Consider the following 57,671-nt stretch of genomic DNA (forward strand, 5'->3'; position numbering starts at 1 on the left):
TCCCTTTAGTATCATTTGTTGTTGTCGCTAAATAATAAAATGTTTTTTGCTCTAACCTAGACATAACTTCTGTTAAATACTTTGGCATATCAGGGGCTAACTCCGGGCTTAAAACAATATAAGATTGAAATAGAGGAATCCCTTTTAATAAATAATAATTTATAAAGTTTGCTGACATACCATGTCCAACTGCCACCTTAAAATTTTCTGTACGAAAGGTTTTGTTTATAAACGGAACCAACTCCATACTTATAAATTCAAAAAACTCGGCACCCGTCTCTACTGGCAAAGAGTTTTGCTCACTATAATAGCAGTCGTTTTCTCGCAATCCATATTGATTAATTCCTATTACAATCGCCTCTGGGATATCTTCCCAATAGGCATAATAATCGACGTTACCCGCTACTGGCTCGAACAAATAATCTGCATCAAAAACATAAATAACAGGATATTTTTTATCTGAAGTGTCGTAATTTCTAGGTAACTGAATTTTTATCTGCCTAGTTTCTCCTAGTTTTTCAGAATTAAGCTCTTTGTATATTGTTTGAGCAACTAAGTTTGACGTTATAAATAAGCCAACAAAAAGAAAAAGAATACGTTTCATAAAAGGTAATAATTAAATTCGGGTGTAAGTTACAAATTATTTGTCTCGGTTGAAAAATGGAAGATATAATAACGAAATTCCTCCACAAATAAATATCAACAGTGTACTAGAGCTCCACATAATCCATCCGAAGGCTCGACTAGAATCTTCTGGCAAACTAAACAGTGAAAAAGCTATAACAATAGCCTCTGGATAGGAACCAATACCTCCATTGGTTGCAGCAACACTAAATGTCGCTAAAATAAAACCAATCAAAATAGCTCCAAACGGAATTGTGCGTAAATCAGAAAAAGCCAGTGTTGTAACATAAAACATTAACATATACATGGTCCAAATAAACAGGGTATGAAATATAAATGCCCACTTTTTCTTCATTTTAAAGATACTTAATGCCCCTTCAACCAATCCATTTACAAAATTTTTAATCTTTATTGCAATCTTAGAAGTGCTTCTTTTTATTATCAAAATAAAAAGCAACCCTACCAACAACATCACAACAGCTCCTATTATAATTTTAACAAAATCAAATTTATTAACTAAAAAATTATATATAAAATCAAACTGCATAAACAAAGTTACCGCTATAATACCTAACATTACAATCATGTCAGCAATCCGCTCTGCGACTATGGTACCAAATCCTTTTTCGAATGGTACATCTTCATAATTTGCTAAAATAGATGCTCTTGCCACTTCTCCCGCTCTTGGAATAGTATAATTTATTAAATAGGTTGCAAAAACAGCCATGATACTATTACCTAGTTTAATTTTGTAGCCTAAAGGCTCAAGCATAAAAACCCAGCGATAAGCTCTTGATAAATGACTTAACAAACCACAAAAAACACCTAACAAAATAAAACCGTAATCAGCATTTTTAGCATAATTAACAATCTCTCCAAAAGACAGTTTTGAGAGAGAATACCAAATCAAAAAAACTCCCAATAAAATTGGGAGCATGATTTTTAAAAATTTAGTTACTGGCCTTTTGGACATTTACTTCAATAAGTTATTAGCCTCATTAGGAAATACCAATGATGGCTTAAAAACTTTGGCTTCCTCAATACCCATGAAAGCATACGTAATTAAAATCAATATATCATCTTTAGCTACTAATCTTGACGCCGCACCATTTAAGGTGATTTCTCCACTGTTTCTAGGCCCAGGTATTGCATAGGTTTCTAATCGCGCACCATTGTTATTATTTACAATTTGCACTTTTTCGCCTTGAATAATATTTGCCGCATCCATTAAATCTTCATCAATAGTTATACTACCAATATAATTTAGGTCAGCACCTGTTACTTTTACTCTGTGTATTTTAGATTTTACTACTTGTATTTGCATAGTTACAAAGGTAATTAATTTAGAGCGATATTATCTATTAATCTTATGTCGCCTGCATAAACTGCAATAAACGCTCTATAGGTTTTATTTTTGTTTTTTCGTTTAACTGTTTTTAATGTGTCCACATCTGCTATTATAAAATATTCCAATTCCAACAAATCATGTTTCGCAAATTGTTTCTGAACCCATTCCGTTATTATATTAGCACTTTTTGTGCCAAACTTTTCTTGAGCAGACTTTAACGTTTTATATATAAAAGGCGCTGACAAACTATACTCTGGTTTTAAGCGTACATTTCTAGAACTCATAGCTAAACCGTTAGCTTCTCTATGGATTTCACAACCAACAACAATTACGGGCAATTGGTGTTTCTCAACCAACTTCCTAATAATTGCTAATTGTTGAAAATCTTTCTCACCAAAATAAGCATTATCCGGTTTTACTATTTCAAATAATCGTTTGACAATAGTCCCAACGCCATCAAAATGGCCTTTTCTAAAACGACCTTCCATCTCAAACTCTAAACCATCAAAATTAAACGATTGAGCTCTAGTATCACCTTCATAAATATCATCTACACTAGGGGCATAAACTACTATATTTTCAGACACCGTTTCTAAAAGTTTAATATCAGCTTCCAAAGTTCTTGGGTACTTATCCAAATCTGTTACGTTATCAAACTGTGTAGGATTAACAAAAATGCTAACTACCATGACACTATTATTTAACAACCCTTCCTTGATTAAAGACAGGTGACCCTGATGTAAAGCACCCATTGTCGGCACAAAACCAATTTTATTTCCCTCTTTTTTTAAAGAAGAAATGTGGGCACCAATTTTGTTTTTATTAGTAAATACAAGCATTTTTAATATTTAATTAACGAATGCAAACTTAATATATTAGTAGCAATCTGCATAAATTTTCGTACTTTTGCGTGTTTTTATTGATAATTCTGAAAAGCTAAACAATATTATGAAAGATAAGAGGATATTATATGTGTCATCTGAAGTGGTGCCTTATTTACCAGAAACAGAGATTTCTTCAATGTCATTTGAAACCCCTAGAATGGTAAACCAACAGGGCGGACAAATAAGAATTTTCATGCCTAAATATGGTAATATCAATGAAAGAAGACATCAATTACATGAAGTTATCCGATTATCAGGGATTAATTTAATTGTAAATGATTTAGATATGCCTTTAATTATAAAGGTAGCCTCTATACCAAAAGAACGCATCCAAGTTTATTTTATTGATAATGACGAATACTTTAAAAGAAAAGCGACATTAACTGACGAAGATGGGAATCTTTTTGAAGACAATGACGAGCGTGCCATTTTCTTTGCTAAAGGTGTTATTGAAACTGTAAAAAAATTAAATTGGTCTCCAGATATAATACATGTACATGGTTGGTTAGCTTCTTTACTACCTCTATATCTAAAACAATTTTACAAAGACGAGCCATTATTCAGCGAAAGCAAAATAGTAACATCTATTTATAAAAGCGGCTTTGAAAAAACTCTTAATCCAGATTTAATCAAAAAAATTCAATTTGATAAAATCGAACAAGATAAAATTAAAACGCTTGCAGATCCAACATATAACAACTTAATGAAGGTTGCTATAGATAGTTCTGACGCGTTAATAGTTGGATCCGAAGACTTGCCTGAAGAGCTAACAAAATATCTTAAAAACTCTAAAAAACCTGTTTTAGAGTATCATGCAAAAGACGAATTTAGCGAAGCATATACTAATTTTTACACAACTAGCGTTCTAGATTAACGCAACACTACCATATTTAAGATATATCTATGAAAACATACTTATTAAAAGTCATCAAACCTTTGGTTTTATTGGTGATTCTAATTTTTACAGCAATTTCTTGTGAAAAGGACTTTGTAAATGTAGAGAGTGATATTAGAGGTGCTCAAAATTTTACTACAAATAGTAAATTATTCCCTCTTGTATCTTATAACAAGAAACTTGACCCTGTTCAAACTAACGCTTTCACAAGTAACGTTCTTGGCTTGTATAACGACCCAAATTACGGATTAACATCAGCTAACTTAGTATCACAAATAGCACCCAATGATTTAGATCCTGATTTTGGAGAAAACCTTAGCGTTATATCAGTAAAATTATATATACCATATTATTCCACAGCCGAAGATACAGACGATGATGGTAACACAACCTACTCTTTAGATTCCTTATATGGAAGTAGTGCTAGTGGCTACAAGTTATCCATATATAGAAACAACTATTATTTACGTAATTTAGATCCAGAGTCCGATTTTAGCGAATCTCAAGCTTATTATTCCAATGCTTATTCTAGTTTAAACCTAAACACTTTCCAAGGAGAACTTTTATACGAAAGTAATACTGGAACAGGTTTCACACCTAGCTCACAATACATAGCAATCGAAGAGGTTCCCATAGGCGAATCAAGCGAAGAAGAACTTGAAGACAATCGTGCTCCTGGACTTTATTTAGACCTAGCGGCCACAACTGAATTTGGATTAGATGCTTGGAAAAACCTACTAGTCCAACCTGATGGCTCCGTAAACCCTAACTTAACTAATACGGCAGATTTCAAAAATGCTTTTAGAGGCTTAATTTTTAAGGCAGAACAATTATCTGGCAATGACGGTAATATGATCTACCTAAACCTAGGTACAACAGCAACAATTGATGTCCGATACGAAACTGATGTAGAAGACACTACCACAGGAGAAAGAGAAAGAGACACTTATTCCTTTAATTTTAACAGTATCAAGTTTAATACTTTCGAAAAAATAACATCACCAATCACCTTAACCGACGGTAATACAGATAATGGCGATGATCAACTTTTCATATCTGGTTTTCAAGGTTCAATGGCTGTAATTGATCTATTCAAGGGAGACATAGTAGATGAAAACAATATTACACAGGATGCCTTGGAATACTTTAAAGATCGTCAAAACAAATGGCTAATAAACGAAGCTGCCTTAAACTTTTATGTAGATTTACCTACAGGTCAAGGAGGTGTCACAGAACCTGATAGAATCATATTATATGATTTAAAAAACAAAACCCCATTACTGGATTATTATTTTGACGCAACAGCTAACACTACGGACCCACTTAATTCTAGACTAATTTATTCTCCTAAATTAGAAAGAGATAGCGATGGCAATGGAGTCAAATATAAAATTAGACTTACAGAACACCTTAATAGTATATTGTTAAGAGATTCTTCAAATGTACAACTAGGCCTTTATGTATCCACTAATGTAAATTACTTGGGTAATTCTAAAATACTAGATGCGATAGATGATGACTCTGTTAGTTTTGTACCAAAAAGTTCTGTAATAGCCCCAGAAGGGACAATTTTACATGGAAGTACACCTAATGTACCCGAAAACGTAAGAGCTACTTTCGAAGTTTTTTACACAGAACCAGAAAATTAAAAAGAATATGTGCGGAATTGTTGGATATATAGGAAAAAGAGAAGCCTATTCAATTGTAATGGAAGGCTTACAACGTCTAGAATACAGAGGATATGATAGTGCTGGTATAGCATTATATGATGGCTCTGATATAAAACTTTGCAAAACGAAAGGAAAAGTTGCCGATCTAGAAAAACGAGTTAAAAAAGAAATAACTACTAATGGTAATGTAGGTATAGGACATACGAGATGGGCAACACACGGTGTACCAAATGATGTAAATTCTCACCCTCATTACTCAAACTCTGGTGATTTAGTAATAATACACAATGGTATTATAGAAAATTATGCCTCTATAAAAACAGAGCTTATAAAAAGAGGTTACACTTTTAAATCGGATACAGATACAGAAGTATTAGTAAACCTTATAGAAGAAGTAAAGAAAAAGCAAAATGTCAAACTCGGAAAAGCAGTTCAATTAGCTTTAAACGAAGTAGTTGGAGCTTACGCGATAGCCGTATTTGATAAAAACAAACCAAATGAAATTGTCGTTGCTAAGTTAGGAAGTCCGCTAGCAATAGGAATTGGTGAAGATGAGTTTTTTATTGCAAGTGACGCCTCCCCTTTTATAGAATATACAAAAAATGCCATCTATCTTGAAGATGAAGAAATGGCTATTATCCGAAGAGATAAAAAAATAAAGATTAGAAAAATAAAAGATGATTCCGAAGTAGCTCCTGCAATGCAAGAACTTAAGTTCAACCTTGAACAGATAGAAAAAGGAGGCTATGAGCATTTCATGCTAAAAGAAATTCATGAACAACCTAATGCAATAAGGGATACCTACAGAGGACGTCTACTTGCTAAAGAAGGTATCATTAGAATGGCTGGAATAGACGACAATATTGAAAAGTTTCTAAATGCAAATCGTATTATCATTGTAGCTTGCGGTACTTCTTGGCATGCTGGATTAGTAGCTGAATACATATTTGAAGACCTTGCTAGAATTCCCGTAGAAGTAGAGTACGCCTCAGAGTTTAGATATCGTAATCCTGTAATTACAGAAAAAGATGTGGTTATTGCTATATCTCAATCCGGTGAAACTGCAGATACCCTTGCTGCTATAAAATTAGCAAAATCAAAAGGTGCTTTTGTCTTTGGTGTCTGTAATGTCGTAGGATCAACAATAGCTAGAGAAACTAATGCTGGAGCATACACACATGCAGGTCCAGAAATTGGAGTTGCCTCTACTAAAGCATTTACAACTCAGATTACTGTTTTGACTCTAATAGCTTTAAAATTAGCAAAAGCAAATGGTAGCATGTCAAATTCTGTTTTTCACAGTCACTTACAAGAATTAGAATTAATTCCAGATAAAGTAAAAGAAGCCTTAAAAGCAGACGAGCATATTAAAAAGGTAGCAAAAATCTATAAAGATGCTAAAAATTGCTTGTATTTAGGAAGAGGATACAATTTTCCAGTTGCTCTAGAAGGCGCTCTAAAACTAAAAGAAATATCATATATCCATGCTGAAGGTTATCCTGCTGCCGAAATGAAACATGGGCCTATCGCTTTAATTGATGAACAAATGCCCGTTTTTGTTATAGCAACAAAAAAAGGCCATTATGAAAAAGTAGTTAGTAATATTCAAGAAATTAAATCGCGATCTGGTAAAATAATAGGTATTGTCACTCAAGGAGATGTCGATGTTAAAAAAGTTGCAGACCATGTTATTGAAGTACCAGAAACAATTGAGTCTTTAACCCCTTTATTAACGACTATCCCGCTTCAATTATTATCTTATCATATTGCTGTAATGCTTGACAAAAATGTTGATCAACCAAGAAATTTAGCAAAATCGGTAACGGTGGAGTAGTCACGAACGGGGGTGAGTTGATTTGACTTTTTACGACCTCGTTTTACAGGCATAATAGATATTTGGGTTCCGTTTTCGGAACCCTTTTTATTTTGAAGTATAACAGGTGTCGTTTATTTTCTTCTTCACACTTCACTATTATCGAGTCTATAATAGCCTCAAGAAATTCTTTTTTCATCTCATCCAAGATATCAGATATTTGTTTAAAGTTAAAATTATCTTGCTCATATAACTTATTAATGATATCAAATAGTTCTTCTGATATGGACATAAAATGACACCCATAGGTTAGATGACTCTAAATTTACAGACATGCAAAGTGAATAGCTAGTTTTAATAAGAGATGAGCGGGTTCCCACTGGAGAACATTTAGGCACGGTAAAGTAGTTAAAAGCCTTTTTACCCTAGACGCTTCACAACCTATAATTATTCATAAAAACTATCAATTTTTTAAGAATAATTAGCTTTGAAGCGTCTTTTTTTTGGAAATACTTATTATGCACGCATAATTTTTTATCTCTTTTTATTAAAATTTAGTTAAAAAACGTATATTGTCCTTCTAAATTAACTAAATCTAAAAAATGAGAACAATCCTTTCAATTGTATTGTTGTTTTTTTGTGGACTATCTTTTTCACAAACAACAATAACAGGAACAGTGGTAGACGACATAAGTCAACAACCTATTCCAAGCGCTAATGTTGTAATAGCTGGCACATCTACAGGAACTGCTACAGATTTTGATGGTGCTTTTACTTTAACAACGGATAAAACCCCACCATTTACGGTACAAGTTAGTAGTGTTGGCTTTTCTAGTAAAGATGTAGAAATAACCTCCAAAAACCAAAAAATAACTGTGATCCTTAATGAAGGAACGTCTTTAGACGAAGTTGTTATTTCGGCCTCTAGAACACCAGAACGTATCTTTGAATCCCCTGTAACCGTTGAACGTTTTGGACTTAAAGAAATCAAAAACACTGCTTCTGCCGATTTTTACGATGGATTAGAAAACTTAAAAGGAGTCGATGTTAATACAAATAGTTTAACTTTTAAATCGGTAAACACAAGAGGTTTTGCTTCATTTGCTAATACTCGTTTTATGCAGCTAGTTGATGGTATGGATAACTCAACACCAGCTTTAAACTTCCCTATTGGAAACTTAGTAGGTATGACAGAAACGGATGTTTTAAGTGTAGAATTACTTCCAGGAGCATCCTCTGCTCTTTATGGTGCAAATGCATTTAATGGTATTTTATTTATGAGAAGTAAAAACCCATTTGATCATGAAGGTGTAAGTGTCGCTCTAAAAAGAGGAATTACCTCTCAAGAAGCTGCCGGAGATAACCCATATACAGATTTAAGTCTTAGAATGGCACATAAATTCAGTGATAAATTTGCTGCTAAAATCAATTTTGGATATTTACAAGGTACGGATTGGCAAGCTACCAGTGAAGTTGATAAAATTGATCCAACTAGAACAAGATCAAACACAAACTACGATGGTATAAATATCTACGGAGACGAGGTTTCTACTAACATTAGAGCTGCTTCTGGCTTAGGAATAATACCGGATGTTGTTGTTAGTAGAACTGGATATAACGAACGTGATTTAACAAACTACAATGCAGAAAGCATTAAAGCTGACTGGGGTTTATATTTCCGTCCAATTGAAGGTAATAGTTTAGAATTATCTTATGTTGGTAAAGTAGGAACAGGTACGACAATCTACCAAGGGACTAATAGATATAACATTGATGGTTTTTTTCAGCAACAACATAAATTCGAAATTAAAAATGATAATTTCTTTGCACGAGTTTATGAAGTCTCTGATAAAGCTGGAGATTCATATGACATGGTGTTTTCCGGAATTAACATTAATAGATCTTGGAAAAGTGATGAAGATTGGTTTGGTGACTATATTGCTACTTACGCAGGTATAGAACTATCAGGAAACCCTTCTGGATTAACAGATCAACAAAAACATGACACTGCACGAGCACAAGCGGATACAGGTCGTTACTTACCTGGTACTACAGAATTTGATTCTGCTTTCAACAGAATAATAAAAGATCCTAACTTAGCTACGGGATCACAATTCCGAGATGCTTCAAAATACTTACATAGTGACGCTAACTATAATCTAAGTCATTTAATTGATTTTGCGGACATCCAAGTTGGAGGGTCTTACAGAAAATACAAATTAAATTCTGGAGGAAGTATTTATACTGATAGCAATGGACCAATTGAATATTCAGAATTTGGTGTATACTCTCAAATTCAAAAAGATATAGCTATTAATGATGAGATGGAATTAAAATTAACGGCATCTGGTCGATATGACAAATCAGAATTATTTGATGGCTTTGTTTCTCCAAGATTATCTGCAGCCCTAACTTTAAACAGAAACCACAATGTTAGAGCATCTGTTCAAACAGGTTTTAGAAATCCAACGACTCAAGATTTATTTATTGGATTAGACACAGGTAGAGCAATATTAGTTGGTTCTGCCCCTGACAATTTAGATAGATATTCAGGAGATTATGATATTAGCTTGGCAGGACAAACAACATATGGTCAACCAGCAACTGTTACTCAAACCGCAACTGCCGCTTATAATAACTCTTACTCTGCAGGCTCTGTAACTGATTTTGCAGCTTCTGGTAACCCAACGCTTTTAACAGTAGCTAATCCAGAAATTATAAAACCAGAACAAGTAACTTCAATTGAAGTTGGTTATAGAGGTAAATACGAAAGTATAATTGTTGACTTAAGTGCTTACTATAATAAATACGAAGACTTTATCTCTTCAGAGGTAGTAATAGCACCATTATATGGTACAGTTGGTGATGGCGGATTATCTGTTGCAGCTTTAGCAAACGGAGATTTCCAAGCTTATAGTGCTTATACAAATTCTGATATCGATGTAAACTCTTACGGTGCTTCTATTGGTTTATCAACCAAAGTACTTGGTGGTTTCGATTTAGGTGGAAGTTATACTTTTACAAAACAAGATTTTGACAGAGCAGCTAATCCTGACTTCATGACTAGTTTTAACACGCCTGAGCATAAATTTAAAGCCTCTTTTGGTCACACAGAAGTATTTGAAAACTTCGGTTTTAATGTAGCCTATAGATTTAGTGATGACTATTTTTGGGAAGCTACATTTGGTAGTGGTATAATACCAGAGTTTCATGTAGTAGATGCACAAATCAATTACAAGGTACCTAGTTTAAAATCGGTAATAAAAGTAGGAGCTACTAACCTTACGGGGAAAGAGTACTTCTCTGCATTTGGAACTGGATTTATAGGGTCTATGTACTACGCATCATTAACAATTAATAACTAATAATAATGAAGACATTAAAAAACATAAAATATATAGGACTTATTGCTATAGCAATTGGTTTTACAGCTTGTAGTGATGAATCTGATTTTGAGGAGTTTTTAGACCAACCACCAATGGATGCTGTCATATTGCCAACACTAACTGCTGGTTCTGCCGATTTCTCTAACTTCGTTTCTTTAGGAGCATCATTTACAGCTGGTTATACTGACGGCGCTTTATTTAAAGCAGCTCAAGAAAATTCTTTTCCAAACACGTTAGCTAAGCAATTTGCAAATATTGGAGGCGGGCCCTTTTCACAACCCGAAATGAATGATAACACAGGAGGAATGATTATCCCAATTCCTGGGGCTGACGACTTACCTTATCGTTTAGTATTCAATGGCTCCGGTCCTGAAAGACTAGATTCTTTTTTAACAAATTCAGGAGAACAAGTTCCATCCGTAACAACTATAGCTGGTGTAAACTTAGCAAGTTCATTTAATAATGTTGGGGTTCCGGGCGCAAAAAGCTTTCATATGACGGCTGCAGGATACGGATCATTAAATCCTTATTTTGGTCGTTTTCAAAGCTCTGCTGGTGCTACCATGCTAGGGGATGCAATATCGCAAAATCCTACTTTCTTTATTCTAAGTGAAGTTGGAGGAAATGATGTCTTAAGCTACGCAACTTCTGGAGGAACAGGAGTTGACCAAACTGGTAATTTAGACCCTACAACTTATGGAGGCAATGATATAACAGACCCTAACGTTTTTGCACAAGTTTTTAATGGCCTAGTTAGTGCATTAACTAGTAACGGGGCAGAAGGTGTAGTAACCAATTTACCTTACATTACAGATTTACCACACTTCACAACTGTACCTCATAACCCATTAGATCCTACAAATCCAGATTTTGGACCTCAAATACCACTATTAAACTCAATTTTCGGAGCATTAAATCCAATATTTAACGCGGTGGATCCTACTAGAGCAATTGTTTTCTCTGAAACAGCAGCAAGTGCAGTTGTTATTAAAGATGAAACTTTAGCCGATATTTCAACCATAATTAGTGCACAGCTAAATGCTAGTCCAACATTCCCTGCTTTTATAGCCCAATTTGGTTTACCCGCTACAGCTGCACCATTAGTAGCAAACCTTCTAGGTAACACTTATGGACAAACTAGACAAGCAACTTCCACAGATTTACTAGTATTATCAAGTTCCTCCATAATAGGAAAAGTTAATGAATCAAATACAGCGGTATTAATGGGACAAGGTTTACCACAAGCATTAGCTGGTCAGTTTTCTGTAGAAGGTGTTACTTTACCTCTTGAAGACAAATGGGTATTATTACCTACGGAGCAAGTAGAAATCAAAACAGCAACCGACGCTTACAATACTACAATAGAAACTGTTGCCGCAACAAGCGGTTTAGCATTAGTTGATTTAAATGCAATTTTAAGTCAGGCTTCAACTAGCGGGGTTATGTTTGACAACTATAACCTAACGACAAACCTAGTAACTGGTGGCTTAGTTAGTTTAGATGGTATACATCTTACAGCTAGAGGTTATGGATTAATGGCTAACAAATTTCTGGAGGCAATAGATGCTACTTATGGCTCCAACTTTATAGCTTCAGGAAATGTAGCTATCGCTGAAGACTTTGGTGTAACGTATTCGTCATCACTAGATTAAAAAATATATAGCGTAAATCAAAAACACCTGCTTTTAAAGATTAAAAGTAGGTGTTTTTTCATATATAAAAAAGAACAAACCCCTTTCTTATTAAATTAAAACCCCTATCTTTGCACGCGAAAACAGAAGGTGTTTTCTTTCAATTAAATACCATAATATTAAACAGATAAGTAATGTCAAAAGTTACAGGTAAAGTTGCTCAAATAGTAGGTCCAGTTATCGATGTCGAATTCGCTGCCGGTTCTGAACTACCAAAAATTTACGATTCATTAGAAATTAATAAGGCTGATGGTTCAAAATTAGTATTAGAAGTACAGTCTCACATTGGTGAAGACACAGTACGTACAATTGCTATGGACTCTTCAGATGGTTTAAGTAGAGGTACAGAAGTTGTTTCAACTGGTGCTCCAATACAAATGCCGATTGGTGGAGATATCTACGGACGTTTATTTAATGTAATTGGAGATGCTATTGATGGTTTAGGTGATTTACCTAAAGCTGGAGATGCAGGTTTACCAATACACAGATCAGCTCCAAAATTTGAAGATTTATCAACGTCTACTGAAGTATTATTTACTGGTATTAAAGTTATTGACTTAATTGAGCCTTACGCAAAAGGAGGTAAAATTGGATTATTTGGTGGTGCAGGAGTAGGAAAAACAGTATTAATTCAAGAGTTAATTAATAACATTGCAAAAGGACACGGTGGATTATCTGTCTTTGCAGGAGTTGGAGAAAGAACACGTGAAGGAAACGATTTACTTCGTGAGATGTTAGAGTCAGGAATTATCAAGTATGGTGATGACTTTATGCATTCTATGGAAGAAGGAGGATGGGACCTACAAAAAGTAGACAAAAACATAATGAAAGATTCAAAAGCAACTTTCGTTTTTGGACAAATGAATGAGCCACCTGGAGCTCGTGCTCGTGTGGCACTTTCAGGATTAACTATAGCAGAATACTTCCGTGACGGCGCAGGAGAAGGACAAGGAAAAGATGTACTTTTCTTCGTTGATAACATCTTCCGTTTTACACAAGCTGGTTCTGAGGTATCTGCACTATTAGGTCGTATGCCTTCTGCAGTAGGTTACCAACCAACATTGGCAACAGAAATGGGTGCAATGCAAGAGCGTATTACATCAACTAAAAGAGGTTCTATTACATCTGTACAAGCAGTATATGTACCTGCAGATGATTTAACGGATCCTGCACCAGCAACAACGTTTGCGCATTTAGATGCAACAACAGTATTATCACGTAAAATTGCTGAGCTTGGTATTTATCCAGCGGTAGACCCTTTAGATTCTACGTCTAGAATTTTAACAGCTGATATTTTAGGTGATGAGCATTATAACTGTGCACAACGTGTAAAAGAATTATTACAACGTTATAAAGAATTACAAGATATTATTGCCATATTAGGTATGGAAGAATTATCTGAAGAAGATAAAATGGCTGTAGGTAGAGCAAGACGTGTACAACGTTTCTTATCTCAACCGTTCCACGTAGCAGAGCAGTTTACTGGTCTTAAAGGTGTTTTAGTAGACATTAAGGAAACAATCAAAGGATTTAACATGATTATGGATGGTGGTTTAGATCATTTACCAGAAGCTGCCTTTAACCTTAAAGGATCTATTGAAGAAGCTATCGAAGCTGGAGAGAAAATGTTAGCTGAAGCTTAATCTAAAAACTTAGAATTATGTATTTAGAAATAGTATCACCCGAAGCAACATTATTTAGTGGAGAAGTAATTAGCGTTATTGTTCCAGGAATTGATGGCAACTTTGAAATGTTAAATAATCACGCACCTATAGTCTCTCTTTTAAAAGAAGGAACTGTAAGAATAAGTGGTAATATAGTATTAGAAAAAGAGGTTGAAAATCATTTTACAAAAGGTGACAAAAACACCACTTTACTAAATATCAATTCTGGTACGTTAGAAATGAATGGAAACAAAGTAATTATATTAGCTGACTAATATTTTTTATTTATTAAAAAAAAAGGCACAAAACTTAAGTTTTGTGCCTTTTTTTTTTAAATTTAATTAAATAATATAAATTATGAGAAAAATAATCCTGTTTTTTGTTGTGATTACATGCTGCAATGCAACTGCTAGCGCGCAAACTGATCTTTTTGCACATGTAGAATCTTCTAATAGCAAGTTAAATAGATTATTAATATCTCCAATATATGATGGGGGTAACCCCTTAACCCTTGAAGACATAGAAGGCTCGCCATACTTGACACCTGCATTCGAAGTCGGATCAGTTAATATGATAAAACAAAAAGTTCTAATTAGATATAACAGTTTTAATGACTTATTTGAGATAAAACAAAATACGGATAATGTTTTAAATCTCAATAAATCCAACACAAACTATATTATTACCATAAATAATTACTCCTTTAAATCGTTCCTATACCCTCAGAAAAACTCTGATCAATACTCATATTTCGCTTTACTAACAACACTAGATAGTACCAAAGTTGGATTGTTAAAAACAATGCGAAAAAATCTAAATAAAGTACAAGAAGCTAGCAGTTCATATGTTAAAGCCAAACGAGCTAACTTTAGTCCAATAACTATTGATAAATATTACATACTAACTACTAAGCAGGATATAATAGAATTTAAGCCTAAATCAAGATCCTTATATAGTCTATTCCCCGAATTAAAAACGGAAATAAAATCCTATATAAAAACTAATGACATCGATTTGAAGAAAGAGGAAGATCTTATTAAAACTATTGCACATATAAACTCCCTAAATTAATTACACTTTTTTAATCACGTTGGTTACTATACCCCAAATCAGAAAATTGTTATCTTCTGTTATTCTTATAATTGGGTAATTAGGGTTTTCTGGTTGTAACCATACCTCATCTTGCGATACACGTAAGCGTTTTACAGTAAACTCTCCATCCAAAAAACACACTGCAATTTTATTATTTGTAGGCTCTAAACTTCTATCAATAACCAATAAATCGTTATCGTCTAAACCCGCCCCAATCATAGACTGCCCACTAACTTTAGCATAAAACGTAGTGTCCTTGTTTTTAACTAACGTTTCGTCTAGCGATAGACGTTGTCCTTTAAAATCTTCTGCTGGTGATGGAAATCCTGCAGAAATTCCTGTATCAAAATAATGTCCAGCGACATTATCAACAGCCTGAGGCGTAAAAAGCGTTAAGCCTTCTGATTTAAGTGTTATCATAGTTTTATTACATTAGATAGTTATGATGCGTTAAGGATTGAACGGTTTGTTTGAGCTCCTCGCAGAGAGCGAGTAGTGAAAGCCTGACCCTTGTGGTAACGCCCACCAAAATATCTTACAAACATAAAAACCTCCTCCACTCCAAAACTTAATACGCCATCCTATTACTTTTCTAAAGATAGACATTACCTAATTACAACGCAATATACTTCAAAAAAAAACATACATTAATTGTAACAAAACCGTAATTACAACTACAAATAAGTAGTGTACAAAAATCGTTTAGTTTAAATATTGCTTAAGACATTCAAACACACTATATTTCATCTTTAAAACAACGCATTATGATAGACTGGTTTTACGGCTTAGAATGGTTTCCAAAATTGTATTGGAGTATCGCATTACTAGCTTCATTTATATTTATTATAACTATTGGTTTATCCCTTGCAGGAGGTGATACTGACGAATTTGGTGACGTAGATGCGGACATTGAAGGAGACACAGGTATTGGATTTCAATTTATAACCTTAAAAAATCTAGTTGGCTTTTTTACTATTTTCGGATGGTCCGGAATTGCCTGTATTGATGCTGATTTTTCTTATAGCTTAACCGTCGTTATATCTATAATTTGTGGTTTAGCTATGATGGGTATTATGGCTGGTATGTTTTATTCGATGAGAAAGTTAAGCGATAGCGGAACGTTAGACTATAAAAATGCCACTAACCAAATTGGTGAAGTCTACTTAACTGTTGGTGCCAGCAGATCGTCAATAGGAAAAGCACATGTCAGAATTCAGGGCGCATTGCGCGAACTAGAAGCACTGACTGATAATCCAACAGATTTAAAAACGGGCACTGTCATCAAAGTAAAATCCGTAACGTCTAACGGCATATTAATTATCGAAAAACTTAACAACTAAATACAAATATGAACTTACAAATCAACCCAGAGTCCTTAAATTTAGGATTTCCAGTAGCTATTATTGCGGCTGTACTATTTATTTTCTTATTCTTAATTGTCCTTGTTAGGCGCTACAAACGCTGTCCTTCTGACCGTATACTAGTCGTTTATGGTAAAGTTGGTGGTGGACAATCTGCTAAATGTATTCATGGTGGTGCTGCTTTTATTTTACCGGTAATACAAGATTATCAATTTTTAGATTTAACACCAATATCTATTGAGGTAAATCTAGTTAACGCCTTATCAAAACAAAACATTCGTGTTAACGTACCGTCTCGTTTTACTATTGGAGTGTCTACAGAGCCAGGTATTATGCAAAATGCTGCCGAGCGTCTGTTAGGTTTAGGTCAAAGTGAAATACAAGAATTAGCACAAGAAATTATCTTTGGTCAATTACGTTTAGTAGTAGCGTCGATGGATATTGAAGAAATTAACAGTGATAGAGATAAGTTTTTAACTAATATCTCTCAAAGTGTTGAATCAGAATTAAAGAAAGTTGGTCTTAAACTAATTAACGTAAACATAACAGATATTGTTGACGAGTCTGGTTATATCGAAGCTTTAGGTAAAGAAGCTGCAGCGCATGCTATTAACGCCGCTCGTAAATCTGTTGCAGAGAAAACTAGAGATGGATCTATTGGTGAAGCTAACGCTGTCCAAGATGAACGTACACAAGTTGCTGCTGCAAATGCACAAGCAGTAGAAGGAGAAAATACGGCTAAAATTGCAGTGGCCAATTCAGATTCTTTACGTCGTCAACGTGAAGCGGAAGCTGGACGTGTTGCTGTTGCTTCAGAAAAAGTACAAACTGCAAAAGCATTAGAAGAGTCTTATGCTGCAGAGCAAATAGCAGAATCTGCAAGAGCAGAACGTGAGCGTTCTTCTCAAATGGCCGATGTTATTGTACCAGCAGAAATTGACAAGCGTAAAGTCGAAATTGATGCAGAAGCACGTGCCGAAAACATTAGAAGAATTGCTAAAGGGGAAGCTGATGCCATCTTATTTAAAGCACAAGCCGAAGCACAAGGTCAGTTTGAAATTTTAACCAAGCAAGCAGCTGGTATGGAACAAATTGTTAAAGCAGCAGGAAACAACTCTAAGGATGCGGTATTATTGTTAATTGCCGATAAACTTCCTGAATTAGTTAAAACGCAAGCGGAAGCTATTAAAAATATTAAAATAGATAAGGTAACGGTATGGGAGAATGGCGGAAGTGGTGATGACGGTAAGTCATCTACTGCTAACTTCTTATCAGGAATGTATAAATCAGTACCACCTTTACAAGATATGTTTAATATGGCTGGTATGGATTTACCTGAATATTTAAAAGGTAAAGACAAAACACCTATTGAAGATGCTAAAATAGATGATAGTAAAACTGAATAACCTTACTACTAAATCATAAATAAAAAACCTCACAGATTTTAAAATCTGTGAGGTTTTTTTAATCCTCCGTGTATTCTAAAATATCTGCTGGCTGACAGTCTAATGCTATACAGATGGCTTCTAAAGTAGAAAACCGCACAGCTTTAGCTTTTCCTGATTTAAGGATAGATAAATTAGCGGTTCTCTTTGGTTTTATTTCAGGCACACTTCCCTTCTACACTAAAGATAAATACAGATGTGCAAATTGTAACACTGAATTTGATGTAAAATAAAAAACATTGATTTGAAAAAGAACACTTTACTAATTTCAGAAAACAATAGACCTTTTTGGCAATTACCACTTGCTGCTTTATTATTTACAATAGCGGTTTACATAATTGGAAAAGATTTGTACCTCTTTAATTGGAGTAATAACTATTTTAGATACCTGTCTGAGGAGATAAAATCAGTCGTATTAATTGTTCTTGTTGCGACCGGTTTATGCTCAAACAAAAAAAATTATATCGACATTGAAAAATCAAGATTTAAAAAAACGCTAGAAGTAGGACCATTAAAACTTGGAAAATGGAAAAGTATTAAAAACTATACCTATGTTTCAATTTTTTACAAACCTTTAACTGATGGAAGTTATACTTTTGTGGTAAACTTATGGTACGATAAAAACAAACATTTTGAATTATACTCAAAAGACTCCTTTTCAGAAGCAGTCCAAATAGGATATAACCTTTCCGAACAATTAAATATAGAATTACTTGACGCCACTATACCAAACGACTTTAAATGGATAGACAAAAAAACTCATAAAAATCAAACAACATAAACTAAAGCATACTTTTAACATCCTCAAAAGAAGTCTTTAAAATTTTAATTACATTATCAATTTCATCTTCATTTAAATGCCCAAAACCTAATCGTATTGCACAAATGTCTTTATTTTGATAGAGTACTGTTTTAGGTAAAAACAAGTCATGTCCTTTTGCTTTTTCTGCTAACTTAATAAGCGATACGGGTATTTTAAAACACAACCAAACTGCTAAACCCCCTACTGGCACTTGCCAAGTAGCATCATCTTTAAAATGAATAGTTAAACGCGCGCATAAATAATCACGTCTTTGTTTATAAATCGTTATATTTTTTTTGATTAAACGATGTATTTCGCCTTCAGAAATAAGCTCTGTAAGTATTTGTTTCTGAATTAAATCCCCTTGTTTATCTAAAATTTGCAAATAGTTTTTAGCTTCATTAATAATATTCTGAGGTGCAACGACAAATCCAATCTGAAAACTAGGAAAAAAAGACTGCCCCAAACGACCTAAATAAATAACAATTCCTTCTCCATCAGAGCTGGCCATAGGTAACATAGCAGAACCCTCAAACTGGAAGTCATAATCAAAATCGTCTTCTATTATAGCAAATTGATATACTTTCGCCAATTGCAACAATTTCAAACGTCTTTCAGGAGTAAGTGTTACGGCAGTTGGGTATTGTCTATGTGCACAAACATACACGCAACGAATACTATGTTTTGTAAAATTCTTTTCAATAAAATCAACGTCAATCCCATGGTCATCAACAGGAATAGTAATTATATTGGCACCCGCTTGTTGGAAAATCATATTAGATTTATAATGACTTAAATTCCCTACAAGCACCACATCTTTGTTTTTAATTAAAAGCTGTGACACAATATACAAACTCATCTCTGTACTGCGAGTACTGATAATATTATTTGGCTTTATATGAAATCCTCGCGTTGCATTTAAGTAATTACACAACTGACGACTAAACGTTGTATAAGATTGTTCTTGGGTTTGATTCCATTTTGAAATTAGGGAACCACGTTTCATTGATGCACTGTACCATTTTGAAAATTGGTGTGTTGGATGCAATCTTAAATCCGGTTGTCCATCGTTAATAACATACTTACTTACAGAATACTCTTCCGTAGATGCTAAATTAAAAGAAGATTGAAATGGGAAACCTGCTGTCTCAGGATATGCCTTTAATTTATCTAAACCCTGAACGACACCTTTTATAGCTGCTGTTTTCTTTTCAGGCATTAACACGAAAGTTCCTTTATTAGCAATGATATCAACCCATCCTTGAGATGCTAGCTCATCATAAACAGCAACCGCAGTATTCCTATTTATTTGAAATAATGTACTAAATTTTCGGGTTCCTGGCAAAGCACTTCCTTCCGCCAAATAACCACGTTGAATGGCATTAATAATCTGTTGTGAGATCTGAATATAAATTGACGTGGTAGTCGATTTCTCAAAACTAATTAAAGATTCTAATATGTCATAAACCGGACTATGCATTGTTTTAAAACTGGACTACTTTAGTGATCCGGAAAGTTACGAATTTTGCACCGCAAAAAATGCGTATAACTATTATTATGAAATTTACTTACTTATTTACTTTACTCTCTATAACTATACAAGCACAAGACTTAGAACAAGAACAAAAGTTAGACTCTGTAATTATAACATCCTCTAGAATTGAATTACCATTTAAAGAAAACTCTAGAACAATTACTGTTATTTCGTCTTCAGACATAAAAAATAGCGCAGCAACTAACGTCGCTGATGTATTACAACAAGTTGCAGGTGTTGATATTAGACGTCGTGGAACAGCAGGGAGTCAAGCTGATTTATATATAAGAGGTGGTGGTTTTGACCAAACGTTATTATTAATTGATGGAATTAAAATGGACGATGCGCAAACGGGTCACCACACCATGAACGCCGCTTTACCTCTTGAGGTAATTGAGCGTATAGAGGTTATAAAAGGCCCAGCTGCAAGGGTGTTTGGTCAAAATGCATTTACTGGAGCTATCAATATTGTAACAAAAAACAGTTTAAAAAATACGGTCTCTGTAAAATTAGAAGCAGGTTCATTTGGTCAATTTAATGCAGGCGTTACCGTTGGTTCAAATTTAGAAAACTCGTCACATATTGTACATATAGACAAAATGACTTCAGAAGGATACATATACAATACAGACTATGATAATAGTAACTACTTTGTAAAAAGTGTTTTTAACAAAAAGAACAAAGCTATAGAAATGATTTCAACATTTCAAGAGCGTAAATTTGGTGCAAATGGGTTTTATGCTCGTGCCAGTGCTGTGGATCAATATGAAGAAACACAAAATAGCTTGATAGGGTTTTCGACTAAATTTAATACCGAAAATTTAACCATTAAACCGCGTTTATATTGGAAACGTAATCAAGACGAATATGTTTATCTAAGAGAAAACCCTACAGTATACAGAAACTTACATATTACTAATAAAATTGGAGCAGAAGCTAATGCATCTTACAACTCTGAATTGGGTACCACTGGTTTTGGTGTGGACTTATCTAAAATTTATATTAGTAGTAATAACTTAGGTAACAGACAACGTTTTATGTCTACCTTATTTTTAGAGCACCAATTTAAATTGTTTGACAACACTGTTGATGTTACTCCTGGTATTGCTGTAACCTATTTTTCAGACTTTAAATTTTATGCCTATCCAGGTTTAGACGTTGGAGTCAAAATAAATGACAACTTAAAAGCTTATGGTAATATTGGTTACACCTACCGCATACCGACATATACAGATTTATATTATTCTGATTCATTTACCTCTGGAAACGAAAACTTAAAACCAGAAGAAGCATTTGCACAAGAAATTGGGTTAAAATACAACTCAGCAAAACTTGCTATTTCCGCAGCAGTATTTAACCGTAATTCTAAAGATTTAATAGACTTTATAAGACCTAACAATATTACAGAAGTATTTACAGCTACTAATATTACAGAGGTAATAACAAAAGGATTTGAAATAGACGTAAAATACAATTTCAATATTAACGACTTCAAACAAACCTTTGCTGTTGCTTATAATTTTTTAGAAGACGATATCTTAGACCAAAACAAAGATTTATCTAAATACTCTTTAAACACATTAAAGCATCATTTTACATCACGTTTAAGCACAAAACTATTTAAAGACATAAGTCAAAACATTGTTTATAAACACGCTGAGCGTACAACGGGGGACAGCTATAATGTTTGGGATGCTTCCATTGATGTTACTGTTAAACAATTTACATTGACAGCCACTGCTAATAATATTTTTGATGCCGAATATATAGAAACAGGCTATGTACCAATGCCTCCTAGTAATATTCTATTTGGACTGCGATATAACTTTAACTAAATAGTATACAAACAATAACACTACTTTTAGTAACGTTTTATTAACTTTGAGCTATAAATTTTTAAAATTGAGCTTAAACCTTAAAGACATACCAAGAGTTAAAACGATAACTAAACAGGATTTTATTAAACATTATTTTAAGCCTCAAAAACCTGTAGTTATAGAAGAGTTTATTACAGATTGGCCTGCCTATACTAAGTGGAATTTAGAATACATAAAGACGGTTGCTGGAGATAAAATAGTCCCTTTGTATGATGACAGACCCGTTGATCATAAAGATGGATTTAATGAGCCCCACGCTAAAATGAAAATGAGTGACTATGTAGATTTACTAAAACGTGAGCCTACAAAATTTAGAATATTTCTTTGGAATATTTTAAAAGAAGTTCCTCAACTTCAAAAGGATTTTACCTTTCCGGATTTTGGCTTACGATTAATGAAAGGGTTACCTATGTTATTTTTTGGTGGTCAGGATAGTTATACTTTCATGCATTACGATATAGATTTAGCCAATATATTTCACTTCCATTTTGAAGGTGAAAAGCAAATTATATTATTTGACCAAAATCAAAACGAACATTTATATAAAGTCCCTCATGCATTAATAGCAAGAGAAGACATCGATTTTTCAAACCCTGATTTTACTAAGTGGCCAGCGTTAAAAAATGCCAAAGGTTGGCAATGTCATTTAAGTCATGGCGAAGTATTATATATGCCAGAAGGCTATTGGCATTACATGAAATATATCACTCCTGGCTTCTCTATGAGCCTAAGGGCCATAGCAAGACAACCAAAAAATTTAGCAAAAGCCGTATACAATGTCTTTATAATGCGTAATTTTGACAACTTAATGCGTCGGATTAAAGGGCAAAGATGGATTGATTGGAAAAATCAAAAAGCCATTACCGACACAAACAATAAATTAAAAGATAATTGAATACAATGAAAAAAGGACTACTATTAATGGCATTATTACTAACAGTAAGTTTAGTAAGTGCACAAGCTTTTGAAGGAAAAGGAGATCAAAAACTTCAAATCGGAGCAAATCTTCAAAACAACGCAAGTGGTATTGCATTGACTTATGATTATGGTATCGGTGAAAATATATCTATTGGTGTTGTTACCGGTTATGCTTTAAATCTAAGCAATGGATTATCTGCTAATTTTGAAGACCGTATTGAATTAGAAGGACGTTTTAATGCTAATTTAGGTAGTGTTTTAGATATCAGCGATAATTTTGATGTATATCCTGGTATTAGCTTAAGCTTAAAAAACTTTGGTGGTCACTTAGGGATGCGTTACTTTTTCTCTAGTGGTTTCGGAGTATTTTCTGAATTCGGTACTACTTTAGCAAAATATAACTCTGACGCGTTAACTGCTGCTGAAAAGATAAATAATCAATTCACTGTAAATATTGGAGCCGTATTTAACTTATAGTCTTTATTTTCAAGTCAATAAAAAAAACCTTTCATTTAGTAATGAAAGGTTTTTTTTATGTCTTATTTGATCAATTCGCTTGCTTTCTCATACACCAAATGACTTTCCCATCCCCTATATAGTAAATAGTCAATTAACTTTTTTCTTTTTTTATACTTATCACTTTCCTTTAAAGAATTCACCTTTTTTTCGGCTAAATCATTAAACACTTCTATATATTCCGCTTCATCTATTTCCGTAAGTGCTTGATTTACATTAAATTTAGCAATATCCTTTCGCTTTAATTCTAAAGTGATTCGGTATTTGCCCCATTTTTTTATTCTGAACTTACCTCTAGCATAAGCTCTGGCAAAACGTTCTTCATTAAGAAAGTTATGCTCCAAAAGATGAACCACAATAATATCTGCAGCCTCAGGTATCATATTCATGTCTCTTAGTTTCTGCTTTACTTCTTTATGACAACGTTCTTGATAAGCGCAATAGTGTTCCAACTTTTTAGTTGCTTCTTCTACTGTGTAAGACTCTTGACTTTTAAACATAAGTCAAAAATAAGCTATTAATCATTTAAAAAAACCACTATTTATGAAACAAATACCTATGCTATTTGCCCTACTACTCTTTAGTTCTATTACGTATGCTCAAACCGTTATTTATAACGAAAGTTTTATAAACGATAGTAACAAAGGGGCTATTTATAATACCACCACTGGAGCTACTGATATTAATATGTCCAGTGTAAATTGGTCTATTGACGTTTCTGGGACTAATTTTGATAGTAATGAAGATAAATTTAGTGTTGAAAGTGGTTCCACATATCTAGAAGCAAGAGACACAAATGGACCAGCAATCTGGTATTCTCCAATTATAAATATTACAAATTTTAATGATGTTACTTTTCAATTGGAAGCAGTTGATAATAGACCAACATTTGACGATTTAGAGCCTAATGACACATTTACTACTGAATATAGTATTGATGGAGACCCATGGACAATAGCAGGTAATAACGGTGCGCTAAACGATGACATTGATACAATTACATCGGTATCACACAATCTCTTTTTAGCAGGAAGTACTATACAGCTAAAAGTGACGATGGATAATAATGGTAATGATGAACGCTATAGATTAGATAATATATTAATTAGCGGTGTAGCTCCCACAACTCCCACAGTAACTATTAATCCAAACACCAATTTAATATCGGGATTAAGCTGTGTAGAAGGTAATGTCGATTTATTACCAGAAACATTTACTGTGCAAGGTTCCTCAATTGCAAATGACATTGTTATTACTACTTCTGGAAGTTTTGAAATAGCATTAAACCAAAATGGACCGTATTATAATGCTATAACTCTATCTCCAATTTTAAACACAGTAGAATTAACCACAATATATGCGAAACTGACCTATGGGTTAGCGGTCAATACGTATAATGAAAATATCCATATAACTTGTGACTCCATCGCTTTAGACGTTAATGCTCAAGGCGAAATAATGCCTTACACACAACCTTTTGATTGTAGCGCATTACTTATTTCAGAATATCACGAAGCTGCAACCAGCACACCAAACGAAAAATATATAGAACTCTATAATCCAACAAACGCTCCAATACCCCTTAAGAATTACCAATTAGCACGATTTGCCAACGGAAGGGTAAATTATAAACCACAAATCAGGACGTTGCCCGAAGACGATATCATAGCGCCCCATTCCACTTATATTATAGCCCTAAATAATTCTGAATTATGTTTAAACGGAATAGCTAATTACTGTACTAGCTCTATTGTTTTAGAGTCTGATGGTAATGATATTACCGCTCTACAAAACGCTGACGGTATCAACTTAGATATTATAGGCGTACTGAATGTCAATAATAATTTTGTACAGAATACTAATCTTGTTAGAAATAGTAGTGTGCAAGCGCCTACAGCAAGCTACATTGATTCTGATTGGACTAGTAACATATCAAACAATCTTACTTTTTTAGGTTATCATATAAATGTTTGCGCTTGTTCTGAATCAACTGTAACTTGGGATGGCACTGCCTGGTCCAATGGTATAGGCCCAAACATAAATACACCTGCCATAATTAACGGACCATACAACACTAGTGCAGCGACTAGTTTTTCAGCCTGTCGTCTGACAATAAATGCAGAAGTCATTATTACTCCAAATACTTTTATAGAAGTAGAACATAATATTACAAACACTGCAAAGCTTATTATACAAGAAGAAGGAGCCTTAATACAGAATAACGAAACCACAAAATTTATAAATAATTCCGTAGAAACATTTCCAATAGAAGTCATAAAACGTACTGCACCCTTTGTTGCTTGGTATGAATATACGTATTGGGGATCACCACTAGCAGATGCCTTACTTGAAAACTTAGTTCCAAATACAAGTAACGACAGAAAGTTTACTTTTAATGGTGGGTCTTTTAATGATATGGAAGCAGAAGACTTAGGTAACAACAATACCGTTACCGCGGGACAAGATGATATTGATGATGAGGGAGATGATTGGCAACTTTATTCCTCCGGAATAATGACTCCTGGAGTTGGATACGCAACAACGATGGCACCTATGGACCTTGCCGGACCAAACATTGCAAGTACAGGCGTAAATTTATCCTTTTTTGGGTCAGCTGCAAATTCTGGTAAAATTAGTGTTCCAATAGTTAGAAACGACCTCTCTACACTAGATAATAATTGGCAATTTATAGGAAATCCTTACCCTAGCGCTATTGATGCGAATGCCTTCTTCACTCAAAACGCAACAACACTAGAGACGGTCGACCCAGGAGTTATAGATGGCGCCATCTATTTTTGGTCCCAAGCCACACCGCCTTCTGCCACAACTATTGGCAATCAACAAATAAATTTTAGTAGTAATGATTACGCAATAATTAATTTTAGTGCCAATGTTGCAGGCGAACGCTATGCGCCAAATAACTTTATCCCGTCAGGTCAAGGTTTTTTTGTCAATTTCTCTGATAGCTATGGAAGCACATCTAGTAAAGTGATTTTTAACAATAGTATGCGCGTTACTGGTAATAATGATCAATTCTTTCGTACTAACAATACAAGTCCTGACAATAAATTATGGTTAAATTTAACCAGTGATAATGGTGTTTTTAGTCAAATTGCCATCGCTTATCTTCCTGGCGCAAGCGATATGGATGACGGTCCGTCTTACGATGCAAGACGTTATTACAGCGGAGGTTCTGCCATGTTAGTATCCTTTGCAGATAATAGCAACATTCCTTTAGCTATTCAAGGAAAGCAAAATGAAACATTAAGCAATGATGAAGTCATTGTATTGGGACTAAAAACAGGAATAACATCGCCTACTATTTATACGATAGCGATAGATCACTTTCAAGGTGATTTTTTATCAGACCATGCTATCTACTTAAAAGACAACTTAGAGAATACTTCTCAAGATTTAACAACATCAGATTATAGTTTTACTTCTGAATTAGGAGCATTTAATGACCGTTTTGAAATTGTATTTAACACAAACAACCTCACAACAAACACCTACAATGTTAGTCAGACTGATCTATCAATAATTGAATTGACTGATAATCAAGTTCAGTTTACTGTGCCTAATAATGTAAAAATTAAGACCATAAAAATATTAGATGTATTAGGGAAGGTTATATATATTTTTAAAAGTAACAACACTACTAAAATTATAAATCTAGCCAACCTCAGCCAAGCACTTTATATAGCACAAGTAGAATTAAGTAATGGACAAGTTATTAGTAAAAAAGCAATTAAAAAATAAACACAAATTTCATCAATAAAAAAAGGCCTCAATTTAGATTGAGGCCTTTTTTTATAAACTATATTTTAAAGAAACAATAAGATTTCTACCAGGAGCAGCAATACCAGAAGAATAGGTCCTATAACGTTGATCCGTTATATTTTCTAAAGCAGCAGTTATTGTTACATCATCTCCTATTTGATACTGCGTTCTTAAGTTTAAAGTGTACCACGAAGGTGAATATGGATTTCCATTCTGATCTAAGGCATATATATAATCCTTCTCCGCTTCTGAAGGCGCGAGTTTATTAAATGACAACGCATTATTATAATTAACAAAACCATCAACCTTTACTCTATCCTTTTGCCAAACGACATGCGTGTTTCCAAAATTAGGGACAACATGCCTAACAGGGACTTCCACGCCATCAGTTTCCTCTGTTCCACCAATAACATTATATTGAGATGTTAATTTAAATGATTTTGAAAAATTAACTTGAGCTCCAACTTCAAAACCGTAAATCCAAGATTTTGAAGCATTCTGTATAGATTGTACATTACTTAGCTCGCCATCATATAAAATTTGTGTTTCACCATTTAACGTCCCATTACGTCTAACTAGAGCATTATCTAAATAAGTATAATACGTTGCCATATCTAAAATAACAACTTTATCAAAATTCAGCTTTAATCCTAATTCACCACTATACGCATATTCTGGATCTAAATTATCATTTGGCACAACAACAGAGCCTGGTTCCGAATCAAACACTTTACCAGTATCATCAATATTTGGCGCTCTAAATGCTGAAGACAGATTAAATTTCCATTGTAACATTGGGTTAGGCAACCAAGTAACACCTGCTGTCCCTGTTAACGCATTTGCCGTATTATTCGACTCAGAAAAAGGTAAATCTAAAAACTGATTATTCTCAGTAAAATCTGCCTTTTGAGTGACAATATTATAACGTAAACCCGATTGAAATACAACCGTAGTATTTGGTTTATATTTATAGCTCGCATATACAGCTCCACTTTGCCATGTCGCACCATCAGGGTATCTTGACACTGTTTTATCTACTGTATTAGTCTCTATGTTTTCAGTATAACCTAAAGACCCGACAGTATTATAAACATATTCAAAACCATAAAATAAGTTTGATTTTTTGCTAAGTTTTTTTTCGAAATCGATATTAAAAGATAAGGCATCTACAGACTCTTCCCTAACGTTTCTATCGCTATCTTGAAAATCTCGATCCATTCTACTTTCTTGAAAATTTTGATAAGCTATCGTCGTTTTTATATTATCATAAAACGTTGCATTACTGCTACGTTTGGTGACACTCAAGTTAGACATAAACCATTTTTGAGGACCATAATTCCATTCTGCAGATCGTAACGCATCACCTCTATAGCGTATTAGCCTGTCATAACGCGAGTAATCCGATGTTGCTGTATAAAACAAACCAAAATCAATATCCAAATCTTCTGCAGCTTTATAACTAACCTTCTGCATCAAATTAATTTGGTTATATCCCGTAAATTTTTGAATTCTAGAATCGTTATTTTCTACAATAACATCTTGACCATTCTCCGTAATAACATATTCTGGTCTTAAATAAGCATCTGGTCCATGACTTCCCATGGTTAAGTCATTAAAGTCGGTATAACTAATATTAGTTAAAAAAGCCCATTTTTGATAGCCTACATTTACATCAATATGCGCCGTTTTTTCCTGACTTGCTGTTGCGTAACGCAACAACACATTACTCTTTATCTTTAGAGTATCCGAAAATGAAAACTGTGGTTTTTTAGTATAAAAACTCATCACTCCTCCAATAGCATCACTGCCATAAATGATTGAACCAGCCCCCAGAGTAACTTCCGTGTTTTGTATTGACAAAGGATCAATAGAAATAACATTTTGAAGATTTCCACCTCTAAAAATAGCATTATTCATTCGTACACCATCCACAGTAATTAGTAGTCTATTGGTTGAAAAACCTCTAATCATTGGACTACCTCCACCCAATTGACTTTTCTGTATGTATACTTGACCTGTAGCCTCTAGCAGGTCTGCACTAGTTTGTGGATTATTAAAAGTAACGTCCTTAGCAGATACTGTTGCAATAGTTTTGGGAATATCTTTTTTTCGTTGTCCAAAGTTGGAAGCAGATATCACAATCTCATCCAGACCTTGTTGACTAGCCGTTAAATAAACATGCTTATTTTTAATATTACTTTTTCTAATCTCTTTTAACTTATGAGATATGTGCTGAAAATAAAGCAAATCTGTAGATTTAAAGCTATCCAAACTTGCTTCTCCATTAAGATTTGTGATTTCACTTTTAGATTTGTCCGTATTATAAATGGCCACTCCAAAAACAGGTTCATTAGTGGTTTTATTTAGCACTTTTATAGTTTGTGCTGACACCGAAAACGAGAAAAAGAATAGTAAACAAATGCTAAAAAGAAACTTCATATTTTTAATTAAAAACGTCATTAAGGATTTGTAAAGATTTTGGTTTTTTGAAATTCCCCAAATGTAATTCAAAATACACTAAAATAAGAGCCAAAAAAGATTGTCTTTGTTTTGCGTTAATTTTGATACTATCTAAGTCATCAAATGACGTGCCTAAAAGCTGTTTTAATAGTGTTAAATTTTCTCCTGAGACATTGTACTTAGAGATGCTTTCTTCTTGAAATTCGCCATCGTACAAATTAAAACATAAAGCAGTTTCCATTTCCGTTTGATCTGGATAAAACCCCAAGTATTTAGTTAATTGTAAAAGAAACAATAAATGAAAATTAGAATAACTATCATTGGTATCCAACCATTGTAAAGTGGTCTGGATATAACTATACAAAGAATCATTCTGTTCTTCTTCCTGTAAAGCATGTGATAAAACTTCGGCCAAAAACATGACAATAGCACTCTTTAAAATATTGGTATGAAGCGACGCATATAAAAAATCTGTTCTTATATCTTTTATATACTGCAAAGAACGGTTTGGCTTATAATCTGTATTTAATTGTAATTGTGATAATGGCTGGAAATAGGCCACTTTTTTATTGCTTTTTTTTGAAGACAACACCCCTTTTAACAAATAACTAACAACCCCTTGTTTTTGCGCGTAGCATTTAACAATTAAATCGTTATCCCTAAACCTAAGCTTAGACAGTACAATGGCATTAGTAGCGACTAACATTATCTTATAACCATTACTTTTAACACCTTTGTTTCAAAAGTATCTAAATCGTTAAGCATAATTAAATACACGCCAGAGGCTACAATGTTACCACCTAAATTTTTACCATTCCATAATGCGGTCCCACCATCTATTTCAAGATTATAGCCATTAAATCTAGAGTTTGTTCTAGACGCTGCTTCCGCCACTAGATTACCTTCAATATCAGTAATTTTAATATTTACATTTTCCGAAATATCTCTTATTTTAACTTTATCCGTTAAAATATTAAAGTTTGGTCGCACTGGGTTAGGATAAACAAAAGCATCTTCTAATGTAGATTGAGGCTTGGAAGCATCAGATCTAAAAGATACTAAGCCTTTATCTGTTGCTATATAAATAATACCATTGACATCATCAATATCAACATCTAATACATCGTTTGTTGGTAAAGGTGAATTGTCTTTAGTAAAATGAAAAATAGTTTTTTGTCCGTCCGAAGAAAAATAATAAAGCCCGGTATCTAATGTTGCAATCCATTTATTATTAGAACCATCTACTTCGATATCTGTTATGTATTGCTGAAACAACAACTCGCTAGCATCACCATTATCCAAAACAATAATATCATCTATCTCTGGTGTTCCATCTATAAAGTCGTTAGTATTATAAATAATTCTCAGACCTTTATCTGTTCCCATCCACAACTGACCGTTTCTATCAATATCTAAAGCAATAACAGCATCAGAGGGCATACCTTCTGCTTCACCAATAGCATTAAAACCGCCCGTACTTTGGTTATAACCAATAATTCCAAAATTATATGACCCTGTAAAAATAGTATTATTAGCATCTACAATAATTGAAGCAAAGCCTTCATTATCCTGAGCTGGATCAATCACATCTAAATAACTGTAAGAAGTCCATTGCCCTCCTTTATATCTATTTAAAGGAGAATCATACCGACTATTCATTACCCAAAACGTTCCTTCAGAATCAAAAACCGATGCATGCACAAAATGGTTATTTGTAAGAAAGGGATATAAAGTACTATTATCCTCATTAAAAAACATTGCTGGCACATTGTTCTCTAATTTTAAAAGCCCACCAATAGAAGAACTAATATAAGCTTCATTTGCATTTAAAGGATCAATAGAGATATGAGATAAAGATCTAGGATCTGCAGTTATATCCAAGATATTAGCATAACTCACATTCTGCCAAGAATCGTTAAAATAATGACTAACACCCGCTCGTTGGTTACTGATTGCATAAGGATTAAAACTAACATCATAACCGCCATGAGTACCATATATGTGACCTGATAAAGTTTTAATTTTGAAAAAATTATTTAACAACGGTCCATTGGGGTGAATTTCGTCCATGACAGCTGGATCACTAACTGTCGTTTTTAAAACCCCAAATCCCGTCTTACCAGCAGCTGGATTTCCTTTAGTTCCAACATAAATTGTATTAGATTCATCAATTAAGGCACACGTATAGTTAACGTCAAATTCAATTGTATTAATAACTTGAGCTACCGTTGCAAAACTTTCCGGATTATACACATAAACTTCCCTTTGTGTTGTTACCACTAATTGGCTACTAGAAATTCTCATATCTTCAATAAAATGTGCATACGTAGCCTTAAGCTGTGGTGTATTGCTCACAAATTCATACACTCTTTTATTAGAATCGTATAAAAACAATTGTTCACCGACAGCTTCTATTCCAATCCAATTACCAGCAACAACCTGTATCCACTCTTGATAATCTATAAGATTTGGATTAGTTAACAACCCTTTTTTTAATCCAGAAGCAGTTGCCGCATAAATAAATCCATCTAAAATTGTCGTTTGAGAAATTACTATTTGCGAGCCACTAGCTCCTATATAATAAGTATCTCCAAATTCCAACCTATCTAAATTATAGACAGAAATACCATAATCCGTAGATATATAAACAGTATCATCTATTAAATTAAAATGATTTATTTTTTTATCACTTTGAGGAATTGTTGGTTTCTCTAAAATATCAACGACAGATAAAACAGAATTATTCACCTCATCATAGATTTGAATTAAGCCATTTTCAAACCCAAGAAAAAGTAACCCACTATCTTCTGCATATTTTATAACTGATATTGTTTCTCCCGACAATCCATGTATCGTAGATAGTGTTTCAATCTGATTGGTGTTTTTATCATACACAAAAACAGCGTTGTCTGAGGCTCCAAAGACTTTTTCACTACCTTGAGAAACATCCTTAACATTCAAATAAGAAAAATGACCAGTCCACTCATCAGAAAAATCCTGAGCACTACCGACTTGTATAGTTAAAAAACTTATACAGAAAATAAACAATTGAAAATTAATCTTATTTGTGAACATGCTTTTAAAATCAATAATAAAACTCAAAAATACCACAATTTATTGTATCCAAGATATTAATCTATAACACTAAAAAACCCCTAATCTTAATAAGATTAGGGGTTTTAATACTTATACTAATTTTTATTAAACTACGCCTTGCGCTAACATAGCATCAGCAACTTTAACAAAACCAGCAATATTTGCTCCTTTTACATAATCTACTGTACCATCTTTTTGAGTACCATACTGCACACAAGAAGAGTGAATATCATCCATAATTTGATGAAGTTTAGCATCAACTTCTTCTCTAGTCCAATTGTAACGTAAAGAATTTTGGCTCATTTCTAAACCTGAAGTAGCTACACCTCCTGCATTAGATGCTTTTCCTGGAGAAAACAACACTTTAGCTTTTTGAAGAACTTCAATAGCTTCTGGTGTCGTTGGCATATTTGCACCTTCAGCAACAACTAATACCTTATTATTAACTAACATTTCAGCTTCCGCTTTATCCAACTCATTTTGAGTTGCACATGGCATTGCTATATCACAATTAACACTCCAAGGTCTTTCCCCTTTATGGAACGTCGCCGAAGTATACTTATCTGCATACTCGCTAATCCTACCTCTGTTAATGTTTTTAATTTCCATGATATACGCTAATTTCTCAGCATCTATACCATCTTTATCGTGAATATACCCAGATGAATCTGACATTGTCACAACTTTACCACCTAACTCTGTTGCTTTTTCACAAGCATATTGAGCAACGTTTCCTGATCCAGAAATAACAACTGTTTTTCCTTCAAAAGAATCATTTTTAGTCGCTAGCATATTTTTTGCAAAATATACCGTACCATAACCAGTAGCTTCAGGTCTGATTAAAGAACCTCCGTAAGACAATCCTTTACCTGTAAGTACTCCTGTAAATTCGTTTGTCAAACGCTTATATTGACCAAACATATAACCAATTTCACGTCCTCCAACACCAATATCTCCTGCAGGCACATCTGTATTAGCACCAATATGTCTAAATAATTCTGACATAAAAGATTGACAGAAACGCATCACTTCGTTATCGCTCTTTCCTTTTGGATCAAAATCACTTCCTCCTTTTCCTCCACCCATTGGTAAAGTGGTTAGAGAGTTTTTAAAGACTTGTTCAAAACCTAAAAACTTTAAAATACTAAGGTTTACTGATGGATGAAAACGTAATCCTCCTTTATAAGGTCCGATAGCCGAATTAAATTCTACTCTAAACGCTCTGTTTACTTGTGTGTCACCTTTATCATCAATCCAAGGCACTCTAAAAATTATTGTGCGCTCTGGCTCTACCATACGCTCCAATAACATCTTACCTTGATACTTTGGGTTATCCTCTATAAACGGAATTACAGTTTCTGCAACTTCGTGTACTGCTTGCAAAAATTCTGGCTCATTACCATTTTTTTGTCTTACTAAATCTAAAAACGTTTCAATTTTATCTTTCATTATGTAAATAATTACGATACTGTTATACAATCCATAAATATGTACTGCAAAGATACATTATCTTTAATACAGCACCTACTTTTTTTTTGTTTTCGCAATCGTTATAGTTGATTTAAATATATTAAAATAATTAAATTAAGATGATGCGTTTTATCCTTAAAATTTGCGGGTTCGTCGGGATTTTATATATTTGCCTTATAAATAGCCTCTAAATAAAGCCTTATTATGCTTAACCCTAAACAATTGATATTAGCTGTACTTATATTATTAAGTGCTAGCCCTGCGTTTTCTCAATTAGGCTTTTCTCACGAAATCGGCATAATCACTGGCCCTGTAGCCTTTAAATCTGACTTTGGAGAACGTCAAGATTCTGACACAAACTCTGGCAATACTGGTTTTGGTATTGGTTTAGTTCACTACATGAACTTTGCTTATCAAGCCAATTGTAATTGCTATACGACCGATAATTATTTTAATGACCACTTTAAATTACGTACAGAGATTTCTTATAATAAAACAAAGCTTAAACACTTAGGACATTGGGTACAAGACTCAAAAACCAGTGATGAAGCGGACCGATTAAGAGGTCATACTGGTGAATCTAGTAATTTTGATATCGGAATGCAATTAGAATTTTATCCTTTAAGCATCCGCTCTTTTCAAGCCTTTGGATATAAGTTAGCTCCATTTGTAAGTTTAGGAGCACACTTTGTTTCATACAACCCAGAAGTATACACAGATTATGATAATGGTAACAATGATGTCGGCAACGTATTAGACAGCAATAATTTTTACTCCCTATGGGAACCAGGTTCTGTTAGCCCTGAATCAGGATCTACTTGGGCTATCGTTTCAAGTATTGGTGTGAGATATAAATTAGACCGCTCATCAGATTTGATGTTAGATCTTAGAGGTCAGTATTATTTTAGCGATTGGGTTGACGGTTTGGACCATCAATTAAATTCTAACAAGAATAACGATTGGTTAGTTTGGTTAAATGTAGGTTACATTTATTACTTAGATTAACAGAAAAAATATAGTGTTAAAATAAAAAAACTCAAGTTTACACTTGAGTTTTTTTATTCTCAAATCGTTATAAACTACCCTAAAGCCTGACGTAAATCGCTTATTAAATCGGCCTCATCTTCGATACCAACACTTAATCGTATTAAACTATCTACAACACCTATCTTTTCACGTTCTTCCCTTGGGATACTAGCATGTGTCATACTTGCAGGATGCCCACAAAGTGATTCCACACCACCCAAAGATTCAGCTAAAGTAAAGACCTTAAGGTTTTCGACAAACTTAATGGCTTCGTCATAATTATTTCCTTTAGCTACAAAACTCACCATACCACCAAAACCACTCATTTGTGCTTTTGCAATATCATGGTTGGGATGATTTTCAAAACCTGGCCAATATACTTTTTCCACTTTAGGGTGTGTATTCAAAAATTCGGCTACAGCCTTCCCATTCTCACAATGACGCTGCATTCTAACATGCAAAGTCTTAATACCACGCAACGCTAAAAAGGCATCTTGTGGGCCACATATCGCGCCACTTGCATTTTGTATAAAATACAATTTATCTGCCAACGCTTTATCTTTTACGATTAAAGCCCCCATGACTAAATCACTATGTCCGCCAAGATATTTGGTTGCGGAGTGCATAACAATATCCGCCCCAAGCTCTAAAGGCTGCTGTAAATAAGGAGTTGCAAACGTATTATCGACAGCTAATAGCACGTTATGCTGTTTCGCTATTTTTGCAATAGCCACAATATCAATAATATTTAGCATTGGGTTAGTTGGTGTCTCTACCCAAATCAATTTAGTGTTATCAGTAATAAACCCCTCAATATCCGAAGCTTTTTGCATATCCACAAAATGAAATTGAATTCCAAAACCCTCAAAAATCTTGGTAAACAAACGATAGGTACCACCATATAAATCACTAGTACAAATCACTTCGTCACCAGGCTTTAAAATTTTCATAACCGCATCAATCGCCGCTAAACCTGATCCAAATGCCAATCCAAAGGCTCCATTTTCTAAACTTGCAAAGGCATTTTCTAAAGCTTGACGTGTGGGATTATGTGATCGTGAATACGCAAATCCCTTGTGTCCCCCTGGTGTCATTTGTGCATAAGTAGACGTTTGATATATTGGTGGCATCACAGCTCCATACGCTGGATCTGGTTTTTGACCACCATGTATTGTTTTTGTGTTAAATTTCATGGCAAAAATCTTTGTTAGCCACGAAATTAGTTTTTAAATTCGTGGTATTCAAACTAGAACAATACCTTTAGTCTATGTTTAACACTTTATCTATGTCAAAATCAACAGTATTTGCTGTGTTTACCTGTTTATTATTAACTGTTTCTTGTCAAAAAGACAAAGTCCTAACGTTTTCTGAAACTCAAATTTCAAAAGAAAAAGAAACCTTTGTAGAAATAATTATCCCAAAAGCACAAGGGAAATCTAAAACCGCTAAAAACATAAACAACACACTAACTCGATTTGCGTGTGATGTATTAAATATAGACAGCGGTAAAAACAAAAAAGAATCGATAGAAGAAAGCATTACAGCCTTTAACGACGCCTATATTAATTTTAACAAAACGTTACTTGCCGAGTTTGGCACCAAATTTCCGAGATGGGAAGCCCTTATTGATGGCGAAGTATCTTACCAAAGTGAGGGCCTTGTAAGCATTGCCATGAATGGGAGCATCACTACAGGAGCAGCCAGCAGTAACTTACAATTTAAGTTTTTTAATTTTGATATAGCAAACGGAAAATCACTAGCCACTAAAGACATCATCAATAACATGGATGCCTTCAAAACTATCGCAAAGAAATATTACGATAAGGAAATGCTCACGACTTATACTAGCGTATCAAACGGTGCTAAAAACTTTGAGCTTCCAAAAACCATCGGCTTTAACGACGATGGTGTTATTATTGTCTACGATAATTTTGAATTGGACAATTTTACTAAAGAGCTTATTGAATTCACCATTCCTTTTACAGTAATAGACCAATATCTAAATTACTAGATATTTTTTTTAAGTGCTAAAATATACCCTAAATGGATGCCTTCATGGAAGGTATTAAATGTAATGGCATCTTCCGCAGTCCTTAACGTACTTTTGGTAGACACTGTGTATTCATTATACGTTTTAAACACTTTATTATTATAATCGTCTTTCGTTTTTTCGATAGTAGAAAACAACAACCCTTTTACTTCATCAACCTCAGCCTGCGTCACATCGCCTTCCGTTTTTGTTCCTTTTTTGTAAGCTTCGACTAGCTTGTCACTAATAAGCATCTGAAAACCAGATAATTTATACACCAACAATTGTTGCGTTACAACCGTGTGCGCCACATTCCAAAAAATATTATTAGTATAACCTTCTGGCACTTTATTTAGCTGTTCTAAAGTAAAGCTTTCTAAAAAATGGTTTAATAAGTGTCTGTTTTTTATAGTTACATCAAAAGTAAAGTCCATAGTATTTCAATTTTTGCCACAAGTAACTAAATAAAAAAAACTTAAACTAATTACAATTGGATTTTTAACTTTAGACCTTAATATTTTAAAAATGAAAACCCACCAGTATCAAGCGACCATACATTGGACAGGCAATCTAGGACAAGGCACCTCGCATTACAAAACGTATAATCGCAACCATAGTATAACCGCAAAAGATAAAACGCAACCTATTCTAGCCAGTGCAGATCCTGCCTTTTTAGGTGATCAGACGCGGTATAATCCGGAGGAATTATTAGTATCCTCAATCGCCTCTTGCCACATGCTTTGGTACTTACACCTCTGCGCAACTAATAACGTCATAGTCCTAAGTTACACAGACCAACCCGAAGGCACCATGGAAGAAAACAATAACGGAAGTGGCCAATTTACAAATGTTACTTTACACCCTAAGGTTACTGTCCAAAATACAAGTATGATAGCCAAAGCCAATCAATTACATCACGACGCCAACGCCATGTGCTTTATAGCGCGATCCTGCAACTTTCCGATTTTACATAACGCTTTCGCGGAAGCTCCGCCGTGCTAAAACTAGTTTTAATTAAAAAATAGAGGTCTTTTTATCAAAAAAAACGACCTTTGACAAAATGTTTACCCTTATGAAAAAAGTATACTACCTAAAAACCTGCAGTACTTGTTTACGTATTTTAAAAGAACTTGATTTGCCTTCAGATTTTGAACTTCAAGACATCAAAACAAATCCTTTAACAGTAGACCAAGTTGAAGAACTAAAAGCATTATCAGGTAGTTACGAAGCGTTATTTAGCAAGCGCGCCAAACTATATAAAGAGAAAGGACTTAAAGATCAAAACTTAACCGAAAAAGATTACAAACAATATCTTTTAGAACATTACACCTTTTTAAGCAGACCAGTCATAGTAATTAACGACGCTATATTTATCGGAAACTCTAAAAAAACAACCGAAGCCACAAAACTAGCACTTAATGAAAGCTAGGTATTGGGCATTACTGGCGGCATTATTAGTACAAGTCTTATATGGCTTAAACTATACATTCGCTAAAAACGTCATGGTCGGTGGTTTTGTAAAACCCTTTGGATTCATTGTACTTCGCGTAGGCGGTGCAGCACTTTTATTTTGGTTATTTAGTTTTTTAGGACCAAAGGAAAAAATAGAGAAGAAAGATTTTTTAACCTTACTCTACGCTGCCTTTTTTGGAGTTGCTACAAATATGCTTTTATTTTTTAAAGGTCTTGAGCTAACCACGCCAATACACGCTTCGGTAATAATGATTATTACTCCTATTATTGTATTATTACTATCTTCTTTTTATTTACAAGAAAAAATTACACGATTAAAAATAGTAGGTGTCATTTTTGGATTTACAGGTGCCGCAATTTTAACCATTTATGGTAAATCAGCAAGCCCAGGAGACAATGTGTTTTTAGGTAATCTTATGATTTTATTTAATGCTATCTCCTATAGTATTTACATTATAATCATCAAAAAGCTAACTTACAGATACCATCCCTTTACATTTATAAGATGGTTGTTTTTAATAGGTTTCTTTATGGTACTACCGTTTGGATTTAACGATATTCTGGCTATTAACCTGTCCTCATTTACACCATATATCTGGTTCTCGGTACTATTTGTTATAGTGGGTGCTACTTTTGGAACTTATTTATTAAACCCTTTAGCTTTACGACATTTAAAAGCCTCTACAGTAACCGTATTTATTTACCTACAACCATTAATAGCAGGTATTTATGCAGTAATAGCGGGTAGTGATGCTGTGACAGCGGTAAAACTAACAGCATCATCCCTAATCTTTTTTGGTGTGTATTTGGTTACTAAAAAACCTAAAGTTTTAAATCCTTAGGTAAACGTCCATGCAAGCGCATGTCCTCTTTAGTTAAAATTTTAAAGTCTTCCGTTTTTGGAAATTTATTAGCCATTTCTAATAAGTCTGCAGATAATCCTGTCAGCTTTCTAGTTTCTAAATTAATCCATGCGCCTACAATTTCGCAAAATGCTAAATTTTGACCTTTACTATTATAAAAGTTGTGATCAAATTTAAAAAACATCCCATCCTCACTTAAACCAGACACTTCTAAACTAACCGTTATTGGCTGTCCTAAAAAAGCTTCCTTAAAATAGTGCACATGCTCATGGAAAACAACCGGACCAATACCTGCCTTACTTAAGGCCATTAAAGAAAACCCATGGTCTTGTAAAAAAGCGGTTCTAGTATGAGACATGTAGTTAATATAAGCCGAGTTTGCTAAATGTCTATTAGCATCAATATCACTCCATCTAATTTCAAAATCCTTTTTGTACATAATTTTCAACTTTTGTTATTTCAAAATTACAATAATTAGAACGTGGCTCATAATAAATTTTCGATTTCTTAACCGTTAACATTTTACTTACCTTTGCCGCAATTAATTAGTGTGTATATGATTTATTCAATGACAGGTTATGGCAAATCTGTATTACAATTGCCAACAAAGAAGATAACTATAGAGTTAAAATCGCTTAACAGTAAAAACCTAGATTTGAATGCACGCATGCCTTCAATTTACAGAGAAAAAGAACTAGACTTACGTAAGCTAATGGCGAAGCAGTTAGAACGTGGTAAAGTAGACTTCTCTATCTACGTAGAAACAACTGCAGATGATACCTCAACACAAATAAATGCACCAGTTGTTAAGCAATATATGCAACAACTAAAGGCGGTTTATAATGCTGGTAATGATATCGAATTACTAAAAATGGCAGTTCGTTTTCCTGATGCTTTAAATACCGTTAGAGAAGAAATTGACAATACAGAATGGGCACAGATTGAAGCCGAAATAACAGTCGCTTTAAATAGCTTAAAAGACTACAGACTAAACGAAGGTAAAGTCCTAGAACAAGATTTTAACGATCGTATAAAAAATATAGCAGCGCTATTAGCGCAAGTTATCGCTATGGATCCTGAGCGTGTTGAAGGTGTGAAAGAGCGTTTAAGAAAAGGCGTTGAAGAACTAAAAGAGAAGTATGACGAAAACCGTTTTGAACAAGAACTGGTCTACTATATCGAAAAATTTGACATCACTGAAGAAAAAGTACGTTTGGACAATCACTTAAACTACTTTATAGAAAGCATAAACAGTACAGATTCTAACGGAAAAAAATTAGGATTTATCGCACAAGAAATTGGACGAGAAGTTAATACTATTGGGTCAAAAAGTAATTATGCACCAATGCAACAATTGGTTGTACAAATGAAAGACGAATTAGAAAAAATTAAGGAACAATTATTAAACGTCCTTTAAAAAACTAGACTTTTGACTGAACACACTAAAAAACAAGGTAAACTAATCGTATTTTCAGCACCTTCAGGTTCTGGAAAAACAACTATAGTAAGACATTTACTAAAACAAGACCAGCTAAACTTAGCCTTTTCTATCTCTGCCACCTCTAGAGAGAAACGCGGTACGGAAGAACATGCTAAAGACTACTACTTTTTATCTGCTTCAGACTTTAAGCAGCACATCAAACACGACGACTTTTTAGAATGGGAAGAAGTGTACAGAGATAACTTTTACGGGACTTTGAAAACGGAAGTCGAACGCATTTGGGCTTTAGGTAAAAACGTAATTTTTGATATTGATGTTTCTGGAGGCTTACGTATTAAACGTAAATTCCCAGAAGAAACCATTGCTATTTTTGTTAAGCCACCAAGTATTGACGAGCTTAAAATACGTTTAAAAAAGCGCAAGACAGAAACTGACGACAAGATAAACATGCGTATTAGTAAAGCCAGTGCAGAACTTGCCACTGCCCCTTTATTTGATGTTATTATAGAAAATGATAATCTTGACAAAGCATTACAAGAAGCAGAACATTTAGTTAGCGATTTTATTAAAAAATAATCACATCCTGTCAACTCTGGTGGTTTTTGAAGTGTAAAAAGGTATAGCACCAGCACTAAAAACACTTTGACTACACTAAATATGACACCATTAAAAAATGAAAATAGGCTTATACTTTGGATCTTTTAACCCGATACACATTGGGCATTTAATAATTGCTAACCAAATGGTAGAAAATAGCGATTTGGATCAAATTTGGTTTGTGGTAACGCCACACAACCCATTTAAAAAGAAAAGCTCGTTGTTAGATAACTACCAACGCTTAGAAATGGTATATCTAGCCACTAAAGACTACGACACGCTTAAAGAGAGTGATATCGAGTTTAACTTACCTCAACCCAATTACACCGTTAATACCTTAGCGTATTTAACAGAAAAGTATCCTGACAAGGATTTTTCTTTAATTATGGGAGAAGACAACTTGAAAAGCTTTCATAAATGGAAAAACTATCAAGTGATTCTAGACAACCACCATATTTACGTCTATCCAAGAATAAGTACTGGCACAATAGAAACCCAGTTTGATAACCACCCTAAAATACATCATGTTGAAGCACCAATCATGGAAATATCTTCAACCTTAATACGTAATAGCATTAAAGCCGGTAAAAACATCAAACCATTATTACCAGAGCATGTCTGGGCATATTTGGATGAGATGAATTTTTATAGGTAGTACGACTATTCTATGATCCTTTGTAATAATTTTAAGTAAATTCGCTTAAATATAACTTAACACTCATTAAACCAATATCTTATTCACAATAAATATATAAATGAAAAAAATATTCTTTTCAATCGTACTGTTATTCGCTTTCTTTAAAGTCAATGCACAAGACCACTATAACGCTCAATATTCACTAGGTTTAAATTCAGGAGGGAAATGGTATAAACTATTTCAGATTGATTTAAACGACAACGGTGCTTTTAATTCTGCAAATATTTCCGTGGATTACAACTATGTAAGCACTACAACTAAATATAACTCATCTGCCAAAATAAGATTAAGAGAAGGGCCTAATGTGTCTCTAGCTGACTGGCAAAATAATGTTAGTGGAACAAAACAATCTGTTTTGAAATTAAAAAAAATCAGTTCTAAAATATATGAATTGTGGGGCTATTCAAATGGAGCTTGGGGACATTTTTCATTTGAATGTTCTATCACAAAGGAAAGTACTTTAATTATTAATATTCCTGAAAGTCCTATTCTTATTTCCGATACAAGTTTATATGAGGATGTCCCTACTAAAGGAGAATGGTATTTTCCTTCTGGAGACCTTATCGTTGACAACGGAAACGTAGGAATAGGAACAACAAATAATGAAGCATGGAAATTAGCTGTAAATGGCAATATAAGGGCTAAAGAAATAAAAGTAGAAACTGAATGGGCTGATTTTGTCTTCAATGAAGACTACAAATTACCTACGCTTCAAGAAGTGGAAAACCATATCAAAGAAAATAAACATTTAAAAGATATTCCGAGCGCAAAAGAAGTAGAAGAAAACGGGATCTTTTTAGGAGAAATGGACTCAAAATTGCTTCTCAAAATTGAAGAATTGACCCTTTACCTGATTCAACAACAAAAGGAAATAGAAAAATTAAAATTACAGAATAAAACACTTCTTGACTTGCAATTAAGACTTGAACAATTAGAATTAGAATTAGAATTAGAAAAGCATAAAAAAACGGTAGACAAATAATCAATGCTTAATTAAGTTGAGTTAGGTTTATTTATCTGATTTCTTCCAAAAAAACTAACTCAAAATCATAATCTAATAAAAAGTAGGAATATGTAATACCTAACCAACATATAATTGCCTGAATCATATAATATCAATTTATAAATCCTCTATTTCAATATTGCTGTTTTATATTTTCAGGCTCATCTTCCTAACTCAGTTTAGACCAATCATGGAAATATCTTCAACCTTACTACGTAATAGTATTAAAGCCGGTAAAAACATCAAACCATTATTACCAGAACATGTCTGGGCATATTTGGATGAGATGAATTTTTATAGGTAGGCTAATTTTCTTATTTGACTTGTTAAGATGTTTGATTTGATTCCTTTAAATTCCAATCAAACTCATTCAAACGGAACCTTAATGACCATTGATTACACTCAATTAAAACAAATAACAACCTGAGTAACAAAACCTATAGAAAACTAGCTTATTTTGGATGTTTATCACTTAAAACACCTCCTGGAAGCGTCTAGAAATGTTCCGTAAGCAAAAAAAACTTTCTGTCAGATATTTCTCTCTGTTACTACATTTCATCTTTCAACCTAAACAGCCTACCACGCTAAGAAAACTAACAACTCAATAAAACCTTATTTAGATTTATTGTAAATAATTTGCGTATATCAGAATACCAAAATATATTTGTCAAAACTTCTTATTTAAATTTAGTCTAAATAAATATAAATGAAATACCTAACATCAAGCTTAACCTCTTCACTTACAACAAACTTACCATCCATTAAAACGGGACACTATCCAGAACCACTTTACAACAACCAAACAGCTCTTTAATAAAAAGCGAGATTAAAGATTAATTACGTCTCAAGAAAAAGACATTGTAAATTACTAGTAAAAGCAGGATTTAACCAAGCACTACGTCTTTTCAATCTTTTATTTATTCCGTATTTATAACAAAAAACAAAATGATATCCGGTAGTATTTTATTAATTTTCATAGCCATCCTTGTGTTTTTCAACACGTCAAAAAAAGCGGAATTATCTTCTAATACAAGCCTAGAACGATGGATTCAAAACAATACAAACTATTCCAAAATTAGTGGTTGTTTACTTCTAATTTGTGCTTTATTCCTAATAATTTATAGCTTCGGAATCACTTCAGGCATACTATTTTGGCTTATTATGTTAATGTCTATTTTAAGTTTAATCATTGTTATTTTTCCTTTAAAAAAGGTAACCTATAAACATCTCACAATAGTGTTTCTACTACTATTAATTTTTGAATTCACATTATAACCATGCCTGCAAACACAAAATACTTAAACACCTCTCCTTGGCAACAATTTGCTAAAATATCTGCTGGTATTTTGGGAGGCTATATAATCTCAGCAGTATTACATATGTGTTTATCGCTTTGGCTACCAAACCCAAAAGAGGTTTTAATTACATCCATAGTTACATTATTTATAGTTTGGTGTGCATTACTAATTATCCCTTTTTTATTTAAAAACGGATGGAAAGCTTGGTTACTTTATATCGTAATTATTACTCTGTTGTATAGCATCTATCTTATAGGAAATCAAAACAATCCCTTTGTATCATGAGCAACAGAAACTACAATGTATTCTTTAATACCCATACAGTAAGCGGTATTGTAATAAGCGTTGCTTTATATATTATCTTTTTTGCTGGTGCCTTTTCATTATTTAAAGAAGAAATAGGTGTTTGGCAAGAAGGAACAGCAGAAAGTCATACAGAAAGAAAAAATATTGATTACGATAATATTTTTAAAGCTTTAGAAAAAAACTATGCCCTCACAGGACGGGATCTACAATTAAATCTCAATAAAAAAAGTGATAAAATACATATTTTACTAAGCAAGAGTAAAGATGCTTTAGCGTCTGACAAAGCCAATAAAAAAGAGTATTTCTCCGTAGATATAAAATCTGCAGACACCAAAGGATATGTTGAAAGTTATAGTTTAGGTGAGTTTATATATCGCTTACATTTCTTTGCCCAGTTTCCGTACATAGGCATATATCTTGCTGGTTTTGTATCACTTTTTTTCTTATTCGCCATAGCTACGGGAGTTATAGTACATTGGAAAAAAATAATAGCTAACTTCTACACATTTAATCCGAAGAATGCTTTAAAACGTGTCTGGACAGACGCACACACAGCACTTGGTGTTATCGGTTTACCTTTTCAATTTATGTTTGCTGTAACAGGCGCATACTTTTGTTTAAGTATTTTGGTATTAGTGCCTGCAAATTTTTTGTATGGAGGAGACCAAAGTCAATTAATGGCGGATCTAAGACCAGAACGTAAAACTTACGAATGGGTTGCCAAGTCTGAAAAAAAAATGCCCAGTTTTAATGCTTTTGCTCAAACCACAGCCAATAGATGGGAGGATTTTCATTTAACCACAGGTTTTGTTAGAAATTATGGTGGTACAAATATGAAATACGTTATCACTGGCGAACTAAAAGACAATAAAAGTTTTACAGGTACTGGTCGCATTGTATATAACGCCTACTCTGGTGACATTGAAGAAGAAAGAGACCCTCATAATTTAGTCTATTCAGAAGACATACAGCGCGTGATTAGTAGATTACATTTTGGTGATTTTGGAGGACTTCCAATGAAGTTTATCTACTTCATTTTATCATTAATTACTTGTTTTGTAATCGTTACAGGTGTCTTAATTTATGTGGAAGCACGTAACAAAAAAAGCAATACTTTAAAGCAAAGGCTGTATACAACTAAAGTTGGACATATTTATATGGCAATATGCCTGTCTATGTTTCCCGTAACTGCACTCGCTTTTTTATTCGTAAAAATCACTAACACCTATTTTGTAAATAAACAAACCGCCATCTATAGTTTTTTCTTTGTGCTTTGGCTCCTTGCAATTCTGTATTTTAGGTTTAAAAGAGATAATTACTACACCAACAAAGTAACCTTATTATCAGGTGCAATTCTTGGACTATTAATTCCAATTACTAGTGGTATTGTTTCCAATAATTGGATTTGGACGACTTATAAAAATAATCAATTCGAAATCCTTTCAGTAGATATCCTTTGGATCCTATTATCCATAACAGCCTTTCTAGTTTACTTAAAAATCAAACCGTCTATTAAAGACAAAAGTGCTTCTAGTAAAAACCCTATTGATTACAAAAACATTAAAGCTCTAAAAGCCGAAGATGACAAGAAATTACAACCCACACAAGATCAAATAAAAACACTATCACCAAAACAAAAAGACAAAAATCACATAGAAATAAGAACAAAAATTATTATTCTTTGGCTATTTTTAGGATTAGGATGGATCGTACATCATATATATGGCCTTTTCAATATCTATTACAAAGAAACCTTAATTATCGAAAACGCAACAGGTGCTGTACCTGTGGCCCATCATATTTACAGAATACTATTTGAAGGCTTATGTTTACTTTTTGCACTACTTACAATTGAAATCTCCAAAAATTGGTTTAAGTGGACGGCTTTTGTATGGGCTATAATTGCAGGTTTATACAATGTCTATCATTTTGTAGAAGCCATACTTTTTGAACGTTCCAATATTTCAGAAATTTTTACACTATTACTAGTATCCGTAGCAAGTGTTTTCTTGGTAAAAAATTTACATTTATGGATAAAGGAATAACTTTTCACACTAAACGACCGTGATACATACTATTAAACTAACACTAACTCCCAAAAACGCCAACCTCACAGTTGGCCTTTTTCATTTATAAACAGCCACTCTAGTCTAAAGCAGTAACACGTACCCACGTCTATTTTATCTAAATCTGTTGGTATTTACTTAAAAACCGTTATTTCAAGGTGCCACTTTTAATTTTTTGCAGCGTTTCAGTATATCCTTTTAATGCTTCATCGTCTTTGTTGTCCGTAGCCAATGTAATCGCTTGGGATTCCATTTGAATTGCTTTTTCTAAACTACCCGTAAAATACAATAAGTGTGCATAAGTATCCATGTAATAATGATTTTCAGGCTCTATTTCCAAACTCAACTTAGACCAATCTAAAGCCCTCTTTAATAACTGTTTATCCGTGTTTTGCTTGATCACAACTTGCCAAGCCACGGTATTAGAAGCTTCCGACAATTGATCACTCAGTCTATTTATCTCATTATGAGGATACATTTCGTCTGGACTTAATAAATAAGTATTATAATAATGCTCGATTTGATTTTTATAATTACCCTGCTTACTTATTATGGATTTGTAAAACGAATCAAAAGCATCATAAGGACTGGTATTACTCAAAATTAAATAATTAAGATAGTTACCTATAAATTGCGAGTTGAATCCTTTAAGCAACATTAGATTTTCATAAGTTGGAATCACTAATTCTGGATACTGTAAAGCACCCTTTTTATTTAATCCAAATCCAATAGCATAAATATTATTGTCATAATTAGAATATCTGACTTTTATTTGAGCAATCTGTGTTGCAAACCTGGACAAATAAAGACTAAACTCAAAATAAATCTTAGATTTACTAAATGACTCATAACCGATTAAATCATTAAAATTATAATCGTAAGAGACATAATTAATTGCAAGATTAGCATAAACACTATCTAAAACTTTATCTATTTTATGTTTAATTGTCAGCCTTGTTAATTCGTCTTTTAATTGGACCGCCGCAATACTTTTCCAATAAAATTGCGCAGTGGTTTTTCTATTTCTTTCCTTGTTGCTCGAATACCTCTCACTAACTTCTGTGACTTCCGTAACACTCTCATGCTCTCCTGTTAGATTTTTAAATAAGAAATCTTTATCCTCGATTTGATTTAAATTTAAAAAGTCCTTAGCCGAAGTTGTTTTAGCCTTGATTTTTTTATCTATGACATGAACGGCATTTAAATTTGTTAATTTTTTATCCAGCTCTAACGTACTTAAACTAAGGCCATACTTATTTCTAAATCTATTACTCCAAATCTGTTCTGTATAAAGCGTTTCTAAATGTGAATTAATAGCAATAACTTCATTTGCATTCTTAGAGTTAAATTTAACTAAAGCCTTTCTATCTTCAGGCTTAGATAAGTATACTATGATATTTTTTAAATGGGCATCGTAATCACCCCTTGAATAATTATTTAATCCCCTTGCAAATTCTTCAAAATAGGCTTCAGCATTATTATCTAATAATTGATTAAAGATTAATAAGATTTTAGAATCATCTGCTTGTACCAACTCTAAAGCCTCATCCAAGCTTTCTATCTTTGGAAAATGATCGTCATAAGTTGTTGGACTAATATTTAAGACAGGTTGATAAAGTAATTTAGGATTGTCAAATTTTTTATAAGCCTCCTGCTCCACTTTTATAGGGACCGTCCAATTTTTAATAGAATCTGTTGCTGTTTTTTTAACATAATCGCCTTTAGGGTTATCCGTAGAAAATAGTCTTTTATTCACCTTTAGCTTACCTGCACCATCGATTTCTGCAAACAAATTTAAGTTTGCTTTTTTATTGTAATTATATTTAAAATCAAAGAAAAGATTAGAGGTGTTTTTAGGAAGTTTAAAACTTTCTAAATAACTTAAATTAATATATTCCTCTTCATATACTAATTGTAAATAATTAGACTTTGGTATTTTTAATTGGTAGATCTTACTCTTTGGAGTTGTATTAAATAAGCGTGATTCAATGATAAGATTAACGTAAGTGTAGTCATCATTAGCATTTTGCTTATAGCCAATATATGTGTTATCTGCTGATGAAATAATATCATATACCGACACACTAATTGTAATACTATCCGTTTTTTGTTCAGAATTACTAATCACTGTAAAGCGACTTTGATCTATCTCAGGAGTTTTAAATACTATATATTTATTTTCTAAGGTTGAAAAAGACGCTTCGTTTTTAATAACTTTATACGTGTTGTCTTCAAATACACAAACGGCAGCCCCACCAGTACCAGGCACACCATAATAAATTGTTTTTTGTTGCGCTATACCTGATAAAACAGACATGTAAAATAAGAAAAATACTATTTGTTTTTTTTTCAAAGTCATAAGATTGCTTTTTTAGCAGCTGCAATATATGCACTAAAACAGTCATAACCATAACTCTCCTTTTGTATCTCTGGTCGCACTTATTTTGTATTAGATAATTCTAATCTAAAAACGTAAAACCTTTAGTGTCTGATTATATAAGACCTGTTTATACACGTTAAATTTCTACCGGCACCAAAGCTATTGGTCTTGACTTTGTCAAAAATGGTAACTAACTTTGTTTGACTTCGATTAAATAGGATGTATGCGTTCTTATAGTTTTGACAAACACATTTTTGAAATGGCTAAAAGAAATTATCCAGACTGGATTGGTTTTGATAAATCTAAATGTTCATGCAACCCAGAAATAACGAAAAGAATACTAAGGATAAGAAAAGTTGCAGATTGGAGATTTCAAAAATTATTAGACGCTTAAAATAAAAGCAAATATTTAAAAATAAACGTTCTCACAACAACATATAACTTTTAATAACAGTCATTAAACCATCTAACCTGATGGTTTTTTTATACCTTTTTTTACCGTTTTACGGAAATCCGTAAAAATTAATCATTGCACCGTTGTAACTTAGGCGTAACAAATAAAACCACGTAGTTATACCTGTTTTAAACACGTCATAATAATTGTAAGTTTGCGAAAGAGTACTAAAGTAAATCAGGAACAAAACTTCCACATATCCCGTAATTCTTATGGGATATGTGCTACTTTAGTTCTTGTATAAGTAGTTTTAGGTAATTAGTAGCAAGAACTTATGAAATAAATACTAGAGCCTTTTTATATAAAATGCAAAAAAAAATCATTGTAGTCCCAAGTCATCTCATATTTGACCAAACACTAAATTTCATAAATACTTTCAAGAATTTAAGAGAAGAAAGAGAATACGTCTTTGATTTTAAAAACCTAAATAGAATTGACCCTTTTTCTCTTCTTTGCCTAAGTAGTGAGATGGCAATTTTTAAAAAGAATAATACTAATTCTAAGTTTTCTGCAAAAAATTTTGAACATAGAACTTACGAAGCTCATATGGGCTTTTTTAAATCTTTTGGTTTAAATTTTGGAAAAACACCTGGTGAAGCGAATAACAATGATAATTACATACCAATAACGCTATATTCAGTACAAGAAATTCTAGAAGAATCTCGAGAATTAATGATTCCACCTGGTGAATTTTTAACTAATAAAGCAGAAGAAATAAGTAAAGTACTAACAAGAAACTCTAATAATGAACTAAAGGAAGTATTGACCTATTCAATACGTGAAATTTTCAGAAATATTGTTGAGCATAGCCATACAGATACATTTGGATTTTGCGCACAATATTTACCAAGTAAAAACAAAGTTGTTTTTGCTGTATTAGATCGTGGAATTGGAATAAAAAAATCTTTAACTGATAATCCAAAACTAAATCTAAACTCTGACAAGGAAGCAATTTCAAAAAGCTTGGAACCAGGGGTTTCTGGTAAAATTTATGCAGGTCAAAAACGCAAACCAAAAGGTGAATGGGCTAATTCAGGTTATGGACTATATATGACCAGCAACATATGTAAGAAAGGAGGATTATTCTTTATAGCAAGTAATACAAGCGGACTTCTTTTAGGAAAGGATAGTTCAAAGGAATTTGAATTTAATCTAACAGGAACTGGACTCTCATTAACTATTAACACAAATTCAATTGACAAATTAAATGATATGCTAAAAGAATTAAGAGATATAGTACCTAGAAAAGTTAAAATTAAAGCGTCTAAATCAAGTATGAATAAAAGTTAAACCACCTACAACAACGTTTATAACTAATGGCTATTACAGGCTTTTTGAGCGGTTTTTGCTTATTTACAAAGTAGTCATTTTTTTATTTGATTATATTTATAAACGAAAATAAAACATGAAAACGAAAAATTCGGCTCGTGCTAAATCCGAAAAGTTAGTGTCTTTTTACACGCTACGTTTCATACACAAGATCGTTAGCTGTTATTAAAAAAATATGAACTTATTAAAAATCTCAATCATTTTACTGTTATTTATAAGTTGTTCTTCTAAGAAAAAAGAAAATGAAGCACAATCTGAAAAATTGAAAAATGAACAATTATCTATTAAGAATACGACCATTACTAAAAAAGATAGTATTGTCATACAGAACCTTATAAGAAAAGTTTATAAATGGAATAAAAGTAATAATCGTAATTATTTTAACATTGGAATTGAAGACAATGATTATTCAGTTGTTAGCTGGAGCCCTGAAGGAGAAAAAGCAATTAAGTATATAGGAATTGACTGGAATGAATTTGATTCTATTAAAAATGATTTAGAGAAAACCGATTACTTCTCAAAGGGCTTCATTGATAATTACAGAGAAATTTTAAAGAACATAGATAATAAGGTTAAGAATGGAAAGTATGAATGGTACAAAGGTTATCTTCCTCCATTTGGAACGGGGGCTAATGAATGGTGTCATTGCCAAGACTATCCTGATGAATATTGGAATACTATGATAATTAACACTATTGAATTAAAAAATGATTCTGTTAATTTAACTTGGGATTTTGGGAAAGACATTAAATGGAATTGGATAAATGATTATAAAACAGGTTATCCTTTAACTGTGATTAAGGAATCTGAAAATTGGAAAATATCATATATGGATGGATTTGACAAAAAACATTATTAAAATCAAAAACAACAGCTAATAAGGTATAAAAAACATAGGGCGTTTGTGCTAAACCGAAAGTTCTGTATTTATTTACAAAGTCCGCTAAATATAAAAATTGGCATTTATAGTAGAAAAAGATAAAAGCAAAATATTTATATTTAGCTAAGTAATAAACCAAAACGAAAGTGCTTATCAACTGCCCTACGTTTCTTATACTTAACGTTGTGCCTTATTTGAGAAAAATCCAGAATAAATGATAAAAAGAGTTAATAAAATTGAAAAATTTGGTGTTTTTAAAGACTACAAAAGAACTGGAAACATAGAAGACTTTAAGAAGTTAAATATCATATATGGATGGAATTATTCAGGAAAAACTACCTTATCAAGAATAATTGGTTGTTTTAATGAAAACCAAATCTCTACGGATTATAATCAAGCAAATTTTGAGATTTTAGATAACAACTCTAAATCATTTAATAAAGACAATTTAGCTGATTATACAAACCCAGTAAGAGTTTTCAATTCTGATTTTCTTAAAAATAATCTAAAATGGGATGGAGAAACCTTTAACCCTGTTTTACTTCTTGGAGAAGAATCAATTGAAAAAGAAAAGGAAATTGAAGAACTATCAAAAAAAGTTGACCGTTTAATAAGTATAAATGGAAAACTTAAAAACATTTCAAGTTCTTTAAAAAGCAGTATTGAAAATGGTTTAACTACAAAAGCTTCGTTTATAACAGCAAAATTAGGTATTGTTGAGTCTTTTACAAAAGTACAATTAAGACCTATTTTTAATCAAATTAAAGATAGTTACGCTACCTACAAATTAAGTTCTAGTCAAATAGCTGAGTACATAATTAGTGCTAAAATGTCTGAAAGTGATAAGAAAAATGATATACAACTAGTAAACGTTAACTTAAATTTTTCTGATATATATAGTAAAACTACTAAATTACTTTCTGAGACACCAGCCTTTTCTAAAACTATTGATTTTTTATTAGAGAATCCAAATATTTCAGAATGGGTAGAAAAAGGAGTTGATTTACATAGCGAAAAACAAAATTGCTTATACTGTCATAATGAAATTTCAGAGACAAGAAAAAATGACCTTTTAGCACATTTTTCAGAAGACTTAAAGAAACACAAAGGTGATTTAAATAAATTACTTGAGATATTGGAAGAATCTAAAATTAGTATTAAAAAACTTGACTCAAGGGATTTTTATTCTTCATTAAATATAGAACCTAAATCTATAAATTTACAGATTACGGAGAAAGTAAATAATTATAATAACCAAATTGAGTTGTTAAAAGATAAAGTCAATTCAAAACTGACTAACACTTTTACACCCATAATTGATTTTTCAGAAATTACAAATTTGTCTGATTCAATCTCTACACTTGTAATCGAAATCAATGAAAAATATAATTTAAACAACCAATACACATTAGAGTTTAATAAAAAGAAGTCTGATGCATTAAAAAAACTAAAACAACATTATGCATCAGAATTAATTAAAAGTTTAAACCTTAAATATAAAGAGTCTAAAATCACAACTTATAACAATAGGTTTTCATCTTTTGAATTAAAAATAAATGAATTCAATACTAATATTAAACTAATAGAAGCCGAAATAAGTAATGCTCAAAAAGGTCGAGAAAAAATAAATGAATTCATTCATTCCTTTTTAGGTCGTGAAGAAATAAATATCGAAGTTATTAATGAAAATGGCAATGAATTTTTTACACTAAAACGTAATGATGACATTGCTAAAAACTTAAGTGAAGGAGAGAAAACTGCAATCGCTTTTTCTTTTTTTTTAACTAAATTATTAGAAGTTCCTAATTTTGAAACTTCTATTATTTATATAGATGACCCCATTTCAAGCTTAGATAGCAACCATATTTTTCAGGTAAATGCTTTAATTAAAGACTTTTTCTTTAAGGATGAGGAAAATGGACCAAATAGTTTAAAATGTTTACAGTTATTCCTCTCAACTCATAATTTTGAATTTTTTAATCTACTAAGAGAACTACCATTAGGTAAAAGAGATACTGAATATTATTTTGTAAGAAGGATTGCAGAAAGTGAATCAGGTCTTTACAGGTTACCAAAAGCAATAAGAGATTATAAGTCCGAATATCATTATTTATTTAACGAATTATACAAGTTTCATAATTCTGCTAATAAAGAAGATTATGAGGCTTTAATGAATATACCAAACTCTATGAGACGTTTTGTAGAATTATATTCATATTCTAAGATTCCAGGAAATTATAACTCTAAAGTTGATGAAAGAACAGACAAAATATTTGGAATCGAAAAATCAAAAAGGATAATGAAAGTTTTACATTATTTCAGTCATTCAAACAGTATAAATAGAATGATGGTAAATAGTGATTTATTATGTGACATTGAGTTTGCTGTTTCTGATTTAATTACAGAACTTGAAAAGGATACTTTGCATTACGAAGAACTATGTAAGTCTATAGAATAAAAACAAGGCACAATCGAGTAGACGGCTCCGACTAAAATAGTCGGAGTGCGCCTCTCACACCACCGTACATATGTAACTACGTTGATCCTTTCGTCTCTATTGCTACCAGCAATAGCACTCAGGAACGTATACGGCGGTTCGTAAATCATCAAGCCAAAGGGCTTTTCACCCTTGACACTATCTTCTAATTTAGGCATAGGCTACCACTAGTGCTCCTATGCGAATTTTGAAGAGAATTACGTTCAGTCCTTCCTTACTTGTGAGACCTTCTGAGGTATTGCCTCAACTCGTATCCTGTAAGTACTATGACCTCTGCTGATTGCTCCATATAGCTAACTCGTAACTTTGGAGACCTCCCCAGGTAATGGCATCTTCTTTCACTCAATCACTGCCGTATCTACATAATTACCCTTTTGGTAATCGTTGGGCGTTACAATGCTATGCTTGCTTACCCGAATAACTATGCCTCTGTATACGATTTCTGCTTGGCCTGTCCTGAGCGTAGACGAAGGGTCAGTACCGAGTTTTGTAGTGGTATTTGCTCATTAATCAATCACAAATAGCCTTCAGATGTAACCTCGCGATTACCAACCTTGCGACTTACTAATGCTTCAATAAGCCTGTCCTGAGCGTAGCCGAAGGGTTACTCCTGCGCATAAGGGACTTGCACCCTCTAGATTAATTATTTACCTTTAGGTAAATTAAAAGATGCCCATGCTGGGCACACACACAGTATATAATTTATTGCTGGCTTCTCACCTACTTACGAAAGTCCTCGCGGACTTTCTTGGTCGGTAATTATTTATTAAATTAGTTGCTTAAACCACGCAACAAACCATATACAATCACGTTGTGCATAATTCGAGCTGAACGAAATGAAACTGACATTAATACTATTTTCGACACTATTTTCCCTAATCAATTCTTGCGAAAAAGAAAATGAAAAGACATTGATTCCACCTGAAAAAGGAATTGAAAAACTATTCGTTGCGGAAGATATTTTTAATCAGAAATGGGTTGATACTTTAATGCCAATCAGAAATGCCAATTTTTATGAATATAAAAGTGAGAATAAAAACTTTAAAAAATACTCTTACCTTTTAGATTATAGTTCTGACCAAAATCAGATTTATGGAAAAATGGAATCAAATACTTATATTTTCGAGAAAATTGATTTAGTACTTATTGACAAAATAATCGCTGAACACAATAAAACGAATCTAAATGGAATGGAATATTTGATAGACGAAACGGATGAATTTAATTTACCTTTTAAGTCTTGTAAGACATATGCTCTTCTAAATCCAAATAACAGAGATTTTAAAGGGTTTACGATTAATTATATTAAAGAAAACAAACTGATTCAGTCGAAAATTTTATTCAATAAGTTTTTCCCAATTGATTGGGATATTGCTGTGAATAAGCTGAATGAATTATAAAAAACTATGCACAACACCGTATAAAAATAATTGCGGTTTTGTACTAAAACAAAGGTAGTTGCGTGTTTGCTACATCTGATTTTCCTGCGGAAAATCCTCGCACACAAACCCGCAACTATTCTTATACATAAACGTTAGCCTTAATTAATAAAAACCGTGGAAAAATTCATATTTAAAGGAAATTGGACACCTACAATTGAATTGAAAGAGTTTATATGTTTAACAAATTCTGAACTTATAAATAGACTTTTAAAAGAAAAACAATTACAAGGTCTTTTTAAAGTTCAAATAACAGATTTTACAGACAATAATCCAGACCCATTTACTGAGCAAATTAATGCGGTAAATTTTCTGATAAATAACCAAATTAAAATCCTTAAATCTCTTCTAAATTACATCAAAAACGAAATCTACCCGAAGTACAAGACCTTTATATCACAAGATGAATATCCCGATTCTTATCCCGAATTGAATACTATTGACGACTTATTTAATCTTTTGGCAATTAATGAGGTTTTTATAAACACAGAAAGTAAAGAATCAAGTGCTTATATTGTTTTCAGTTTTAACTCTTGTTTGGATTATGAACACGGGTTATGCATTACTATGCACGAAAATAGATGTATTGATTGGTGTGAAATGGGAAACTTAGATAACGAAAAAATCTTATTAGATGGTGGTCGAACAGATGTATCAAAGACTAATTTTGATGATGCTCAAGTTAATTATGACGGTGTCTTCTCTCCAAATAAAAAATTTAATAATTTAAAACCTTGGCAAGTTGATTTAGCTGAAGATACTTTCAAAAAATTATTAAAATCAAAAGAATCTGCAAAAATTATAGAGTTAATAGATAAAGCTAATTGGACAGTGGAAACTAAATTTCCATTAAGTTATGTTGACTTGACTTACTTATCCTGTAACTATTTGAATAAAGATGTTGCAGAATACTTAATAAAAAAAGGAGCAAATATCGATAGCTTAAATTATTGGTGTGAAACAGGATTGCTATTTAATATAAAGAATTTTGCGGATTCAAAATGGCAAGCAAGTTCTTACAAAGAAAATAATCTAGAGAAATTTAACCTTTATGAGAATCAGGCCAATTCTTATATACCAAAAATTAAATTATTTCTTGAACTTGGAGCTAACCCAGAATCTTGTAACATCTATAAAGAAAGTTACAAGCAAATTTTAATAAAAAAATGGAGAGAAGATTTTCTAATTTCTAGTGGAATAATTGAGAATATAGAATCTTTTCTGAAAATTGACACAAACAATTCTAATAGTTAGATTAGCTGGAAGTTATGGAAGTAACTAAGACTAACAATGGCTATAATTAATACGGGTTTTGTTGCTTAACCTAAAGTTTAGTGCTTTTAACCAAGTCCGCCAAATCTTTTGATTTGGCTTTAGAACAAAAAAGATAAAACAAAATAAAAAGATTTGGCTAAGTGCTTAATCGAAAGTTCACTACTTTTAATTCCTGCACTAATCATAGCCCAGGCGTTGGCAGTAATTAATAAAAAACGATATGAGTGACTTAGAAGTACCTAAAGAAACATCAAAAGATAAAGTTCATTCTATAGTTAAAGGAGCATTTGGT

General features: G+C 32.9%; 48 protein-coding genes and 2 pseudogenes (2 of these 50 cut by a window edge). 34 read left to right on the plus strand and 16 right to left on the minus strand.

Annotation, left to right across the window (positions count from 1 at the left end):
* The 4 genes in view from H0I26_RS01730 to panC are tightly spaced (at most 36 nt apart) and all read right to left on the minus strand, a layout consistent with a single transcriptional unit that may run on beyond the window.
* Positions 1-604, minus strand: the 5' portion of a protein-coding gene (locus tag H0I26_RS01730) for an alpha/beta hydrolase (RefSeq protein WP_218700748.1). It extends 542 nt beyond the left edge of the window; 604 of the gene's 1,146 nt are visible here — the first part of the coding sequence; its start codon is at positions 602-604; its stop codon lies beyond the left edge, outside the window.
* A gap of 36 nt (positions 605-640) precedes the next feature.
* Positions 641-1,561, minus strand: coding sequence for a YbhN family protein (locus H0I26_RS01735; RefSeq protein ID WP_256935233.1), 921 nt, complete (start codon positions 1,559-1,561; stop codon positions 641-643).
* 36 nt (positions 1,562-1,597) lie between these two features.
* A complete protein-coding gene (gene panD / locus H0I26_RS01740) occupies positions 1,598-1,948 on the minus strand; it encodes an aspartate 1-decarboxylase (RefSeq protein ID WP_218700750.1) in 351 nt (116 codons plus the stop codon).
* Between the two features lie 14 nt (positions 1,949-1,962).
* Complete coding sequence (gene panC / locus H0I26_RS01745) at positions 1,963-2,811, minus strand: pantoate--beta-alanine ligase (protein WP_218700751.1); 849 nt, start codon at positions 2,809-2,811, stop codon at positions 1,963-1,965.
* A gap of 109 nt (positions 2,812-2,920) precedes the next feature.
* Here panC and H0I26_RS01750 point away from each other — a divergent pair, with 109 nt between their 5' ends.
* The 8 genes from H0I26_RS01750 to H0I26_RS01785 all read left to right on the plus strand — a co-directional run bounded on the left by H0I26_RS01750 (position 2,921) and on the right by H0I26_RS01785 (position 15,046).
* Positions 2,921-3,730, plus strand: a complete 810-nt coding sequence (locus tag H0I26_RS01750) for a glycogen/starch synthase (RefSeq protein WP_218700752.1) — start codon at positions 2,921-2,923, stop codon at positions 3,728-3,730.
* Positions 3,731-3,759: 29 nt separating this feature from the next.
* Positions 3,760-5,400, plus strand: coding sequence for a DUF4270 domain-containing protein (locus H0I26_RS01755; protein ID WP_218700753.1), 1,641 nt, complete (start codon positions 3,760-3,762; stop codon positions 5,398-5,400).
* Positions 5,401-5,407: 7 nt separating this feature from the next.
* The gene (gene glmS / locus H0I26_RS01760; RefSeq protein WP_218700754.1) at positions 5,408-7,255 is read left to right on the plus strand and encodes a glutamine--fructose-6-phosphate transaminase (isomerizing); all 1,848 of its coding nucleotides are present in this window, start codon (positions 5,408-5,410) and stop codon (positions 7,253-7,255) included.
* A 581-nt stretch (positions 7,256-7,836) separates the two neighbouring features.
* A complete protein-coding gene (locus H0I26_RS01765) occupies positions 7,837-10,599 on the plus strand; it encodes a TonB-dependent receptor (RefSeq protein WP_218700755.1) in 2,763 nt (920 codons plus the stop codon).
* Between the two features lie 5 nt (positions 10,600-10,604).
* Entirely contained in the window at positions 10,605-12,272 is a 1,668-nt protein-coding gene (locus tag H0I26_RS01770) for a G-D-S-L family lipolytic protein (protein WP_218700756.1), read from the plus strand.
* 173 nt (positions 12,273-12,445) lie between these two features.
* Positions 12,446-13,954: a F0F1 ATP synthase subunit beta gene (gene atpD, locus H0I26_RS01775; protein ID WP_101015556.1), complete on the plus strand. Its 1,509-nt coding sequence runs from the start codon at positions 12,446-12,448 to the stop codon at positions 13,952-13,954.
* Between the two features lie 17 nt (positions 13,955-13,971).
* The gene (locus H0I26_RS01780) at positions 13,972-14,250 is read left to right on the plus strand and encodes a F0F1 ATP synthase subunit epsilon (protein WP_218700757.1); all 279 of its coding nucleotides are present in this window, start codon (positions 13,972-13,974) and stop codon (positions 14,248-14,250) included.
* Between the two features lie 82 nt (positions 14,251-14,332).
* Positions 14,333-15,046 carry a hypothetical protein gene (locus tag H0I26_RS01785; protein WP_218700758.1) on the plus strand — a complete coding sequence of 238 codons (714 nt, stop codon included), beginning with the start codon at positions 14,333-14,335 and terminating at the stop codon, positions 15,044-15,046.
* Here the strand turns inward: H0I26_RS01785 and H0I26_RS01790 are convergent, their stop codons facing one another.
* The gene (locus tag H0I26_RS01790; RefSeq protein ID WP_218700759.1) at positions 15,047-15,487 is read right to left on the minus strand and encodes a LexA family protein; all 441 of its coding nucleotides are present in this window, start codon (positions 15,485-15,487) and stop codon (positions 15,047-15,049) included.
* Positions 15,488-15,831: 344 nt separating this feature from the next.
* Between H0I26_RS01790 and H0I26_RS01795 the strand changes: the two genes are divergently transcribed.
* Together H0I26_RS01795 and H0I26_RS01800 are read left to right on the plus strand one after the other, a co-directional pair.
* Positions 15,832-16,407: a hypothetical protein gene (locus H0I26_RS01795; protein WP_218700760.1), complete on the plus strand. Its 576-nt coding sequence runs from the start codon at positions 15,832-15,834 to the stop codon at positions 16,405-16,407.
* A gap of 8 nt (positions 16,408-16,415) precedes the next feature.
* Positions 16,416-17,834 (plus strand): flotillin family protein, encoded by a 1,419-nt coding sequence (locus H0I26_RS01800; RefSeq protein WP_218700761.1) that lies wholly within the window; start codon positions 16,416-16,418, stop codon positions 17,832-17,834.
* 58 nt (positions 17,835-17,892) lie between these two features.
* On the opposite strand, the pseudogene H0I26_RS01805 reads toward H0I26_RS01800, so the two are convergent.
* A pseudogene (locus tag H0I26_RS01805) lies at positions 17,893-18,015 on the minus strand (helix-turn-helix domain-containing protein); the annotation flags it as partial.
* A 102-nt stretch (positions 18,016-18,117) separates the two neighbouring features.
* On the opposite strand from H0I26_RS01805, the gene H0I26_RS01810 reads away from it, so the two are divergent.
* The gene (locus tag H0I26_RS01810) at positions 18,118-18,654 is read left to right on the plus strand and encodes a hypothetical protein (RefSeq protein WP_218700762.1); all 537 of its coding nucleotides are present in this window, start codon (positions 18,118-18,120) and stop codon (positions 18,652-18,654) included.
* Position 18,655: 1 nt separating this feature from the next.
* On the opposite strand, the gene H0I26_RS01815 is transcribed toward H0I26_RS01810, so the two are convergent.
* Positions 18,656-20,155 carry a PLP-dependent aminotransferase family protein gene (locus H0I26_RS01815; RefSeq protein WP_218700763.1) on the minus strand — a complete coding sequence of 500 codons (1,500 nt, stop codon included), beginning with the start codon at positions 20,153-20,155 and terminating at the stop codon, positions 18,656-18,658.
* 77 nt (positions 20,156-20,232) lie between these two features.
* On the opposite strand from H0I26_RS01815, the gene H0I26_RS01820 reads away from it, so the two are divergent.
* The 3 genes from H0I26_RS01820 (at position 20,233) to H0I26_RS01830 (ending at position 23,481) form a co-directional block, all read left to right on the plus strand.
* Positions 20,233-22,044 (plus strand): TonB-dependent receptor plug domain-containing protein, encoded by a 1,812-nt coding sequence (locus tag H0I26_RS01820; RefSeq protein WP_218700764.1) that lies wholly within the window; start codon positions 20,233-20,235, stop codon positions 22,042-22,044.
* Positions 22,045-22,111: 67 nt separating this feature from the next.
* Complete coding sequence (locus H0I26_RS01825; protein WP_218700765.1) at positions 22,112-22,981, plus strand: cupin-like domain-containing protein; 870 nt, start codon at positions 22,112-22,114, stop codon at positions 22,979-22,981.
* A gap of 5 nt (positions 22,982-22,986) precedes the next feature.
* On the plus strand, positions 22,987-23,481 hold the full coding sequence (locus tag H0I26_RS01830) for a DUF6646 family protein (protein WP_218700766.1): 495 nt from the start codon (positions 22,987-22,989) through the stop codon (positions 23,479-23,481).
* A gap of 62 nt (positions 23,482-23,543) precedes the next feature.
* Here H0I26_RS01830 and H0I26_RS01835 read toward each other — a convergent pair whose 3' ends face one another.
* A complete protein-coding gene (locus H0I26_RS01835; protein WP_218700767.1) occupies positions 23,544-24,020 on the minus strand; it encodes a regulatory protein RecX in 477 nt (158 codons plus the stop codon).
* 43 nt (positions 24,021-24,063) lie between these two features.
* On the opposite strand from H0I26_RS01835, the gene H0I26_RS01840 reads away from it, so the two are divergent.
* A complete protein-coding gene (locus H0I26_RS01840; protein ID WP_218700768.1) occupies positions 24,064-27,279 on the plus strand; it encodes a lamin tail domain-containing protein in 3,216 nt (1,071 codons plus the stop codon).
* A 51-nt stretch (positions 27,280-27,330) separates the two neighbouring features.
* Here H0I26_RS01840 and H0I26_RS01845 read toward each other — a convergent pair whose 3' ends face one another.
* From H0I26_RS01845 to gdhA, 4 genes are all read right to left on the minus strand, one after another.
* Positions 27,331-29,739: a TonB-dependent receptor domain-containing protein gene (locus tag H0I26_RS01845; RefSeq protein WP_218700769.1), complete on the minus strand. Its 2,409-nt coding sequence runs from the start codon at positions 29,737-29,739 to the stop codon at positions 27,331-27,333.
* 4 nt (positions 29,740-29,743) lie between these two features.
* Positions 29,744-30,466, minus strand: a complete 723-nt coding sequence (gene recO, locus H0I26_RS01850) for a DNA repair protein RecO (RefSeq protein ID WP_218700770.1) — start codon at positions 30,464-30,466, stop codon at positions 29,744-29,746.
* The gene (locus H0I26_RS01855; protein ID WP_256935234.1) at positions 30,466-32,835 is read right to left on the minus strand and encodes an ABC transporter substrate-binding protein; all 2,370 of its coding nucleotides are present in this window, start codon (positions 32,833-32,835) and stop codon (positions 30,466-30,468) included. The genes recO and H0I26_RS01855 overlap by 1 nt, the downstream gene beginning before the upstream one ends.
* 126 nt (positions 32,836-32,961) lie before the next feature.
* Positions 32,962-34,305 carry an NADP-specific glutamate dehydrogenase gene (gene gdhA, locus H0I26_RS01860; RefSeq protein ID WP_218700771.1) on the minus strand — a complete coding sequence of 448 codons (1,344 nt, stop codon included), beginning with the start codon at positions 34,303-34,305 and terminating at the stop codon, positions 32,962-32,964.
* A gap of 225 nt (positions 34,306-34,530) precedes the next feature.
* Between gdhA and H0I26_RS01865 the strand changes: the two genes are divergently transcribed.
* On the plus strand, positions 34,531-35,331 hold the full coding sequence (locus tag H0I26_RS01865; RefSeq protein ID WP_218700772.1) for a THC0290_0291 family protein: 801 nt from the start codon (positions 34,531-34,533) through the stop codon (positions 35,329-35,331).
* Positions 35,332-35,405: 74 nt separating this feature from the next.
* Here H0I26_RS01865 and H0I26_RS01870 read toward each other — a convergent pair whose 3' ends face one another.
* Positions 35,406-36,545: a cystathionine gamma-synthase gene (locus tag H0I26_RS01870; RefSeq protein ID WP_218700773.1), complete on the minus strand. Its 1,140-nt coding sequence runs from the start codon at positions 36,543-36,545 to the stop codon at positions 35,406-35,408.
* Between the two features lie 92 nt (positions 36,546-36,637).
* On the opposite strand from H0I26_RS01870, the gene H0I26_RS01875 reads away from it, so the two are divergent.
* Positions 36,638-37,363, plus strand: coding sequence for a PdaC/SigV domain-containing protein (locus H0I26_RS01875; RefSeq protein WP_218700774.1), 726 nt, complete (start codon positions 36,638-36,640; stop codon positions 37,361-37,363).
* Here the strand turns inward: H0I26_RS01875 and H0I26_RS01880 are convergent.
* Positions 37,360-37,815, minus strand: coding sequence for a DinB family protein (locus H0I26_RS01880; protein WP_218700775.1), 456 nt, complete (start codon positions 37,813-37,815; stop codon positions 37,360-37,362). The two genes, H0I26_RS01875 and H0I26_RS01880, sit on opposite strands and share 4 nt — an antisense overlap.
* 91 nt (positions 37,816-37,906) lie before the next feature.
* Here H0I26_RS01880 and H0I26_RS01885 point away from each other — a divergent pair, with 91 nt between their 5' ends.
* From H0I26_RS01885 to H0I26_RS01895, 3 genes are all read left to right on the plus strand, one after another.
* A complete protein-coding gene (locus tag H0I26_RS01885) occupies positions 37,907-38,383 on the plus strand; it encodes an OsmC family protein (protein WP_218700776.1) in 477 nt (158 codons plus the stop codon).
* A gap of 70 nt (positions 38,384-38,453) precedes the next feature.
* Positions 38,454-38,810 carry an arsenate reductase family protein gene (locus tag H0I26_RS01890; RefSeq protein WP_218700777.1) on the plus strand — a complete coding sequence of 119 codons (357 nt, stop codon included), beginning with the start codon at positions 38,454-38,456 and terminating at the stop codon, positions 38,808-38,810.
* A complete protein-coding gene (locus H0I26_RS01895; RefSeq protein WP_218700778.1) occupies positions 38,800-39,696 on the plus strand; it encodes a DMT family transporter in 897 nt (298 codons plus the stop codon). Before H0I26_RS01890 ends, H0I26_RS01895 begins: the two co-directional genes overlap by 11 nt.
* Here the strand turns inward: H0I26_RS01895 and H0I26_RS01900 are convergent.
* Positions 39,677-40,156, minus strand: a complete 480-nt coding sequence (locus H0I26_RS01900; RefSeq protein ID WP_101015575.1) for an acyl-CoA thioesterase — start codon at positions 40,154-40,156, stop codon at positions 39,677-39,679. The two genes, H0I26_RS01895 and H0I26_RS01900, sit on opposite strands and share 20 nt — an antisense overlap.
* Positions 40,157-40,273: 117 nt before the next feature.
* Between H0I26_RS01900 and H0I26_RS01905 the strand changes: the two genes are divergently transcribed.
* From H0I26_RS01905 to H0I26_RS01930, 7 genes and pseudogenes are all read left to right on the plus strand, one after another.
* On the plus strand, positions 40,274-41,134 hold the full coding sequence (locus H0I26_RS01905; RefSeq protein ID WP_218700779.1) for a YicC/YloC family endoribonuclease: 861 nt from the start codon (positions 40,274-40,276) through the stop codon (positions 41,132-41,134).
* 12 nt (positions 41,135-41,146) lie between these two features.
* A complete protein-coding gene (gene gmk, locus H0I26_RS01910) occupies positions 41,147-41,734 on the plus strand; it encodes a guanylate kinase (RefSeq protein WP_136583159.1) in 588 nt (195 codons plus the stop codon).
* A gap of 97 nt (positions 41,735-41,831) precedes the next feature.
* Positions 41,832-42,410 carry a nicotinate (nicotinamide) nucleotide adenylyltransferase gene (nadD, locus tag H0I26_RS01915; protein ID WP_218700780.1) on the plus strand — a complete coding sequence of 193 codons (579 nt, stop codon included), beginning with the start codon at positions 41,832-41,834 and terminating at the stop codon, positions 42,408-42,410.
* Between the two features lie 100 nt (positions 42,411-42,510).
* The gene (locus H0I26_RS01920; RefSeq protein WP_218700781.1) at positions 42,511-43,434 is read left to right on the plus strand and encodes a hypothetical protein; all 924 of its coding nucleotides are present in this window, start codon (positions 42,511-42,513) and stop codon (positions 43,432-43,434) included.
* A gap of 205 nt (positions 43,435-43,639) precedes the next feature.
* A pseudogene (locus H0I26_RS19610) lies at positions 43,640-43,759 on the plus strand (nicotinic acid mononucleotide adenylyltransferase); the annotation flags it as partial.
* 973 nt (positions 43,760-44,732) lie between these two features.
* Entirely contained in the window at positions 44,733-45,038 is a 306-nt protein-coding gene (locus H0I26_RS01925) for a hypothetical protein (RefSeq protein ID WP_218700782.1), read from the plus strand.
* Complete coding sequence (locus H0I26_RS01930) at positions 45,035-47,104, plus strand: PepSY-associated TM helix domain-containing protein (RefSeq protein ID WP_218700783.1); 2,070 nt, start codon at positions 45,035-45,037, stop codon at positions 47,102-47,104. Before H0I26_RS01925 ends, H0I26_RS01930 begins: the two co-directional genes overlap by 4 nt.
* 169 nt (positions 47,105-47,273) lie before the next feature.
* Here the strand turns inward: H0I26_RS01930 and H0I26_RS01935 are convergent, their stop codons facing one another.
* A complete protein-coding gene (locus H0I26_RS01935) occupies positions 47,274-49,484 on the minus strand; it encodes a hypothetical protein (protein ID WP_218700784.1) in 2,211 nt (736 codons plus the stop codon).
* Between the two features lie 244 nt (positions 49,485-49,728).
* Between H0I26_RS01935 and H0I26_RS01940 the strand changes: the two genes are divergently transcribed.
* The 7 genes from H0I26_RS01940 to H0I26_RS01970 form a co-directional block, all read left to right on the plus strand.
* Positions 49,729-49,899 (plus strand): hypothetical protein, encoded by a 171-nt coding sequence (locus H0I26_RS01940; protein WP_218700785.1) that lies wholly within the window; start codon positions 49,729-49,731, stop codon positions 49,897-49,899.
* A gap of 366 nt (positions 49,900-50,265) precedes the next feature.
* Complete coding sequence (locus H0I26_RS01945; RefSeq protein WP_218700786.1) at positions 50,266-51,249, plus strand: ATP-binding protein; 984 nt, start codon at positions 50,266-50,268, stop codon at positions 51,247-51,249.
* Positions 51,250-51,463: 214 nt separating this feature from the next.
* Positions 51,464-52,147 (plus strand): hypothetical protein, encoded by a 684-nt coding sequence (locus H0I26_RS01950; RefSeq protein ID WP_101015583.1) that lies wholly within the window; start codon positions 51,464-51,466, stop codon positions 52,145-52,147.
* Positions 52,148-52,382: 235 nt separating this feature from the next.
* A complete protein-coding gene (locus tag H0I26_RS01955; protein ID WP_218700787.1) occupies positions 52,383-54,626 on the plus strand; it encodes an AAA family ATPase in 2,244 nt (747 codons plus the stop codon).
* Between the two features lie 875 nt (positions 54,627-55,501).
* Positions 55,502-56,065, plus strand: a complete 564-nt coding sequence (locus H0I26_RS01960) for a hypothetical protein (protein ID WP_218700788.1) — start codon at positions 55,502-55,504, stop codon at positions 56,063-56,065.
* Positions 56,066-56,221: 156 nt separating this feature from the next.
* Positions 56,222-57,358, plus strand: a complete 1,137-nt coding sequence (locus tag H0I26_RS01965; RefSeq protein WP_218700789.1) for a DUF6985 domain-containing protein — start codon at positions 56,222-56,224, stop codon at positions 57,356-57,358.
* Between the two features lie 241 nt (positions 57,359-57,599).
* Positions 57,600-57,671: the beginning of a hypothetical protein gene (locus H0I26_RS01970; protein ID WP_218700790.1), read on the plus strand. The gene runs 618 nt beyond the window's last position; only the first 72 of its 690 coding nucleotides appear in the window; the start codon lies at positions 57,600-57,602; its stop codon lies off the right edge, out of view.

Origin of the sequence: Olleya sp. HaHaR_3_96 (assembly GCF_019278545.1) — a bacterium.
Lineage (GTDB): Bacteria > Bacteroidota > Bacteroidia > Flavobacteriales > Flavobacteriaceae > Olleya.

Excerpts from the sequence above, each read along its gene's own strand:
- panC (WP_218700751.1), bottom strand. The coding sequence starts at position 2,811 with ATGCTTGTATTTACTAATAAAAACAAAATTGGTGCCCACATTTCTTCT.
- H0I26_RS01930 (WP_218700783.1), top strand. The coding sequence starts at position 45,035 with ATGAGCAACAGAAACTACAATGTATTCTTTAATACCCATACAGTAAGC.
- H0I26_RS01905 (WP_218700779.1), top strand. The coding sequence starts at position 40,274 with ATGATTTATTCAATGACAGGTTATGGCAAATCTGTATTACAATTGCCA.
- H0I26_RS01960 (WP_218700788.1), top strand. The coding sequence starts at position 55,502 with ATGAAACTGACATTAATACTATTTTCGACACTATTTTCCCTAATCAAT.
- H0I26_RS01835 (WP_218700767.1), bottom strand. The coding sequence starts at position 24,020 with ATGTTTAAAAGTCAAGAGTCTTACACAGTAGAAGAAGCAACTAAAAAG.
- H0I26_RS01765 (WP_218700755.1), top strand. The coding sequence starts at position 7,837 with ATGAGAACAATCCTTTCAATTGTATTGTTGTTTTTTTGTGGACTATCT.
- H0I26_RS01895 (WP_218700778.1), top strand. The coding sequence starts at position 38,800 with ATGAAAGCTAGGTATTGGGCATTACTGGCGGCATTATTAGTACAAGTC.
- H0I26_RS01885 (WP_218700776.1), top strand. The coding sequence starts at position 37,907 with ATGAAAACCCACCAGTATCAAGCGACCATACATTGGACAGGCAATCTA.
- H0I26_RS01920 (WP_218700781.1), top strand. The coding sequence starts at position 42,511 with ATGAAAAAAATATTCTTTTCAATCGTACTGTTATTCGCTTTCTTTAAA.
- H0I26_RS01790 (WP_218700759.1), bottom strand. The coding sequence starts at position 15,487 with ATGATAACACTTAAATCAGAAGGCTTAACGCTTTTTACGCCTCAGGCT.
- H0I26_RS01785 (WP_218700758.1), top strand. The coding sequence starts at position 14,333 with ATGAGAAAAATAATCCTGTTTTTTGTTGTGATTACATGCTGCAATGCA.
- glmS (WP_218700754.1), top strand. The coding sequence starts at position 5,408 with ATGTGCGGAATTGTTGGATATATAGGAAAAAGAGAAGCCTATTCAATT.
- H0I26_RS01735 (WP_256935233.1), bottom strand. The coding sequence starts at position 1,561 with ATGCTCCCAATTTTATTGGGAGTTTTTTTGATTTGGTATTCTCTCTCA.
- panD (WP_218700750.1), bottom strand. The coding sequence starts at position 1,948 with ATGCAAATACAAGTAGTAAAATCTAAAATACACAGAGTAAAAGTAACA.
- H0I26_RS01925 (WP_218700782.1), top strand. The coding sequence starts at position 44,733 with ATGCCTGCAAACACAAAATACTTAAACACCTCTCCTTGGCAACAATTT.
- H0I26_RS01890 (WP_218700777.1), top strand. The coding sequence starts at position 38,454 with ATGAAAAAAGTATACTACCTAAAAACCTGCAGTACTTGTTTACGTATT.
- H0I26_RS01940 (WP_218700785.1), top strand. The coding sequence starts at position 49,729 with ATGCGTTCTTATAGTTTTGACAAACACATTTTTGAAATGGCTAAAAGA.
- nadD (WP_218700780.1), top strand. The coding sequence starts at position 41,832 with ATGAAAATAGGCTTATACTTTGGATCTTTTAACCCGATACACATTGGG.
- H0I26_RS01935 (WP_218700784.1), bottom strand. The coding sequence starts at position 49,484 with ATGACTTTGAAAAAAAAACAAATAGTATTTTTCTTATTTTACATGTCT.
- H0I26_RS01820 (WP_218700764.1), top strand. The coding sequence starts at position 20,233 with ATGAAATTTACTTACTTATTTACTTTACTCTCTATAACTATACAAGCA.
- H0I26_RS01770 (WP_218700756.1), top strand. The coding sequence starts at position 10,605 with ATGAAGACATTAAAAAACATAAAATATATAGGACTTATTGCTATAGCA.
- H0I26_RS01840 (WP_218700768.1), top strand. The coding sequence starts at position 24,064 with ATGAAACAAATACCTATGCTATTTGCCCTACTACTCTTTAGTTCTATT.
- H0I26_RS01855 (WP_256935234.1), bottom strand. The coding sequence starts at position 32,835 with ATGTTCACAAATAAGATTAATTTTCAATTGTTTATTTTCTGTATAAGT.
- H0I26_RS01845 (WP_218700769.1), bottom strand. The coding sequence starts at position 29,739 with ATGAAGTTTCTTTTTAGCATTTGTTTACTATTCTTTTTCTCGTTTTCG.
- H0I26_RS01830 (WP_218700766.1), top strand. The coding sequence starts at position 22,987 with ATGAAAAAAGGACTACTATTAATGGCATTATTACTAACAGTAAGTTTA.
- H0I26_RS01870 (WP_218700773.1), bottom strand. The coding sequence starts at position 36,545 with ATGAAATTTAACACAAAAACAATACATGGTGGTCAAAAACCAGATCCA.
- H0I26_RS01955 (WP_218700787.1), top strand. The coding sequence starts at position 52,383 with ATGATAAAAAGAGTTAATAAAATTGAAAAATTTGGTGTTTTTAAAGAC.
- H0I26_RS01875 (WP_218700774.1), top strand. The coding sequence starts at position 36,638 with ATGTCAAAATCAACAGTATTTGCTGTGTTTACCTGTTTATTATTAACT.
- H0I26_RS01755 (WP_218700753.1), top strand. The coding sequence starts at position 3,760 with ATGAAAACATACTTATTAAAAGTCATCAAACCTTTGGTTTTATTGGTG.
- H0I26_RS01780 (WP_218700757.1), top strand. The coding sequence starts at position 13,972 with ATGTATTTAGAAATAGTATCACCCGAAGCAACATTATTTAGTGGAGAA.
- H0I26_RS01795 (WP_218700760.1), top strand. The coding sequence starts at position 15,832 with ATGATAGACTGGTTTTACGGCTTAGAATGGTTTCCAAAATTGTATTGG.
- H0I26_RS01900 (WP_101015575.1), bottom strand. The coding sequence starts at position 40,156 with ATGTACAAAAAGGATTTTGAAATTAGATGGAGTGATATTGATGCTAAT.
- recO (WP_218700770.1), bottom strand. The coding sequence starts at position 30,466 with ATGTTAGTCGCTACTAATGCCATTGTACTGTCTAAGCTTAGGTTTAGG.
- H0I26_RS01800 (WP_218700761.1), top strand. The coding sequence starts at position 16,416 with ATGAACTTACAAATCAACCCAGAGTCCTTAAATTTAGGATTTCCAGTA.
- H0I26_RS01945 (WP_218700786.1), top strand. The coding sequence starts at position 50,266 with ATGCAAAAAAAAATCATTGTAGTCCCAAGTCATCTCATATTTGACCAA.
- atpD (WP_101015556.1), top strand. The coding sequence starts at position 12,446 with ATGTCAAAAGTTACAGGTAAAGTTGCTCAAATAGTAGGTCCAGTTATC.
- gdhA (WP_218700771.1), bottom strand. The coding sequence starts at position 34,305 with ATGAAAGATAAAATTGAAACGTTTTTAGATTTAGTAAGACAAAAAAAT.
- H0I26_RS01750 (WP_218700752.1), top strand. The coding sequence starts at position 2,921 with ATGAAAGATAAGAGGATATTATATGTGTCATCTGAAGTGGTGCCTTAT.
- H0I26_RS01880 (WP_218700775.1), bottom strand. The coding sequence starts at position 37,815 with ATGGACTTTACTTTTGATGTAACTATAAAAAACAGACACTTATTAAAC.
- H0I26_RS01950 (WP_101015583.1), top strand. The coding sequence starts at position 51,464 with ATGAACTTATTAAAAATCTCAATCATTTTACTGTTATTTATAAGTTGT.
- H0I26_RS01815 (WP_218700763.1), bottom strand. The coding sequence starts at position 20,155 with ATGCATAGTCCGGTTTATGACATATTAGAATCTTTAATTAGTTTTGAG.
- H0I26_RS01865 (WP_218700772.1), top strand. The coding sequence starts at position 34,531 with ATGCTTAACCCTAAACAATTGATATTAGCTGTACTTATATTATTAAGT.